We start from the raw sequence: 56,788 nt of genomic DNA, 5'->3' as shown, positions 1-56,788 counted from the left end.
GCTCGCTGACCGGGTACGCGACACCCTCGTCCACGCCCAGCAGCGGCCCGCCCGGAACGTACAGCGCCTCGGCCCGCCCGTCCGGGTGGCGCAGCACCGGCGGCAGGTGCCCGGCCCGGCCGATCCGCACGGTGCCGTCGGCGGGGGTGAGCCGGACCAGGCAGCAGCTGGCCAGCAGCCCGGGGTCGAGGTCCAGCAGCAGTCGGTTGGTGCGGGCGAGCACCTGGTCGGGCGGCTCGCCGCCGCTGGCGAACGCCCTTACGGCGCTGCGCAGTTGGCCCATCGCGGCGGCGGCGGCGACGCTGTGGCCCTCGACGTCGCCGATCACCAGGGTGAGGTCGGCGCCGGTGAGGATGGCGTCGTACCAGTCGCCGCCGATCTCCATGCCCTGGGTGCCGGGCAGGTAGCGGGCGGCGGTGCGCAGGCCGGGCACCTGCGGGAGCCGGTGCGGCAGCAGGGCCTGCTGGAGGCCGCGGGCCAGGGCGAACTCGGCGTCGTAGAGCCGGGCGCGCTCCAGCGCCTGGGCGATGAAGCCGCCGAGGCCGGTGAGCAGGCCGCGCTCCTCGACGGTGAAGGGGTGCGCCCGGTCGAAGCCGAGGATGCAGCTGCCGACCGGTCGGCCGGAGGCGATCAGCGGCAGGAAGGCCCAGGCGCCCATCTCGTCCAGGGCCAGGCCGGGGTAGGCGGCGGCGAGGTCGCGCACCGACTCGAAGAAGATCGGGGTGCCGGTGCTGAGCGCCTCGGCGCCGGGGACGCGGGCGTCGAGCGGGGTGCCCTCGAAGCCGTCCAGGAAGCCGTCGGGGTAGCCGCTCTGCGAGACCAGGTGCAGCCGCTGCTCGCGCACCCCGTAGATGGCAAGTTCCTGGCCGCCGAAGGCCGGGAGGATCTCCTCGGCCACCGCCCGGCAGACGTCGCGCACGGTGACGGCCTCGGTGAGCGCGCTGGCCAGCTGGAGCAGGTGGTGGGTGCCGCCGACGCCGGTGGCGGCCGCGGGCGGCGCGGCGGCGGGCGGTTCGGCGGTGCCCGGCGGGGCCTCGGCGGCGATCACCCGGGCGGTGACGCCGTGCCGGTCGGGGTAGAGCGAGAAGGCCAGCCAGCCGTCCGGCGGGCGGGCGGCCAGGAAGGCGGTGGGCTGCTGGGAGAGCAGGGCGGCGCGGTAGCGGTTCTCGTGGAAGGGGTCGGCGAGCCAGGGCAGCACCGTCCAGAGGTGGTGGCCGACCAGGTCCGCCGCCGTCGCCCGCAGGAGCTGCTCGGCGGTCCGGTTGACCGAGCCGACCAGTCCGTCGGGGTCGAGCGAGAGGACGCCCTCGGGCAGCCGCTCGACGGCGGCCGCGGCGGCGGTGACGGCCCGGACGTCCAGGACGGCGCCGACCAGGTGGGTCCGGCCGTCGGAGATCGCGCCGGGGACCCGGGCCCACAGTTCCACCGGGTACGGGCGCCCGGCCGGCCCGAGCACCCGCACCTGGGCGGCCAGCACCTCGCCGTGCGCCAGGGCGGTCCGGGCGGCGGTGCGGAAGCCGGGGACGTCCCCGGGGGCGATCCGGCCGGTCAGGCAGCCCACCGTGCCGTCGAACTCGCCGGGCCCGAAGCCGAAGATCTCCCGGAACCCGGCGTCCGCGGCGAGCGCGCCGGTGGCCACGTCCCAGTCGAACATCCCGACCCGGGTGGTCGGCACGGACGGCGGCGGCAGCTCCACCACGGCGGTCTCCCCGGTCGGCTCCACCATCCGCCCGTCGGACGCCAACTCGGCCAGCCCGGCGCCGAGTTCACCGGCAACGGCGTCCAGCCGGCCGCCCTCCCGGACCGGCACCCCCTCGTCCGAGGCGGGCCACAGCACATTGAGCACGCCGTACCGCTCCCCGCCGTGGCCGACCGGAACGCAGACCGAGACGAAGTCGTACGGCAGTCCGACGGCGAGCTGCGGGAAGCGCCGCATGGTGTCCTCGGAGTCGGCGAGCGCGACGGCCCGGCCGGTCCGGAAGCAGACCGCGACCGGCAGCGGCCCGGCGGCCGCGACCCGGCGGAACGGGCTGATGATCGACAGCGGCACCCCGACCAGGGTGCGCAGCACCAGCGACCGCCGGTCCCGGGAGCGCAGGTAGACCATCGCCGCGTACGCGCCGGTGGAGCCGAGCACCCGGCGGACGGCCGCCGCCAGCAGCTCGTCCCGCTCGTGGACCGCCTGGGTCTCCCGGGCCGGCTGGTCCGCCTGGTCCGCCGGAGCCGCCGGGGCCGTCTCCGCTCCCGGATCCGGGCTCGGCTCCGGCACCGCTTCCGGGCCTGCCGCGCGGACCGGCTCGGCGGCCCCGCCGGTCACCCGCGGATGGCGCATGCTCCCTTGCTACGTCCGCCCCCGAACGGTGTCAAGGCGAGCCCTCGCGCCCCACCCGCCCCACCGGCACCGGACGGCGGGCGAGAAGTTAGGCAAGCCTCACCTTGCCAGGCGGGCGGTCCACCCCCTACGATGAAGTCCTCAGACAACCTGATGACCTGAGGACTTGGGAGAACGGAACAACCATGTCAGCCCTCCATGACCTGACGCTGGCCGAGCAGGCGGAAGCCGTCCGCGCCCGCGCCGTCTCACCGACCGAGCTGGTCGACCACCACCTGCACCGGATCGCCGAGCTCGACGGCCTGCTCGGGGCCTACCGCACGGTCGACGCCCCCGGCGCCGGCCGGGCCGCACGGGCGGCCGAGGCCCTGCTGCTCGCCTCCACCGGAACCGACGGCGGCGACGGCCTGCCCCCGCTGCTCGGCGTACCGCTGTCGGTGAAGGACACCTGGCCGGTCCGCGGCCTGCCGTTCACCGCCGGCTCCGGCGCCTTCGACGACCGGATCGCCCCGGCGGACGCCACCGTGGTCGGCGCCCTGCGGACCGCCGGCGCCGTCCTGCTGGGCACCACCACCGCGGCCGAGTTCGGCTGCTCCTCCTACACCGAGACCGCGCACGGCACCGCCCGCAGCCCGTACGGCCCCGCCCTCGGCGCCGGCGGCTCCAGCGGCGGCGCCGCCGTCTCGGTCGCCTCCCGGCTGGCGGCCGGCGCCCTCGGCAGCGACGGCGGCGGCTCGGTCCGGATCCCCGCCGCCGGCTGCGGGGTGGTCGGCCTCAAGCCCAGCCGGGGCCGGGTCACCCCCGCCCCCGGCACGGACGCCTTCGGACTGGCCACCGCCGGCCCGCTGGCCCGGACCGTGCTGGACGCCGCCCTGCTGCTGGACGTGATGGCGGGCAGCACCCCGGGCGACGCCGGCACCCTGCCCGCCCTCCCCGCCGGACACTTCCGGGCCTGCGCCGAACGCGAACCCGGCCCGCTGCGGATCGGCGTCCTGCCGCCGGCCGACGGCTGGCACCCCGAGGCCGCACTGGCCTGCCGGCGCACCGCCGAACTGCTCCTCGACCTCGGCCACCACATCGAGGAGGCCCCGCCGACCGACCCGGACGAGTACCTGCCCGACTTCACCGTGCTGTGGAGCGTGCTGGCCGCCGCCGTCCCGGTCCCACCCGAACGGGAGGAACTGCTGCTGCCGCTGACCCGCTGGCTGCGCGCCTGCGGCTCCGCCCACGACGCCGTCCGGTTGTACACCGCGACCGCCTCGCTGACCGCCACCGCCCGTGCGGTCTGCCACCGCTACGACCGCTACGACGCGGTGCTCAGCCCGACCACGGACACCCCTCCGCTGCCGATCGGCTCCCTGGTCGACCCGGACTCCCCGGAACGGACCTTCACCCGGATGCTCGCCCTGACCCCGCGGACCCCGCTGGCCAACCTCACCGGCCGACCGTCGATGAGCCTGCCGCTGCACTGGACACCGGACGGGCTGCCGATCGGCGTGATGCTCACCGCCCGGCACCACCGGGAGGGCCTGCTGCTCTCCCTCGGCGCCCAACTGGAACGGGCCCGGCCCTGGCACCACCACGCCGCCCGGCAGGAAGCCCTGCTGGAGCAGGCCCGGCAGGCGTCGGCGCGGACCGGGCAGGTGGCCCGGTGAAGCGCGGCCAGCTGGCCTTCCTGACCGGCACCCACATCGTCAACGACCTCTACCAGGGCGCCGTCCCAGCGCTGCTGCCGTTCCTGATGTCCGAACGGCACTACAGCTACACCGCCGTCTCCGGCATCGCGCTGGCTGCCGGCGGACTCTCCAGCGTGGTCCAGCCGCTGTTCGGCCTGCTGGTCGACCGCCGCCGCCGGGACTGGCTCATCCCGGCCGGGTTCCTCACCGCCGCGGCCGGCATCACCGGCGCGGCCCTGGCCGGCAGTTACCCGCTCACCTGGCTCTGCGCCGCCCTGGCCGGGATCGGCATCGCCGCCTACCACCCGCCCGCCACCGACCGGGCCCGGGCCGCCGGCGGACGCTCCCAACGCGCGATGAGCCTGTTCTCGGTCGGCGGCACCCTGGGCGCCTCGCTCGCCCCGGCCCTGGTCACCCTGGTGGTCGGCTCCTACGGCCTGGCCGGCGGCTGGCTGCTCGCCGTCCCGGCCCTGGTGACGGCCGTGCTCTGGGCCCTCCGGGCCCGGCAGCGGCGCCCCGATCCGCAGCCGACGGCCGTCCCCCGGACCGTCACGACGAGCGCGCAGCCCGACGACTGGCGGGCCTTCGGACGCCTGGTCGCCACCATCATCGGCTGGTCGATCCCCTATGTGACGGTCACCTCGATGCTCTCCCTGCACATCCAGCGCGACCTGCACGGCTCGACCGGGCTCGGCGCGACCGCCCTCACCCTGCTCACCCTGGCCGGCGCGGCCGGCACCCTGCTCGGCGGCTGGCTGGGCGACCGCAGCGGACGGCTGACCCCGATCCGCGCCGGCTACCTGCTGGCCGTTCCCGCCCTGGCCGCCGTGGTCCTCGCCCCCTCCACCACGGTCGCCGTGATCGGCGCGACGGCGTTCGGACTGGCCATGTTCCTGCCCTTCGCCCCACAGGTGACCCTCGCCCAGGACTACCTGCCCACCCGGCCCGGCACCGCCTCCGGACTCACCCTGGGACTCGCCATGTCGGTCGGCGGCCTCGCCGCCCCCCTGCTCGGCCGGCTGGCCGACGCCCACGGCCTGCGCACCGCACTCACCCTGGCCCTCGCCGTCCTGGCCGTCGCCGTCGGCTGCGCCCTGCGGCTCCGCGACCGGATCCTCCCGGACCACCACGCCGGGGCGGAGCCCACCCGGGCCCCGGCCGAACCGGCCGCGGAACCGGTGGCCTGAGGCGCGACACCCGGCGGACGGACGGCAGACCCGTCCGCCGGGCGGGTGACGGCTACGCCGGCCCGGTGAGGTCGACCTCCACCGGGTACGGCACCGCGGCCTTGACCAGCCCGGTGAACAGCTCACCCGCCCGGTACGTCCCCGTCGCCTCGTCCAGCAGATACGTGTGCACGATCGGCACCCGGCCCGCCGCCTGCTCGACCCGCCAGTAGAAGGGGATACCGGCCTTCGCGTACTGGTCGAGCTTGACCACCCGGTCGGTGGTCTCCGAACCCGGCGAGACGACCTCGACCAGCAGCAGCACGTGCTCCGGCCTGGTCGGTGCGACGTCGATGGCGTCCACCCGGTAGACCACCACATCGGGCCGCCGGTTGTTCAGCGGCACGTCCTGCAGCCGCACGTCGAAGTCGTTGTCCGCGTTCCACTCCGTGCCGCCGGCCTCGTCCAGCGCATTCGCCAGGAACCGCGCCAGCCGGTTGTGGCACCGGGAGGGGCTCGGGCTCACGACGACCATCCCGTCGAGGATCTCGATGCCCGCGCACTGTTCCTCGGTCCAGGAGTCGTACTGCTCACCGGTGATCTGCCGGCGCATCCACTCGGGTGCGATCATCTCGGCCGTCACGGCGTACCTCCCCGGTCACCTGCGCGAGCCTGTGCTGTGGGCCACAGCCTAGTGCGGCGCACCGACGGCACCCGACGGTTCGAGCGCCGTTCGATATCCTCCCGACGGGTGGCGGCACCGAGGCCGCCGGGGGTGGAAGCGAGGAGTGCGTGAAGGCGTCCGAGGGTCCCGTGCAGGAGGCTTCGTGGCAGTGGGACGGGGAGGCTGACGGCGCGGAGGAGGCGCCCTCGGACGTGCTTGGCGGGGGCCGGGGCGAGGGTGACGGCCCGCGGCGGCCGAGCCGGCGCGGGCTGCTGGTCGGCGCCGGGGTGCTGGCGGCCGGCGGGGCGGCGTGGGCGCTGAGCCGGACGGGCGACGACCGGACGATGCCCGGCCCGGAGCAGCCGAAGCCGACCGCACTGTCCGGGCCGACACCGCTGTGGACGTACCGGGGCCCGCAGCAGATGACCATCGGGCGGATGGTCACCCTGCCGCAGCGCCCGGTGTTCCTGTCCAAGGCCGGGCTGCAGGTGCTCGACCCGGCCACCGGTGAGCCCCGGCGGCTGGTGGCCTTCGACCCGCCGCGGCCCGCCGACTTTCCGGCCGGCGTCGAACCGCCGCTCACCACCGTCGTGTTCGGGCCCGACCAGTTCTTCACCGCCGCCTCCAAGGGCCACCTGGACGCCCACCACCTCACCGATCCCGCCGCCGACTGGAGCCTGCCGCTGCCCGCGGAACTGCCCGGCCAGGTCCAGCTCCGCTGCCTGGAGAACGGGGTCCTCTACGGCTCCACCTGGCAGCTGCCCCGGGCCGACGCCCCCGTTCCGGGCACCCGGCTCTTCGCCCTGCGCGTCGCGGACCGCGCCCTGCTGTGGACCGTCACCGCCGACCACCAGGATCAGCCGGTCGCCGCCGCCACCCGGAGCACGCCCCACCTGCTGGCCTGCTCCCGCACGACCGGCGACCGCGCCGAGCTGGTGGCCCGGGACGCCGACACCGGACGCGAACTGTGGACCGCGCCCGCCGCGGACGGCCTGTCCTTCTGCACCGCGAACGGACCGGACCTCCTCGTCCCGGACGGCACCGGCGGCGTGCGCCTGCTGGGCCCCGACGGCAGGCCGGGCTGGACCCACGCCCCCGCCCGGGGCGAGCCCTGGCGGGCGATGCCACCGGTCGCGGCGGGCCCCCGGGTGTTCGTCCCGCACGACGACGGCACCGTGGCCTGCATCGACACGGCCACCGGCGCGGTGCTCTGGTCCCGCAAGCTGCCCTTCCTGCTGGACACCCGCAGCCGCCCGCTGTTCGTCGACGGCGTCGACACGCTGTACGTGCCGGGGCCGGCCAGCGGCGGGGTCGTCGCGCTCCACGCCGCCACCGGCGAACCGGTCTGGACCTTCCGCGACTCCGGCCCGGGCCGGGACGTCTGGACCGTCGCCACCGACCGGACCTCCCTCTACGCCGGACACGACGACGTCCTGCACGCCCTCCCGCTCGGCTGATCCCCGACCGCCCCCTCCGACGGACCCCGCACAACCGGCAGGATGGCCTGGTGCAGGTACACCCGATCTCCCCCGACAAGCTGGCCGAGCTGCTCGCCGACCGGATCACCGCGCTCCCCGGCGCCGGCGAGCGCCGGCTGCGGATCGCCGTGGACGGCGCCGGGCCCGCCCGCCCCGAACTGCTCGCCGACGCCCTGGTGGAGCCGCTGCGACTGCGCGGCCGCCCCACGCTGCGGGTCTCGGCGGCGGACTTCCTGCGCCCGGCCTCGATCCGGCTGGAGTACGGCCACCAGGACGCCGACGCCTTCCACGACCTCTGGCTGGACGACGGCGCCCTGCTCCGCGAGGTGCTGGACCCGCTGGAGCCGGGCGGCAGCGGCCGGGTGCTGCCCTCGCTGCGGGACCCGGTCACCGACCGCTCGACCCGCGCGCCGTACGTCCAACTCCCGCCCGGTGGCGTGCTGTTGCTGGACGGCGCACTGCTGCTGGGCCGTTGGCTGCCGTTCGAGCTGACCGTCCATCTCGCGCTCACCCCGGCCGCGCTGGCCCGCCGCACCCCGGCCGACCGGCAGTGGACGCTGCCCGCCTTCGGCCGCTACGAGGCGGAGACCGGGCCGGCCGAGGCCGCCGACCTCACCATCCGGGTCGACGACCCCCGGCACCCCGCCCTGGTCGAGCGTTCGTGACGGCCTCGGCCGGGGCCGGTCCGCGTTGGCAGTACGGGCACCAGAACACCGCCCGGTCGCGCGGCGCCTCGCCCTGGCGTCCGGTCAGCACCGGTGTGACGCAGCGCGGGCAGGGCCGCCCGGCCCGGCCGTAGACCCAGTGCCGGTAGCCGGGCCTGGTGTCGCCGGTGGTGATGTGGCCGGGGCGCAGCTTGTTGGCGTCCAGCATCTGCCGGGCGCGCTCCACCAGCCGGTCGGGGTGCGGGACTTGACCGACCTCGGTCCACGGGGTGACGCCCGCGACGAAGCACAGTTCGTTGGCGTAGACGTTGCCGATCCCGGCCAGGTTGCGCTGGTCGAGCAGGGCCTCGACGAGCGGCCGGGAGGGGCGGGCGAGGAGCCGGCGGACGGCCTCGGCCGGGTCCCAGTCGGGGCCGAGCAGGTCCGGCCCGAGGTGGCCGACGGCCCGGCCTTCGTCGGTGGTGCGCAGCAGTTCGACGACGGGCAGCCGGTAGCCGACGGCGGTGCCCTGGTCGGTGCCGAGGACGGCGCGGATCTGGTGGGCGGGGCCGCCGGTCCACCGCTCGCCGGGGCGGTAGACCTCCCAGTGGCCGTCCATCCGCAGGTGGGTGTGCAGGGTGAGGCCGCCGTCGAGGCGGGTCAGCAGGTGCTTGCCGCGCGGGCGGACCTCCAGCACCCGGCGCCCGGCGAGGGCGGCGGTGGCGTGCGCGGGCACCCGCAGCTCGGCGCTGGTCAGCAGCCGGCCGGCGAGGGCCTCGTGCAGCCGGGCCGCCACGCGGTAGATGGAGTCACCTTCTGGCATGACTCCATTCTGGTCCGCGTGGCGGCCCGGTGCGGCACCGCCCCCGGCGGCTACTGGGCGCCGCCGTCCCCGTCCTCGTCGCCGTCCTTGACCTGGCCCTCGCGGACCACGACCACCGGGCAGGGGGCGTGCTCGGTGACGTGGCGGCTGACCGAGCCGAGCAGCACGCCGGAGAAGCCGCCGAGGCCGCGGCTGCCGACGACCAGCAGCGCGGCGCCCTTGGCGGCCTGGAGCAGGGCGCCCGCCGCGTTGCCCGGCATGACGGTCTCGACGATCCGCACGCCGGGGTCGGCGCCGACCACCTTGGCGACGGTCTCGGAGAGGGTCCGGCCGGCGAGTTCCTCCGGGTTGAAGGACTCCTCGGAGGGGGCGGCCGTGCCGCCCCAGCCGTAGAAGGCGGGGTACTCCCAGGCGGCGACGGCGGCGATCGTCCCGCCGACGGCCTTGGCGTAGGCGATCGCCCAGCGCAGCGCCTGCTCCGAGGCGGGCGAGCCGTCCACGCCGACGACGATCTGGGGATTGGCGGTCATGCGGTGTCTCCTTCGGTTTGCTCCTGCTCGGTCCCGACCCGCCAAACTTAGAGCGAATCGGACAAATGACCGCTGTTTGCCACGCCGCGCCCGGCGTTCCGCGTTCAACTCGGGGTCAGGCCGGGCGTGTCGGCCTCGGGTCGCGCGGGCCGGCGCTCCACTGCGGGATCAACTGCGGTAGGCCGCCCAGGAGTTGGACATCCGCTGGACCTGCCCCGGGGTGAACTGGTGCATGCAGGAGTCGTAGCTGTAGTCCATGAAGTTGTGGATCGGGTCGAGGCCGCCGCCCGGGCAGCTGTGCCGGCCCTCGGGGCAGCCGTAGGCGGGGCTGCGCTCGGGCGGGGTGTCGTCCACGTAGTCGCCCGGGCCCAGGCAGCCGCCCTGGAAGGTGTGGAACAGGCCGAGCCAGTGTCCGGTCTCGTGGGTGGCGGTGTTGCCCTCGTTGTAGTGGGTGGCGGGGCCGCCGGGCAGCGAGTCGTCCAGGACCACCACGCCGTCGTCGGTCGGGGCGGAGCGGTAGGCGTTGGGGAAGGTCGACCAGCCGAGCAGGGACTGTCCGGGGTGGACGGTGTACAGGTTGAGGGTGCCCTGGTCGCCCTTGCGCAGCGCGCTCTTCATCGCCTGCTCGGCGGCGGAGCCGGGGGTCATGCCGTTGTACCAGTCGGCATTGTCGGTCCAGTCGGTACCGGCCAGCTCGAAGTGGAACGGGGTGGTGGCGTTGCCCTCGCCCTGGCCGCCGTAGGTGGCGTTGAGGTGGTCGATCTGGGCGGCGACCACACCGCCGTCCAGCCGGCCCGTCTCCCCGGCGTGGATCACGTGGACGTACACCGGCACGGTGGTGGGGGTGGCGGCCAGCGGGACGTGGGCGGAGCCGAGCTCGGCGAGCCGGTGGTCCAGGTCCGCCTGCATCTCCCGGGCCCGGTCGGCGCTCACCGCGTTCGGGTCCCCGGCCACCGGGCTGCCGGCCGGCTTGCGCGCGGCGGCGTCCGCCGGGGCACCGGCTCCGTCGCAGACGGCCGCCACCGCGCGGTGCGGGGCGGGCGCGGCGAACTGGCTCAGACCGGCCGCGGCGACCAGCGCGGCGGCGCAGGGGAACAGGCGGGGGGCGCGCGAACGCACCCGGGCAGTACGGCGCATCGGCGCTCCTGTACGGGGAAACGGGAGGATCGGGGGTGCTGACGAGGGGTCGACCGCCCCTCGGGCCCGCCCACCGGCGACCGGCGCCCGGCGCGGACCCGCCCGAGACTACGACGCGGTGAAGTCGATCTCCCGCAGGGCGCGCGCGGCGGCCCGGTCGAGTACCACGGCCGACGCACAGCCGGCCGGCGGCCGCGCCCCGGCCCCATCTCCCATTTCCGTCCCCAGCAGGAGGCGGCGCAGCCGGGCGGCCGCGGCCCGGTGCCGGGCGAAGGCGTAGCGCGACACCCACCGCCCGCGCCGCCGCTGCCCCGAGCGGGCCTCGGCCGGGTCGGCGTCGAGCAGCAGCAGGTGCACCCGGCGGCCCTGCCCGGCCGCGACGCGCACCAGCCAGGCCCGGACCACCGGCAGGGTGCCGCAGTCGTGCACCGCGAGCGGCCCGCCGTCCAGCACCGCCCGGCGCAGCCGTCGGTAGTGGGCGAGCCGGGCGAGCGGGCGGTACAGCGCGTACGGGAGGCGGCCGGGCAGCCGGGCCGCGTACTCCTCGCGGACCAGCTGGGAGTCGACCAGCGGGGCCCGGACGCAGCGGCGCATCAGGGTGCTCTTGCCGCTGCCGGGCAGTCCGGTGACGACCAGCAGGTCACCGGCCCGGTAGTGCAGGGCGGTCGGACCGGGGCCGCGCAGCTCGTGCACGCCGGTCCGGACGGTGAGCGCCCGGCCGTCCGCCGCAGCGCGGTCGGGGCGGTTCCCGGCAGGGCCGGGCGGCGGCACCCGTGGCACCGCCGCCCCTGGTGTTCGTGCGCCCGTCACCGGCCCTCCGCCCGCCGCATCCGCTCCCGTTCCCTCCCAAGGAGCATCGCGTATTACCAAGGGCAAGTAAAGACCCCTGGTCAGAGCAGGCGCGATCGCCGGTGCTGGCGTGATCGCCGGTGGGCGTCGGGGGTCAGCCCAGCTGCGGGGCGACCCGGGAGGCGATCAGCTCCAGGTGGTCCAGGTCCGCCAGGTCGAGCACCTGGAGGTACACCCGCCGGCTGCCGACCGCCGCGTACCGGCCGAGCTTCTCCACCACCTCGTCCGGGGTGCCCGCCAGGCCGTTCTCCTTCAGCTCGGCCACCTCCCGGCCGATCACGGCCGCCCGGCGGGCCACCTCGGCGTCGTCCCGGCCGACGCAGACCACCAGGGCGTTGGAGTAGACCAGCTCGTCGGCCGAGCGGCCGGCCCCCTCGACGGCGGCCCGGACCCGGCCGAACTGGGCGGCGGTGTCGTCGACGGAGGCGAACGGCAGGTTGAACTCGTCGGCGAAGCGGGCGGCCAGCGCCGGGGTGCGCTTCGGGCCCAGGCCGCCGACCAGGACCGGGATGCGCTCCTGGACGGGCTTGGGCAGCGCGGGCGAGTCGGTGAGTGTGTAGTGCTCGCCGGTGAAGGAGAAGGTGTCGCCGAGCTTGGTGCGCCACAGCCCGGTGATGATCTCCAGCTGCTCCTCCAGCCGCCCGAACTTCTCCTTCGGAAAGGGGATGCCGTAGGCGCTGTGCTCGGCCTCGTACCAGCCGGCGCCGAGGCCGAACTCGACCCGGCCGCCGCTCATCGCGTCGACCTGGGCGACCTGGATCGCGGTGACGCCCGGCAGCCGGAAGGTGGCGGCCGTCATCAGGGTGCCGAGACGGATGGTGCTGGTGTCGCGGGCGAGGCCGGCCAGGGTGATCCAGGCGTCGGTGGGGCCGGGCAGGCCGTCCACGTCGCCCATCTTCAGGTAGTGGTCGGAGCGGAAGAACGCGCTGAAGACGCCGAGTTCCTCGGCGGTGCGGGCGACCTTCAGGAGGGTGTCGTAGCTCGCGCCCTGCTGGGGCTCGGTGAAGATGCGGAGATCCATGGCGCCCATTCTGGTACGGAGCACCGGATCGTGAACGCAGGGAACCGGCCATGCCACGGAACGTTCCGAAGGTGGCCAAGGTCTCAGCACGGAAGCGTCACGCCCCGGCCTGCCCGCCCGGCCGCTCGCCTACCGTGGACGGATGTTCGCGACCCCCGACGAGTCCTTCCGGCGCTCCCCCGACGGCCCGGCCGGCTGCCCGCTGCCCGGCATCGTGGCCGCCTTCACGCCCCGGCTGGCCGAGTTCGCCTTCGAGCCCGGCTTCGTCGCCGCCGTCGACCAGCACGCGGCGATGCTGCGCGAGCTGCTGTACGCGCAGGGGCCGGAGCTTTCGCCCCGGCCCCTGGACCGTGAGGAACTGTCGGACTACGCGCTGGGCTTCCTGGACGCGCTCACCGAGATCGGCTGGCGGGAACCGGTCGGCTACGACTACGCCGTGACCCGGCTGACCGCGATCTGCTGGCTGGTGCGCGAGCAGGGCCTGCTCGCGGTCTGAGCGGCGGCCGCCCCGGTGGGGGCCGCCGCCGCTGCCGGTGCGGCTACCTCGGCCGGTCGCCCTCGATCCCCGGGGCCGGCGGGTTGCCCGGGCCGGTCTGGGTGGTCGGCCGGGCCGGCTGGTTGCCCAGCGCATCGGACCGGCCCGCCTGGTAGGAGGTGCCGCGCAGCCGGGCGCTCTCCTGCTCGGCGTTGTTCAGCCAGCGGTCCCAGCGCTGCCGCATCGGCGTGATCAGGCCGCCGCCGACGCCGACCACCAGCACACCGGTGATCGTCGCCAGCGCGGCGATCAGCACCGGACCGGTGATCGCGGTCGCGATCCCGGCCTGGCCGAGCGCCGCGATCACCCCGAGCCCGACGATGAACGCCCAGGTCAGGGTGGACACGGTGCGGCCGTACGACGCGCCGGAGAGCGCGTTGCCGACGATGTCGCGCACGCCGTTGGCGATGGCCATCGCGACCACCACGATCGCCACCGCGACGATGCCCCTGGGCAGCCAGGCCACGATGCTGTGGATCATCACACTGATCGGGTTCGGGCCGAAGACGCCGAACGCCAGCTGGAGCGCCATCAGCAGGATCGCGTAGTAGACGATCTTGCAGATGATGCCGGTCATGTCGTATTTCGAGCCGCTCAGGTAGCGGGCCATTCCGGCCCGCTCGGCGACCTTCTCCGAGCCGACCCGACGCAGCACGCGGTCCAGGAGCCGGGCGATCGCCTTGGCCACGATCCAGCCGATGACCAGGATCGCCAGGAAGGCGATGAACTGCGGGATGACTTTGGCGATCTTGCCCCAGGCCTGGGTGAAACCCGACCCGAAGTCGACGGAAAGTGCGAGCTGCTGAGCCACGGAGTCCTCCACTCGGTGACACGGCGCCACGAGCGGCGCCGGCGACCCCCCACCCTTCGTGGATAGCAGCACCCCGGCCCGACCGCGCGCGCCCGAATGTCCGGGATGGTTCCGTCGGGTGAAGACCCGGGCCGACCGTCCACGTACAGTAGCGGTCCGGACCGCGGGGGGAACGGGGGTCACGGCGACGGAACCGGAGGGTGCGAAGGTGAGCGGAAGCGGTACGGGTACGGGTACGGGCGCCGGGACGGGCGCCGACGCCGACGCCGGAACTGGCACTGGCACTGGCACTGGCACTGGCACTGGCACTGGCACCCACAGGGTGCTGCACTGGCGGGTGCGCCCCGCGGCGGCCCGGGCGGCCGTCCTGGTCCTGCACGGCGGCGAGGAGCACAACCTCGCCCGGCCCCGCCGTCTCAACCTCCCGCTGCTGCGGATGCACGGGTTCCTCCGCGCCCTCACCCGGGACACCGCGGACGCCGGCATCGCCATCGGCACCGTCCGCTACCGCCACCGCGGCTGGAACGGCGACCGGGCCGACGCCGCCCAGGACGCGTTCGCCGCGCTCGACGAACTCACCAAGACCCTCGGCCCGGTCCCCACCGTCCTGGTCGGCCACTCGATGGGCGGCCGCGCCGCCCTCCGGGCCGGCGGCCACCCCACGGTGACCGGACTGGTCGCCCTCGCCCCCTGGTGCCCCGCCGAGGACCCCTGCGACCACCTCGCCGGCCGCGACGTGCTGTTCCTGCACGGCGACCGCGACACCGTCACGCTGCCCGCCGACACCCGCGCCTTCGCCGCCCGCAGCCGCGCCGCCGGCGCCCGGGTCTGCGGCTACACCGTCGCCGGCAGCGGCCACGCCATGCTCCAGCGCATCCCCGACTGGCACCGCGCCACCAGCCGGCTCACCACCGCCCTGCTCGGCCTCCACCCCCTCCCCGCCGAGACCGCCTCCGCCCTCGCCCTCCCGCCCGCCTCCCCCGAGGCCCTCACCCTCCCGCTCCCCCGCCAGCCCCGCACCGCGCCCTGACCTGGGTGCGCCCGGGCGCACCGGGTCAGCCGAGCGGGGTCAGGTCGCCGTGCGGGGTGGTGAGGTAGGCGGGGAGGTCGGGGTGCCGCTTCAGCAGGGTGACGAGGTCCTCGGTACCGGCCATCGGGGGCGGGACCAGGAGGTGGCCGTGCTGCTCGGGCGGGACGAGGCCGCGGACGAGCGCGCTGCGGACGGTGCGGCCGTGGCGGGTGGCGCCGCCGTGGGCGAGGGCGCTCACGCCGCCGCGGGCGGACAGCTGGTCGAGGGCGGGGACGAGCCGCCAGAGCTGCTGGGCCTGGTGGCTCTGCAGGGAACCGGCCAGATTGGCCTCCAGGCCGTGGTCGTGGCAGAGGTCGACGAAGGCCCGGATCTCGTCGAGGGTGAGGATGCCCGCCCGGGCCAGGCCGTGGGCGTCGGTGTCGTGGCGGTCGAGGTCGACCAGTTCGGTGCTGCCGGCCGTGGAGACCAGGCCGATCCGGGCGACCTTGAGCAGGATGCTGGTGTCGAGCATGATCGCGTCGGCGCCGGCCGCGGCGCTCGCCTCGACCATGGCCCGGATCGCGGTGCGGTCGGTCCGGCGGGCCCAGGTGAGGCCGTAACGGTCGTGCGGGAAGGGCTCGTTGACGGCGACGAAGCTGCCGCGGGCGGTGTCCGGCAGGCCGGCCGCGGCCGCGTGGTCGGCGAGGTCGAAGGCGCCGGGGGTGTCCGGGCCGCAGGGGTGGTACTCGCCCAGGCCGACCAGCGCGCGGCGCACCTGCGGCAGGGTCTTGCGGGCGTCCCACAGGTCGAGGTCCTGGGCGAACAGCACCGCCATCACCCGGGTCGCCGAGAGGCCGTCGGCCCGCCGCACGGTGGCGACGATCTCGCCCAGCACCTCGCCGGCCTCGGCGGCCGTCATGCCGTCCAGTCCGACCTTGACGATCCCGCAGGGGTGCACCCGGATGCCCATCGCGAGGGCGACGCCCAGGGCGGCCTGGGCCGCCTTGCCGACCTGCTCGTAGGCCGACTTGGCCACGGCCAGGCCGTTCTCGGCCCGGCGGTACAGCAGTTGGTCCTCGCCGATGTTGGTGCTGAGCTGCACCGGCAGCTCCCGGCGGGCGGCCAGCACCGCGTCCGCGATGTCCATGATCCGGCGCGGCTTGATGGTGCCGAGGGCGCTGCGCGGGTCCTCGCTGTCGATGATCCGGGCGCCGCCGAGCACCGCCTCGCGGGCCTCCTGCGGCCCGAACACGCTGACCAGCAACCGTCGATCGGCTTCCATGCTCCCCCACCCCTGCGGCTGTTCACGATCCGTGCCGGTCACGCTAGCGAGGGGTGGGGGTGGGACGGTCGGATCGCTCACTCGTTCGGGTGAACGTGTTCGATTCTGCCGCTGCGGCGACCCGCCGTCCTACTCGGCCTCGGGCACCCGGCCCGCCAGCAGGGCCCGGCCGAGCGGGGTGGGGCGGTGGGTGACGGTGCGGCCGGTCCGGTCCTTGCTGGTGAGGCCCGACTCGGCCAGCACGGTGGCGTGTTCGCTCGCGGAGGCGGTGGAGATGTCCAGCACGGCGGCCAGGTCCTTGGTGGAGCAGGGCCCGTGGGCGGCGATGGCCTCCAGCGCGGCGGCCCGGGTGTGGCCGAGCAGCGCGGTGAGGGTGCGACTGGGAGTGGGTTCGACCTCGGGCTGCAAGGGGCCGCCGATCCTCGCCGGGTAGAGGAGGACGGGCTGCTGCCGGGGGTCCTCGAAGCGGGCGATGACGGGACGGCGGGGGCCGAACACGCAGGGCTGGAGCAGCAGTCCGCGGCCGTCCAGCCGGATGTCGTGCCGGCAGCCGCCGGCCAGCGGGAAGCTGAGCACCGGGCGGCGCCAGGACAGCGCCGGGTGCAGCGAGCCGAGCACCTGGTCCGGTTCGGTGATCCGGCGGCGGCGGCCGTGCTCGGTGGTGACGATGGTCTCGATCTGCCGCCGGTACGGGTCGATCGCGCGGGTCTGGTAGTCCGCGGTGACATTGCCGAGCAGCTTCCTGGCCCGCTGGTCGCCCGCCGCCACGCCGCGCGCGAAGGCGCTCAACTGCCGTACTCCGCCCACCGATCGCAGATGGTCGCGGAGCGGCTCGGGGGGCGCCTCGGCGGTCGCGCTCTCGGTCGCGCCGGGATCGCGGCGGACCGCCAGGAACTCCGGGATCGCGGTGGGGGTGTAGAGGTCGAAGAGCAGCGCGGTGCGCGGGTTCCAGGAGGCCCGCAACCGGTTGCGCCAGTCCAGGAAGCGCGGATCGCAGCGGCCGCTGACCAGACCGTGCACGCTGAGGGACAGCTCCATCGACATGTCCGGGCGCTCCGCGACCCGGATCCGGTCCAGGTCGTCCGTTCCGAAGAAGATTCGCAGCACGAAGGTGATGGTCGCCCCGGAGACGCCCGGGCCGCAAGACTGTTCGGCGAGATCCGAATCCATCGCCCGACGGGCGCACCCCCGGCAGACTCGGAGGACCGGCGGGCGACCCCGGCCGGGGTGCCCCGGGTGACGGACCGGGGCACCCCGCACAGGCCGTTCAGCCGAGTTCGGCCGCCGTCTCCACCACCACGCCGTAGAGGTCGCCGATGGTGGCGAGCGCACCGCGGTGGATCTGGGCGGCGGTGAGCTCGGTGTCACCTGAGCGCAGCGGGCGGGTCGCGCAGGCGTCGGCGACCACGGTGGGGCGGTTGCCGCGCAGGAAGGCGCCGGCGGTGGTGAAGGCGACGCACATGTGGGTCATGAAGCCGGCCACCACCACGTCCTGCTGCCCGGCCGCGTCCACCAGGGCGGCCAGGTCGGTGCCGACGAAGGCGTCCGGGGCCTGCTTGACCACGACTCGCTCGCCGTCTGCCGGGGCCACCGCCGGGTGGATCCGCCCGATCTCGGCGCGGACGTCGTACGGGGTGCCCTCGCCGCCGTCGTTGACGACGTGCAGGACGGTGGCGCCGGCCTCCCGGGCGCGGGCGAGGAGCGCGGCCGCCGCGTCGAGGGCCTCGCGCCAGCCGGTCAGCTCCATCACGCCGCGGGTGTAGGTGTTCTGGTAGTCGATCAGGATGAGGGTCGCGGCGCCGAGCGCGGCGGGCTTCTCGTCGAGACCGTTGAGGGTGCGCAGGGTGGTGGTGAGCATGGCGGAACCGCCTTCGTCGGCTGGGGAACTGGGGATCGGGGCAGGTCACGCCTGGTGCGGCCCGCCTCCGGCAACGCTACGGGCGGGCTCCGTACGGCGGCAATGTCGCCTAACATGCAGAATCCGACATCAGGCATCAGGCACCGGGCATCAGGCACCGGGCACCGGGCACCGGGCACCGGGCATCAGGCACCAGGCACCAGGCACCAGGCACCGGGCCTTCGGCCTCCGGGGAGGGACCGTACTCATGGCGACCGCACAGCGGCTGATCGTCATCGTCCTGTTCGAGGGCGTCGACCTGCTGGACGTCACCGGACCGCCGGAGGTGTTCTCGCTGGTCCGGCGGGAGAGCGGCGACGACGCGACCGGCTACCGGGTGGTGCTGGCCGCCGGGACCACCGATCCGGTCACCACCGCCGCCGGCGTGCGGATCCTGCCCGACCTCACCTTCGAACAGGCCGCCGCCGCGGGCGGCATCGACACCCTGCTGGTCCCCGGGGCCGTGGAGCCGGACGGCGGCGGGCGGGTCCGGGCGGTGACCGACCCGGTCGTGGTCGGGCACGTCCGCACGCTGGCCGCCCGGGCCCGCCGGGTCGCCTCGGTCTGCGTGGGCGCCCACCTGCTGGCGGCCGCCGGACTGCTGGACGGCAAGCGGGCCACCACCCACTGGTCGACGGCGGGCCAACTCGCCGCCGAGTACCCGGAGATCGAGGTCGACGCCGACCCGATCTTCATCCGCGCGGGCGAGGTCTGGACCGGGGCCGGCATCAGCGCCTGCCTGGACCTCTCACTCGCCCTGGTCGCCGAGGACTTCGGCGAGGAACTCGCCCTGCGGGTCGCCCGGCAGCTGGTGATGTACCTCAAACGACCCAGCGGCCAGAGCCAGTTCAGCGTCCCGCTGGAACCCGTCTCGACCACCCGGCGGATCGAGGAGCTGCGCCACCACATCCTGCGCAACCTCTCCGGCCGGCTCACCGTGCCGGAGCTGGCCGCCCACGCGCACGTCAGCGAACGGCAGTTGGTACGGATCTTCAAGACCGAGCTGGGCACCACGCCGAGCGCCTACGTCGAGTCGGCCCGGGTCGAACTCGCCCGCCACCGGCTGGAGTCGGGCGACGACACCCTCGAACGCATCGCCGCCGCCTGCGGGTTCGGCACCACCGACACCCTGGTGCGGGCGTTCCGGCGCCGGCTGGACACCACGCCCACGGACTACCGGCAGCGCTTCCGCACGGTCACGGGCGCACGCCCGGCGGCGGCCCCGGCACAGTCCCCGACGCAGTCCCCGACGCAGGCCCCGGCGCGGAGCGGTGCAGCGGCAGACGCACCGTGAAGACCGTCCGGCCGGGTCGGCTCGACGCCTCGACGGTGCCGCCGTGCGCCCGGACCACGGCCCGGACGATGGCCAGCCCGAGCCCGGTCGAACCGGTGGCGCGGGAGCGGGCCCGGTCGCCGCGGACGAAGCGCTCGAAGACCCGCTCCAGCAGCTCCGGCGGGATCCCGGGCCCCTCGTCGACGACGCTCAACTCCACCTGATCACCGGCGGGTTCGAGGCGCAGCTCGACCGCCGTACCGGCCGGGGTGTGACTCCGGGCGTTGGCCAGCAGGTTGGCCGTCACCTGGCTCAGCCGGTGCTCGTCCCCGGGCACCAGCACCGGTTCCTCGGGCAGCACCAGGCGCCAGCGGTGCTCGGGACCGGCCGCCCGGGCGTCGGCCACCGCGTTGAGCGCGATCCGGGTGAGGTCCACCTCCTGCTCGGCCAGTGGGCGGCCGGCGTCCAGCCGGGCCAGCAGCAGCAGGTCCTCGACGATCGTGCCCATCCGCAGCGCCTCGGCGTCGATCCGCTCCAGCGAGTGCCGCACCTCGGCGGGCACCTCCCCCGGGTGCCGCAGCGCCAGTTCGGCGTGGCCGCGCACGGCCGCCACCGGGGTGCGCAGTTCGTGGCTGGCGTCGGCGGCGAAGCCGCGCAGCCGTTCCTCCACCGCGTGCCGACGGGCCAGGGCGTCCCCGACGTGACCGAGCATCCGGTTGAGCGCCGCGCCGACCCGGCCGACCTCGGTGCGCGGATCGTCGTCCGGCACCCGCTCGGCGAGCAGCACCTCGCCGCTGGCGAGCGGCAGCGCGCTCACCCGCTCGGCCGTCCCCACCACCCGGCGCAGCGGGCGCAGCGACCAGCCGACCCAGACCGCCCCGGCGGCACCGGCCGCGCTGACGGCGATCGCGAAGACGGTCAGTTCGAGCGTCTCCAGCCGCTGGACGGTGTCCTCGGCCGGGTGCAGCGGCAGCCCGCTGACCAGGACGTCGCCGTCCATCCCGGCCACCGCCCGGACCCGGTAGCGGCCCAGCGAGCCGCCCAGGTCCAGGGTGCGGGCCGGGCCGCCGACCGGCAGGGCGGCCAGCGCGCGCTGGCGGTCGGGCCCGAAGGTGACCCGGTCGTCCTCGTCGTCGGGGCTGTTGACGTCGTCGGCGTCGCCGTCCACCACCCCGGCCGCGGTGACCCGCCCGTTCAGCAGCCGTACGCCGACGGTGCCCGGGGTCTGGGCCCGGGTGTCCGGGCCGGCGCCGGAGCCGGCGTGCTCCAGGCTGGCGGCGTAGCGGCCGCCGGCCTCGGCGAGCTGCTGGTCGAGCCGGTCGACCAGGAAGTGGCGCAGGGCGGCGGCGGTGGCGAGGCCGACGGCGGCGCAGGTGACCACCAGCAGCACCAGCAGACCGGCGATCAGCCGGGCGCGCAGGGTGCGGGGCAGGAGCTTCCGGAGGAGCCCGACCGTACGCCTCACTGCCCGGCCTTGATCAGGTAGCCCGCGCCGCGGACGGTGTGGATCATCGGGCTGCGGCCGGCGTCCAGCTTCTTGCGCAGGTAGCTGATGTACAGCTCCACGATGTGGGCCTGCCCGCCGAAGTCGTACGACCAGACCGCGTCCAGGATCTGCGCCTTGCTGAGCACCTGCCGGGGGTGGCGCATCAGGTGGGCGAGCAGCGCGTACTCGGTCGGGCTGAGCTCGATGGTCTCGCCGCCCCGGGTCACCTCGCGGGCCCGGTCGTCCAGGACGAGGTCACCGAGCACCAGGGCGTGCGCGGGCGGGCCGGTCGGGGCGGTCGGCGGGGCGGCGCGGCGCAGCAGCCCGCGCAGCCGCACCACCACCTCGGCCAGGCTGAACGGCTTGGTCACGTAGTCGTCGCCGCCCGCCGCGATGCCCGCGATCCGCTCCTCCACGGCGTCCCGGGCGGTCAGGAACAGCACCCGCACCTCGGGCCGGGCGGCGTGGACCCGGCGCAGCACCTCCAGGCCGTCGAGGTCGGGCAGCATCATGTCGAGCACCACGGCGTGCGGGCGCCAGGTCACCGCCGCCTCGACGGCCGCCAGGCCGCTGGTCGCGCCGCGGGCCTGCCAGCCCTCGTAGCGGACGGCGCCGCAGACCACCTCGACCAGGTCCGGCTCGTCGTCGACGACCAGGACCCGCCAGTCCGGGCGGTCGGCGGTGTCGTCCATGGTGCTCCCTGCGGTTCGGCGGCGGACGGTGATCGTTCCGGGCGGTCGACGGCGTTCATTGTGGCCCGCCGCGATGAGAAACCCGTGAGATCGCCAAACGTGGTTCGTATACCGGTACATCGCCACTGACCTGCGGCGATGATGCCCTCACGGGGACCGTGCGCGGGCTTCCTCAGAGGTGACTCAGAGCTTGCGGTGCCATCGTGGGCCGCCTCGGCGGGGCGGTGCCGCCGCCGGGAGCGAAGGAGGATCCGCGATGAGCACAGCCACCGTACCGAAGTCCCGGCCGGCGTCGGCCGGCCCGCGCCACCGGGCCGCCCTGCGCCCGCCGCTCGCGCTGCCGCCGGGCGCGGCCCTCGGCCTGATCGCCGCGGGCGCGCTCGGCGTGCTCGGGCTGTGGTGGACGGACACCGCCTCGGTGGTCGGCGCGGCCGGCTGGCTGACCAGCGCCGGGCGGATCACCGGCCTGCTCGCCGGGTACGCCGCGCCGGTCCTGCTCCTGCTGATGGCCCGGCTGCCGCCGGTGGAGCGCGGGGTCGGCGCCGACCGGCTGGCCCGCTGGCACGCCTACGGCGGCCGCTGGCTGGTCGCCCTGGTCACGGTGCACCTGCTGACCGTGATCTGGGGCTACGCGCTCACCGACGGACGCGGACTCGTCGGCGAGGGCGTGGAGATCGTCTTCCACTACCCCGACATGCTCAAGGGCGCCGCGGGCACCCTGCTGATGCTCGGCACCGGACTGGTATCCGCCCGGGCCGCCCGCCGCCGGCTCTCCCACGAGACCTGGTACTACCTGCACCTGGCCACCTACCTCGCGGTGGCCCTCGCCTTCGGCCACCAGCTGACCACCGGCGCCGATCTCGGCGGCGGCCCGGGCCGGGCCGGCTGGTACGCGCTCTACTTCGGCACGGCCGCGCTGCTCGGCTGGTTCCGGCTGCTGCGGCCCTGGCTGCTCGACCGGCGGCACCGGCTGCGGGTCGCCGAGGTCCGGCCGGAGGGCCCCGGCGTGGTGTCGCTGTTCCTGTCCGGCCGACGGCTGGACGAACTGCGCGCCGAGCCCGGCCAGTTCTTCCGTCTCCAGTTCCAGGCCCCCGGGCTGCGCTGGGCCGCCAACCCGTACTCGCTGTCCGCGCCGCCGCGCCCGGACTTCCTCCGGTTCACCGTCAAGGACCTCGGCGGCCACAGCGCGGCCGTGGCCGGACTGCGGCCGGGCACCAAGGTGCGGGCCGAGGGCCCGTACGGGGCGTTCACCGGACGGCAGCAGCGGCAGCGCCGGGTGCTGCTGCTCGGGGTCGGGGTGGGGATCACCCCGCTGCGGGCACTGTTCGAGACCCTGCCGGGCGACGTCACCCTGGTGCAGCGGGCCCGGCGCGCGGAGGACGTGCTGTTCCGGGCGGAGCTGGCGGACATCGCCCGGCGGCGCGGCGCGGCGGTGCACGAGCTGCTCGGCCCGCGGGAGCGGGTCGGGGACCTCGGCGCGGCGCTCGCCCGGCTGGTACCGGGCCTGGCGGAGCACGAGGTGTACCTGTGCGGGCCGGAGGCGGTGACCGAGGAGGCGGTGCGCGCGCTGCGGGCGGCCGGGGTGCGGCCGGGGCGCATCCACCACGAGTCCTTCGCCTTCTGAGCCCGCTGCTTCCGTCCTGTTTTCCCCTGTCCCCGTACCGGAGGAGTTGTCCCGCCATGCGTCGAGCCGTCGTCACCAGTGCCGCCACCGCTGCCGGGGTGGTGCTGCTGCTCTCCCTGAAACCGCACCAGGCGACCGGGTCCGCGCCGGTGATCAGTTCGGGGGCGGGGGCGGGCTCCGGAGCCGGTGCGGCCGGTGCTTCCGACACCACTCCCGCGCCGTCCGGGTCCGCCTCCCCCGGCTCTGCCCCCGGGTCCACCGGCGGCAGCGGCGGCGGGGCCACCCGCAAGATCAGCGGGGACACCGTGAACACCCGGTACGGCCCGGTGCAGGTGCAGGTCACCCTCGCCGGCAGCCGGCTCACCGCCGTCGACGTGGTCAAGTACCCCACCCAGGACCGCCGGGACCGCGAGATCAACGCCGACGCCCTGCCGACCCTCAACCAGGAGGCGATCTCCGCGCAGAACGCCCAGATCGACGCCGTCAGCGGCGCCACCTACACCAGCGACGGCTACATCCGCTCGCTGCAGAGCGCCCTCGACCGGGCGAAGGGCTGAGCCGGGCCGTGCTGCGCCACGCCGAGCCCGTGATGGGCACCGTCTTCTCGATCGCGGTCCGCGACCCCGGACCGGACACCCCCGCGGCGCTGCGCCGGATCGCCGAACGGCTGCACCGGATCGACGCGGTGTTCTCCACCTACCGGCCGGACAGCGAGATCAGCCGACTCGACCGGGGCGAACTCGCCCTCGCCGACTGCGATCCCGAGGTCCGTACGGTGCTCGACGCCTGCCGCGAAGTAGCCGCCGAGACCGACGGCTACTTCACCGAGCGCCCCGGCGGCCGGCTCGACCCCAGCGGCTGGGTCAAGGGCTGGGCCGTCGAGGAGGCGGCCCGGCTGCTGCACGCCGCCGGCACCCGGCAGTTCTGCGTCAACGGCGGCGGCGACGTGCAGACCGCCGGCGGCCCCTGGCGGATCGGCATCGCCCACCCCGGACAGCCGGACCGGCTCTCCGCCGTACTGGCCGGGCACGGCCTCGCGGTGGCCACCTCCGGCACCGCCGAGCGCGGCGCCCACATCCTCGACCCGCACACCGGCCGGACCGCGCACGGCCTCGCCTCGCTCACCCTGGTCGCCGCCCCGGGCACCGGCATCGCCCGCACCGACGCCTGGGCGACCGCCGCCTTCGCGATGGGCCCGGACCGCGCGCTCGCCTGGGCGGCCCGGCGGCCCGGGGTGGAGGCGCTCGCCGTACTGCCGGACGGGTCGAAGCGCTGGACCTCCGGGCTGCCCGGGCACCTCCCGCCCTCCGGGCCCGCCGACTGGCAACCCACCGTGGCGAGTTGACGCCTCCCGCCAACTTCGGCGCCGACGGACCGAGTTCACCTCATCGGGTGAACACGACGATCATGTCCCGCCCGTCCCGGCGTCCTGGGTCGATAGTGGGGACCGATCGGGCACGGACCGCCCGGTCCCCACCGCACCCTTCCGAGGAGACGCCGCACCGTGGCCCCTTTCACTTTCGCCGAACGCATCGTCGTACCCCGCACCGCGCCCCTCGCCGGGCCCCTCGCCGCGCCCGCCGTCGACCGGCGGTCGGGTGCCCGGCCGGTGACCGCCCGGCCGGGGCCGGCCACGTGACCGCGTCCGACCGCCGCACGGCACCGGTCGACGGCCCTACCACACCGGTAGACGCCCCCGCCGCGCCGATCGACGGCGACACCCCACCGGTTGACGGCCGCACGGCGCTGGTCGTCGTCGACCTGCAGAACGACTTCTGCGCCGGACCGGTGGCCGCCGCCCGCTACCCCGCCGACCCGACCCGGCTCGCCACCGTCGCCGCGACCACCGCCCGCGCCGTCGACACCGCCCGGGCGCACGGCACCGAAGTGGTGTTCGTCCGCTTCCTCGGCGATCCGGCCCACCAGGGCGCGAGTTGGCGCCACCGGGACGCCACCCTCCGCAAGCGCCCCAAGTGCCCCACCGGCAGCTGGGGCGCCGAGTTCCACGCCGTGACCCCGAAGGCCGACGAGGCGGTGTTCACCAAGTACGCCTGCTTCGACGCCTTCCTGAGCGAGGGCTTCGAACAGCACCTGGTCGACGGCGGCGTCCACCACCTCGCCATGGCGGGCGTGTTCGCCGACGTGTGCGTGGACAGCACCGCGCGCACCGGCTTCCAGAAGGGCTTCCACATCACGGTGCTCGCCGACTGCACCGCCGCACTTCACCTCCCGGACGAGGCGGTCCTCGGCTTCATGCGGCGGGTCTACGGCGCCCGCGTCACCACCCACGACCAGCCGGCCGTCTGGACCCGGCCGCCCGGACATCCCGTCCCCGACCACCAGGAGCGCGCATGACCGTCGAACTGACCGTCGAACTGACCGAGAACCCCGGCGTGTCCGGCACACCCGGCGCGGCCGCTGGCGTGGAGCCCGCCGCCCTGCTGGTCGCCGCCGCCCGGGCGCTGGAGACCCACCGCCCCGACGCCCTCACCCGGGACCCGTACGCCGAGCAGCTGGTCCGCGCCGCCCCCGCCGCCGCACACTGGCCACACCACCCCCGGGACGTCCCCGACGGCGAGGCCGACCCGCTGTGGGGGCGACTCGCCCGCTACTTCGCCCTGCAGACCCGGGCCTTCGACGACCAGCTGCTGCGGGCCGCCCAACTCGGCGCCCGGCAAATCGTGCTGCTCGGCGCCGGCCTGGACACCCGGGGGTACCGGCTGGACCTGCCGGACGACTGCACCGTCTACGAGCTCGACCGGCCCGAACTCCTGGCGTTCAAACAGTGCGTCCTGGACGGGACCGACGCCCGCCCGACGGCCCGCCGCCGCACCGTCGGCACCGACCTGCGCACCGTCGGCACCGACCTGCGCGCCGTCGGGACGGACCCGCGCGCCGACTGGGCCCAGCCGCTGACCGACGCCGGGTTCCGCCCCGACCTGCCGACCGCCTGGCTCGCCGAAGGCCTGCTGCTGCGGCTGCCCGGCGCGGCCGAAAGCGGCGTCCTCGCCGTCGTCGACCGGCTCAGCGCCCCCGGCTCCACGCTCGCCTACGAGACCCGGCCGGGCGGCGGGGCCACCCCCGACCCGACCGGCCTCGACCCGACGGCGTGCCCCGACCCCGGACCCCGCCCCGACAGCCCCGCCGACCTCACCGCGCGCGGCTGGTCCACCACCCTCCACACTCCCTACGAGTTCACCCGCCACTACGGCCGCGGCCCGCTCCCCGTACCGGACGACGCCCTCGCCGGGCACCGCTGGGCCTTCGCCGTACGGTCCTGAACCGGCCGTTCCACCGGCCGTTCCACCGTCCGCTCCGGCCGTCCGTCCCGGCGCGCGTCAACGATGCGTATCGCGCCGCAATCCCGGTATATGCGTTGCGCCAACAGTTCAAAATCCCGGCATCTTCTCCGCGTACCGTCGATCCGGCACCCGCTCGGGGGCCCAGGTACGGAGGAGAGACGCATCATGCACACCGCTGCCATCCACACCGCTGCCGTCCAGGCCGCCGGCGACCTGCTGCGTGACGGCTACGCCCGGATCACGCTCCGGGACGGCGAGGAGCGACTCCTGCACCGGGTGCTCGGCGAGAGCCGGGTGTTCTTCGGGCGCACGGTGGAGGAGAAGTCCCGGTACGCCACCGCGGACTTCAACTTCGGCTACCGCCCGCTCGGCCGGGAGTTCTCGATCAGCGCCGACCGCCCCGACCTCAACGACTGCTTCACCCTCTGGCACGACCGCCTCGACCTGATCCCGAACGCGGCCGAGATCCCGGACCTCACCGACGCCATGCTCGCCTGGCGCGGCCACCTGGCGGGCCTGGTCGCCGACACCGTCGGCGAGGTGGCCGCCCGGCTCGGCGGCCGGAAGGCCCCGACCTTCGAGACCGCCTCCTACCTCCAGCTCAACAACTACGCCGCCACCGGCTCCGACCGCGACCTGCTCCAGGACAAGCACGAGGACGGTCACATGGTCACCGTCATCCACGCCACCGCCCCCGGGCTGGAGCTGTTCCTCGACGGCGACCCCCGCCCGGTCGTCACCGGCCCCGACGAGGTCATCCTGATGCCCGGCTCGGTCCTCACCGACCTCACCGGCGGCCGCGTCCCCGCCCTCTACCACCAGGTCCGCAACCTGCGCCTGCCCGAGCGCACCGCACTGATGTACTTCGTCAACCCCGACCTCGCCGAACCGGTCCACGCCTGGACGGAGGAGCCGGGTACGGAGCGCGTCGACCTGCGGGAGCGGATCCGCAACAACCCGGGCATGTTCGGCCTCCCGATGGTCCCGGCGCTCTGAAGCCCGGCGGGATCACCGTCGTCAGAAGTCCGACGGGACGGACCAGCGGCCCGCATGCTCGAACCGCTCACAGCCGTCGTGCTCGAACCGCACCGTCCCGTCGAACGCCGACGCCCCGTTCGCGCAGGCGCCGTAGTCCAGGCCCATGGTGCCGGCCAGCGGGAACCAGTGGCGGCAGAAGCCGCACTGCTCGGCGTACCACTCGTCGTCGTCCGGCCCCCCGCGATGACGGCGGGCGATCCACCGCTCGTGGATCGCATCCAGCTCGGGCGGGTGCTCGGCGGCATGCGTCGTAGCCTCCTCCTCGTCCCCCGGGGTCATCGCCACACCGACCCGGTGAAGCCGAACGGGCGGTGGACGTCCCAGAGTTCGCACCGCCGGTCCCGGCCGGTCACCCGCCCGAGCAGGGACGGGACGGCGGGGTCGGCGGCCGCGGCCTCGACCACTGCGAAGGTCTGCGCGGTGACCTCCCCCGGTGTATCGGGCCACATGATCGGTGGGCGTCCGGCGTCCCCGAACTCCTCCTCCAGGACCGGCACGGCCTCCGCCGGGAACGCCGTGAAGGCGTAGAGGCAGTGGTCGACGCTCTCCGGGTCGTAGTGCGTGGCCAGCGTACGGAAATACCACCAGTCGCCCCAGCTGGTCGCCAGCTGGGCGACGCCCTCACGGGCGCCGTCGTACCAGTCCACGATCGCAACGATCCGCAGGAGCGGGCTCTCTCCGGTCACGGTCCTCAACCCCTTCGGCCGGTGGGTGGTCGGGGTCAGTGTTCCGGACCGCTTCCCGGCCGTCATCCGAATTCCCTGCGGCACGGACCGGTTCCCGCCCCCACGACGGGGGCGGGAACCGGTCGTTCAGAACCTGATGATCCGCAGGCCGCCGTCGGCGGTGGCGTAGAAGGTGTGGCCGTCCGGACCGATCGCCAGGTCCGACAGGGCGTTGAGGCCCTTGACACCCTCACCGGGGGCGACGGTGTTGGTCGAGGTGTCGATCGAGAAGATCGAGTCCGTCCCGGCCACGTACAGCCGGGTACCGTCCGCACTCACCGACGGGCCCCGCAGGAGCTGCCCGGGGGCGATGTCCATGGTCGCGCTGACGGTGTCGCCGGCGAGGTCCACGGCGTAGCCCTTGCCGGTGGCGGTCACGCCGTACAGCCGGCTCTCGTCGGCGGACAGCGCCAAGTGGTTGAAGCTGCCGCCGACGGCGACGGTGGCCACCACGGCCGGGGTGGCCGCGCTGGTGTCCAGGTGGACCACGCCCGCGTCGGTGCTGACGTACGCATCCTCGCCGTCCGACCGCACGACGACCGACCCCGTGTAGCGGCCGGGCACCGGCACGGTGGCGGTGTACGCCAGCTGACCCGTGTCGAACCGCAGGACGCGGGCGCCCTCCAGGACCGGACGGTTGGGCGGCTCGGGCCCGCCCTGGCTGACGTAGACCCGTGAACCGTCCCCAGTGACCGCCAGGGAGCCGAGGGCCCCCTGGTAGCTGCCCGCCGAGCCGGGCTGGACCGGGGTGGGCACGGTGGCGATCACGGTGTCGGTGGCCGTGTCGATGACGCCCAGCATGTTCGGTGGCGACTTCTGGACACTCGCGTACAGCACGTAGACCCGGGTGCCGTCCGGGCTGATGGCCACCGGCCCACCCGAGGCGTCGAACCTGGAGCTCAACGTCAGATCGGCGGTGACCGCCCCGCTCCGGGTGTCGACCACCCTCAGCTTGGCACCGCCGTCCACCTGCTTGTCCTTGACCGAGACGTACGCCTTGCGCCCGTCCGGACTGACCGCCACCGAGACCGGGGTCGAGTGCAGCGCGACGGTCTGCGGGACACCGGCCACCGGACCGTCGTCCCCGTCCGCCGTCCGCGCGGCGGCGGTGCCGGCCCCGGCGATCAGCAGGGCCCCCGCCGTGACCAGGGCGCCTAACCAACGAGCTTTTGACACCAGTGAGTTCATCCGGTCCCTCCCCTTGGTGCACCGCGACTCCCCGCGGTGGAGGGCACACGCTACGCGAGGAGGTGGTTGGTCAGTACGCGGTTCCCGGACATCCTTCAGGCGGGCTGCGACCCCCTCCGGGCCGGCAGCCAGCCGGTCTGGACCAGGGTTCCGGACGGGTGGTCGGGGGTGACGTGGAATCCCCGGCCCGGGGGGAGGGGACGGGGGGTCACCAGGCCGAGCAGGGGGCCCTCCTCCTCGTTGCCGGAGAGCACCACGCCGTGCGGCCCCAGCTCGCGGGCCGCCTGGAGGAAGGGCGAGGCGGGAGCGGCCCGGCCCGCGGCCTCGGTGGTGCAGGCGATGATGACGCGCAGGCCGATGTCCCGGGCCCGCGGGAGGAGCGCGGCGAGGGATCTGAGCGGGTCCTCCTCCCGGGTGGCGGACAGGTGGAAGTCGTCCACCACGAGGACGATCCGCTTGTGCCGCTGCCAATCGCCCGGTGCGCGGCCGTCGGCGGCGACGCGCAGGATCCGGGCCAGGGCGGTCAAGGCGGAGAAGTCCGAGGCGTAGTGCACGAGGTACTCGGGCGGCACCTCGTCGAGGAAGGTGCCACGGAAGTCCGCCACCAGGAAACCCACTTCGTCCGAGCTGTGACGGTCGGTGAGCTGCTTGACCAGCAGCCGGAGCAGCGTGGTCCGCCCGGCACCGTCCTCGCCGAAGACGACGAACAGCGGGTCGGCGTCGAAGTCGACGAACACCGGGGACTGTTGGACGGTGTCGAGCCCGATTGCCACCCCCTGCGGCGCGGTGCCGCGCGGCAGGCGGCCGGCGTCGACGACGGCGAGCGTGGCGGGGCCGCCCGGCGGCACGATGAGCGCCTCCGCCCGGCCGGGGCTGCGGAGTTCAGGGTCGTCTGTTTGGATCATCTCGTACAGTCTCGCGACCATCGGACCGGGCTCGATGCCGAGGTCATTTCGCAACAACTGCTGAAACCACGTATACGCGAACATCGCCTGAACTCGCTTCCCACACCGATAGAAAGCCAGCATCAGTAGCGCGCGCGGCCTCTCACGTAGTGGATATTCGGCGGCGAACAGGTCGAGCTCTTCCAGGATTTCCTCGTGCCTCCCCAAGGCCAAGCCGGTGGCATACAGGTCCTCGGTGGCCGCCATCCGCCGCTCGGTCAACCGGGCGCGCTCCCAGGAGGCGTAGGGTCCGGGAACGCCGTGAAATGCGGGGCCGCCCCAGAGGTCGAGTGCGGACCGCAGCAGCCGGTGCGCCACGCTAAGATCTTCGCCCTGCTCCGCCGACGCGGCCGCCGCGAGGCACTCCTCGAACACGGCGACGTCGACCGACCCCGGGGCAACCGTCAATCGGTAGCTGTCGCTCGCCGAGTAGGGTGCCCCGGCCGCATCCTGCACGTAAATGAGGTCGCCGATGACACTCAGCAGCTCGGCCAGATGAGCGTGCACCACCGCGACAGCCTCGCGCGGCGGTTGGTCACCCCAGATCGCCTCGATCAGACGTGTGACAGAAACCGCCTCCGGGGCGTGCAACACGAGGGCGACCAGGAGCGCCTGCCGCACCGGCGAGTCAACGGGCCCTGCTCCCTCGCCGCGCCCGACGCGCAGGGGGCCGAGCAGCAAGTAGCGCAGGCCGGAGGATTCGGGTGTGGTCGACAGCACAGGTTCGGCCAACTCCTGGGCGCGCTCGTGCAGTTCGACGAGGCGACGCCGTTCGTTCTCCGCCAACGGCCCGGGCAGGTCGGCCAGCGGGGTGCCCCGCCAGAGTGCCAGGGCCTCTCCGGCGTGCCGTCGGGCCGCGTCCGGGTCGTCGGCCGACACGGCCGCCTCGGCGCGCTCCAGGGCCTGTTCGAAGAGCACCACGTCGATCTGCTCGGAGGCGACGTTCAGCACCCAGGTGTGGCCGTCCGCCAGCTGCTCCAGCACCTCGTGGGAGTCCCGGGGCGGGTTGAGCACGCCCTGCAACTCGCTGACGTGCAGCCACATCCGGTCCAGCTCCTGGACGGACGCGGCCTGCCGCTCCCGGACCGCCTCGATCAGCACCTCGACCCGGACCGGGCGGCGGCGGTACTTCAGCAGCGCGGCGAGCACCGCCGCCCGTTCCGGGGACCCGATCGCCACCGGCTCCTCGCCGCACCGGACCCGCACCTCTCCGAGCAGCTCGAACGTCAGCGGGGGCGGCGGCGTGCGGTCGGGTTCCCGCAGGGCGCCCGAGGCGGCGATCCGGCGGGCGACCTCGGCGGCGGAGGAGGGCCGTCGGCGCGGGTCCGGGTGCAGCAGTTCGAGGGCGAGCCCTTGCAACGGCTCCGGGACACCGGTCTGCTGGAGGAGGTTGCCGAGGGCGTAGAGGTCGTCGGCCGGGTCCGCCGCACCGCCTCCGCCGAGGTCGATCCCGAAGTCGCAGAGGGCCGGGCTGCCGTCCGGGCGGAGCAGGACGTTGGCCGGTTCGATCCTGCCGTGGGCGATGCCGTGGGTGTGCAGGTACTCCAGCGCCTCGGCCACGCCGTGGGCGATGGACGCCGCCTCGTTCGGGGGCAACGCGCCTGCCTCAAGGACGGTCCTCAGGTCGGGGCCGTCGATGAACTCAAGGACCAGATAGAGGCGTTCCGCGTCGAGGCCAGCCGTTCGACACGCGGCGATGCCTCGGTGTTCGAGCTCGGCGAGCCTGTCGGCCTGTTCCAGGAATACGCCCATGTCCAGGAGATCGGCCAGGCGTTGCTGGTCTAAGGTCTTCACCGCGACGGTCGAGCCGTCCCATTCGTCCCGGGCCCGCCAGATCTCGCTCTGCCGCCCCTGGGCGATCCGCTGGACGAGGCGAAACCGGTCGGCGAGCAGCGGCCGTTCGACCACGCGCCGCTGGTCACCGCGCCAACGGCCCTCGAACTCCCAGATGTGGACGTGGGTGTCCCGGTCGCCGATCGACGCGATCACGCAGCGGTCCTGGTCGCCGGTGATCCCGACGATGGTCCGGGCCCGGGCGGGGTCGACCACGGCGGCGGGGAAGGACTCGACGGTCGAGGGGTCGTCGGGCCGCCAGCGGTGCAGGCGTCCGGTCGGGTCGACGCCGACCAGCCGCGACCGGCCGCCCGGCCCCGGCAGCGCCGTGAGGGCCCAGGCCCGGTGGCCGCCGCTGAGGCCCGGCAGTTCGAGGGGCTCGTCGCTGCTCCACGGGTTCCACAGGTGCATCCGGCCGTCGCCGTCCGCCGTCCAGAGGTACTGGGTGCCGTCGGCGTGGGTGAACGGCGCCATCGCCACCGGGGGTTCGGGGCGGCCGTGCCGGCTGGACACGAAGGAGCCGTCCCGGGCGTCCCAGAAGACGAAGCCGCCGTCCGGCTCCGCCGTGCACAGGACCGACGGCCGGTCGCTGATCTCGGCCATGGCGACGACCCCCGGGCCGGTGGCCCCGAGGGACAGCGAGGGCTCCTCCAGCTGTCCGGTCGTCACGTCGAGGTAGCGCAGCAGGCCGTCCGCCCCGTAGACGGCGAGGTAGCCGGAGCCGAGACCGTAGGCGTTCGGCACGGTCGCCATCGCCAGTGCCGGGCTGGGCAGCCGGAAGCTCCGGACGTTGGAGTAGGAGTCCCCCGAGCTGCCGGGCCCGACCAGGACGGCCAGTTTCTCGTCCAGGTGCCAGGTCGCGAGTTCGTCCGGGCGTCGGGGCATCCGGTCCAGCAGGTACTGGAACTCCTGGGCGTGCTCGATCCGTTGGTACGCGTCGCCGAGCCGGTGCCGGATCTCCTCGCGCAGTTCGGCCTCGGTGAGGAAGCCGAGGGTGATGACGGTGGCGTCGTCACCGAGCCGGTCCATCACCTCACCCGACTCGGTGGTGACGATCAGGCAGCCGGTCCGACTGTCGGCCAGTTCGAGGAGTTCCGGGTGCCAGGTCTCCTCGCCGGAGCGCAGGCCGGAGGCCAGGCCGTCGATGACGATCAGCCACTCGGGGTGGTGGCCGAGCAGATCGGTCAACGGTGCCGGGTGCTCGGGCTGTTGGGCGCTCCGGCTGAGGGCCGCCCGGAGCCGCCCGAACCCGTCCTCGACGGCGCGGGCGGTGCGCGCCTCGATCCAGTGGACGAAGGAGTGCCGGCCGCCGTGGCGCTGGACGTACTCCTGGACGAAGCGCCGGCGCCCCATGCCCAGGGAGGCGTCGACGACGACCAGTTGCCGCGGGGGTTCGGCGTTGCGGAGCCAGGCCGGGTCGCAGGCCAGGGTGAGCCGGTCGAACTCCTCCCGCCGCCCGATCATCCGGGGCGGGTCCGGCGGGCTGACGATCGGCGGCGGGGGTGTCAGCAGCTCCCGGCGGACCGTCGGCCGGCCGAGCAGTCCGGTGAAGTTCCTTGCGATCGCCACGTGTTGGCCGCCGGCCCCGGCGAGCACCGCCGCCGCGACCTCGGCGAAGGGCAGGCTGCGCTCCGGCAGCCGGTGCCGCCCCTCGCCCGCGCTCGCGGCCAGCGCGCGGAAGTCGAGCGTCCCGCCGAAGGTGGCCGCGACCCGCCCCGAGACCTTGGCGAGCACGTGGTCCAGGACCCGCACCGACTCGGTCCGGGTCAACTCCCCCAGCAGTTCCGCCCGGACGCCGTCGACGAAGTCGTACACCACCTCATCCGGGTCGGCGTCCTTCGTCCGCACCTCGATCAGCCCGGACAGGAAGAGCTCCGCCAGCTCGCGCTGGCCCGATTCCGGCACGGTCGCCCGCTGGACCAGCCGCATCACGGGCAGGCTGAGCGGCGCCGCCGCCAGGTGACAGGCGAGCCGGTACGCGGTCGGGGAGCTGCCGGCCCGGAAGGCGGCGACCCGGTCGGCGGGCGGGCGCGGCTCGGTGGTCCGGGCGCGCGGGCGTTGCGGGCGCGGCACGCCGCTGAGCGGGGCGGCGAGCATCGGGGTCCAGCCGGTGGTGCGGCCGGCCGTGAGGTCGGCCCAGGGGGCGAGCCAGTCGGCGTCGATCTCCAGTACCGGCAGCCACCGCACCGCCGCCCGGGCGGCCGCGCCCGCGTGGCCGCGCGGGATTCCGGGCAGGGCGGTGTCGGTGCGCAGCACCGGGACGGGCCGGCCGTGGGTGGCGGGCCGGGCCTCGACCGGGGCGGGGCGCAGGGCGGTGCGGTGCCAGAGGCGGCGGGGCAGCACCTGGAGGGCGGCGGCCGGTCCGGTGGCGGCGGTGCGGGCCAGGAAGGGCACCAACTCCGGGCCGTACCAGGCCGGTCCGACGCCGTCGGTGAGGACGAACAGGATGCGGCGCCCGTGCGGGTCGGCCAGCGGACGGGACCAGGCCGACGGGCGGGACCAGGTGCGGTCGGCGGCGGCGGGCGGCGGCGCGGTGCTGCCGCGGCGGCGGAACGGGGTGAGGTGGGGGGTCTCCCCGTCGGTGCCGAGGGACCAGGTGCGCACCTCCTCGAAGGCGCCGTGGCGTTCCAGCAGGGTGGCGAGCTCCCCGGCGAGGTCGTGCCAGACGGCCATGGTGGCGCCGGTGTCGACCAGCAGGTCGACCGAGTGGAGCGGCCGGTCGCGCTGCCAGACCGGCAGCAGCACCCCGGCCTCGGCGGTGGCGGCGGCGGTGGCCTCCTCGTCGAGGTGCAACGGCCGGACGCCGCCCGGGCGTTGGGTCAGCGGGTGGCGCAGCGGGCGCAGCGCGCGGGCGATCGCCAGCGCGCCGGGCAGGGCGGTGGGCCGGGTCACCTGGACGACCTCGGCGCCACGGGGGAGGCGTTGCGTCGCGTCGGACGCGGTGGGGTCGGCGAGGGCGGAACGGGGGTGGAGTTCGACCTTGGGGGCGGGCGGTTCCGGGGTGTCGGGTCCTGGCGGCCCGGTCGGCGGGTCCTGGCGGCCCGGTTCGGTGCCGGTCCGGTCGGGGGCGTCGGGCCGGGGCGCGCCGGGTCGGTCGGGTGCCCGGCCGGTACCGTCGCCGTCGGCGGCGGGTTCGGTGTCGGTGTCGGTGTCGGAGCTGTCGGGCAGGGGGGCGAGGCCGGCCAGCCGGGAGATCCACAGCACGTCGGCGAGGTCCTGCGGGTGCGGGTGCTCGCCCTCAGGGGCGACCAGCGCGGCCAGCGCCCGGCGCAGCACCGACCAGGCCGGGGTCTCCCGGCCCGTGGCGGAGTCCCCCATGGGCCCTGTACCGAACTCGTCCACCGGCCGCCGCCTCAGCTCTCGTTGAGCGGCCGCAGCAGGACGTCCTGGATGACGTCCCGCCCCGGTCCGCTGCCCCACAGCCCGCGCTCGGCCATGAGCAGGGCGTTGAGCAGTTGGTCGTTGGCCAGGTCGGCGCCGTCCTCGCGCTGGCGGCGCAGGAACTCGGTGATCAGCGCGGCCCGTTGGGCACCGTCGGCGGAGTGGTCGGCGCCCAGGTGGGCGGCGACCATGGCGGCCAGCCGCTCCTCGGTGGGCGGCTGGATCTCCAGCCGGACGCAGCGGCGCAGCAGCGCCGAGGGGAACTCCCGTTCGCCGTTGCTGGTGAGGACGACCAGCGGGAAGTGGGCGCAGCGCACGTGCCCGCCGCGGACGATCGCCCGCCGGCCCGGGTCGGCGGTGGCGACCTCCTGCGGTACCGGGCCGAGGCGTTGGAGCTCGGGGATCTCGAACTCGCCCTCCTCGAAGACGTTCAGGAGGTCGTTGGGCAGGTCGATGTCGCTCTTGTCGATCTCGTCGATCAGCACGACGCGGGGGGTGCGCCAGGGCAGCAGCGCCGTGCCGAGCGGGCCGAGGCGCAGGAACTGGCCGATGGCGGGCGGCTGGTGGTCCGGGGCGGCGTGCTGGTCCGGCCGGTGGTCGTTCGGGTCCTGGTGGCCCGGGGCGTGGTGCGGCGCGCGCAGGCCCGCCTCGTGGAGGCGGCCGATGGCGTCGTAGGTGTAGAGGCCGTCGCGCAGGGTGGAGCGGCTGCTGATCGGCCAGCGCAGCACCGGGCCGAGGCCCAGTTCGTGGGCGACGGCGTAGGCCAGGGTGGACTTGCCGACGCCGGGCTTGCCGGTGATCAGCAGCGGGCGGCGCAGGTGGAGGGCCAGGTTGACGAGGTGGATCTCGCGGTCGTCGGCCTGGTAGGCGGTGGCCTGGCGGGTGCGGCCGAGCCGGCGGGCCGTCGGTCCGCCGGCGTCGTCGGCCGGGGGCGGCGGCAGTTCCTCCGCGTGCTCCACCCAGTCGCCGAAGGACCGCCAGGCGGGGGCGGGCGGCAGCGCGGCGATGCCGTCGTGGGGCACGCCGGTGCCCCGGTAGATCCACCAGTTCTCGGCCATCGTTACCGCCTGCTCCTCGTCACCACGGTCGTCGGAAACCATCGCTTCTCCCCAGCATCCCCGGCATCCCCCGGCTCACAGCATCCCCTCGGCCCGCACCGGGCTCCGGCCCGGGGCCGTCCCCGGTTCACGTCGTCCCCGGTTCACACCATCCCCGGAAAGCCGGCGTCCTGATCCGGATCCACGCAGTTCGGATCGTCCCAGAGCAGTGTGATGCCGTCCTGCGCCTCGGCCGCCCGGGTCACCTTGCGGTGCCGGTGGACGGCCTCCGGCAGCTGGGCCAGGGAGCGCGGGCGGTCCCGGCGCAGGGCGTCGACCATGTCGGTCGGGGCGCCCGGGGCCCGGCGCCAGAGCATCGCCGGGACGCCGTCGAAGACCATCGCGTCGAGCACGGCGGTGCGCACCCGGGGGTCGAGTTCGTCGTACGGGGTGTCGAGGCCCAGGCAGGCCAGGGTGGGCCGGCCGTCGAGCCAGCCGGGCAGGTCGGCGGCCCGTTCGGGGTGCAGGGGCGGCCAGCCGATCCGGTCGACGGCCTCGCAGTCCATCGCCTCGGTGAACAGGTGCTCCCAGCGCTCGTACCAGGCGTCGGTGTGCAGCCACGGGTTGGCGTAGCGGTCCAGGGAGCGGACCACGACCGGGTGCAGCAGTCCGAGCCGGTGGCCGCCGGGGGTCGGGGACCACAGTTCGGCGCTGTGCCCGAGCAACGCCTTGGGCAGCAGGAACTCGATCCGCACCGGGCTGCGCTTGCTCCGGGCCATCTCGGTGAACAGCGCCTGCCAGCCGGCCAGTCGGGCGCTGCCCTCGGCGACGAGGTCCTCCCTGGCGAGGGAGTCGGTGGTGACCAGGTCGTTGAGGCGCTCGATCGAGCCGCCGGCCAGCGGCTGGCGGTAGTAGGACGCCCGGAGGTGGTAGCGGCCGGCCTCGATGTGCTCGGGGGTCTCCGGGTCCAGCCGGATCTGCACGATGAGCCGGCCGGCGGGTTCCGCCGGGGGCGCCGGCCGGGCGACCCCGATGCCGCTCAACAGGGTTGCGAGTCCGCCGAGTTGCGGGTGCTGCCGGGAGAGTTCCGGGTCGTGGGCCAGGCTGTCCAGGAAGGCCAGCGCGTAGCCCGCGTCGGGGCCGCCGAAGTGGTCCAGCAGCCGGCCGAGGATCTCCGGCAGGGTGGTCCGCTCGTCGATCCGCTGCCGGCCGGGGGCACGCGTGGGCACGTGGGCGAGCAGCCGGGGCGGGCCGGGCGGCGGGGTGACGGCGCGCAGCAGGACGACGATGCGCAGCAGCAGCTCGGTCGGCAGTCCGGTCTCGGCGGTCAGCGCCAGCACCGTCAACTCCAGCCAGGGCAGCGCGCCGTCGTACGGGTCGTGGGCGCGGAGCGCCTCGCCGAGCGAGCCGAGCACGGCCCGGGGGTCGCGGGCGCGGCGGATGCCCAGCAGGATCTCCCGGACGTGCTCGCGCGCGGTGTCGGCCTCCTTGACGTCCAGGTGGAACATCCGGGACGACGGGGAGCGGCCCATGGTCTCCAGCACGTCCTGCCGGAAGTCCTTCCGGGAGATGCCCCGGAAGTCGAACAGGATCTCGGCCAACAGGCCCTCGGCGGTCCCGGTGAGGAGCAGGGCCGCCGGCGGCCGGGCGCCGTACGCCGCTCCGCCCATCCCGCTACCTGCCCCCCGGACCACCGGGCAGCGACCCACCCGCCACCGGACCACCGGGCAGCGGCCCGCCGACGGCCCGTTCCACGAGCCCCCGGAGTTGCTCCAACCCGCCGTCGTACGGGGCGAGTTCCGCCAGCGCCGCGTACAGCACGCCCAACGCGGCCGACGGGTCGCGGTGGTACCGGCAGCGGCGCACCAGCCGGGACAGGTGGTCGCGGCGGTCGGAGCGCTCCTCGACCTCGAAGGAGTGCGGCAGGCCGAGGTGTTCGCCCATCCGCTCCAGCAGGTCGTACCGGCCGTCGGCCCGCGCGGTGTACGGGACGGACATCAGCGCGGCCACCAACTCGGCGTCGGTGGGCGGCGGTTCGGGCACCGCGACGGCAACCGCCGCCCCCAGGAAGGCGATCAGCGCCCCGAGCGGGACGTACCAGCCGCCCAGGTCCTGCTTGTACGAGCGGCTGCCCTTGAGCACGCCGTGCACCAGTCCGTCCGGTCCGGCCAGCATGCTGCCGCTGAAGCCGGGCTGCACATGGCCGGTGACGCCGATGAACTCGCCGGAGCTGCCGACCACACGCAGGGCGACCGTGTCGATGCTGGCCCCCGGCGTCGGGGTGGCCTCGGAGTAGCCGAGGGCGGTCAACCAACTGCCGGGCTCGGCCTCGACGCCCGCCAGCGGGGCCACCGGGTGGCCCGACCCGGCGGCGGCCGGGAGGTCGAGCAGCGCGAGGTCGGGAAAGGCCTCGAACGGGCCGGCGCCCGCGCTGTCGGGCTCGGCGCGGACGGCCCCGGGCACCACCGGGTAGGCGCTCGCCCCGTGCCGGACGACCAGTCCCTCGGCCGGGCCGCGCCGGTCCAGCACGACGTGCGCGCAGGTGACGGCCAGCCCGGGGGCGACCAGGAAGCCGCTGCCCCGGAAGCCGTCCACCGCCTCGATCCGCACGGCGCAGCGGTGCAGCGCCTCGGCGCGAGCCCGGTCGAGTTGCGGGCCGGTCACTCCGCTGCGGCGGGGGCGGCGGCCTCGGCGTTCGCGCGCTCGCGCCGCGCCGCGAGGTCCCAGGAGAGCTTGACGGTCAGCCCGGCCTCGCTCCCGGCCTCCGCGATGATGCCGAGCAACTGCCCGGACTTGACGGCCAGTTTGAGCCCGAACTCGACCTCGAAGGAGTCCGGTGCCCCGGACTCGCCCTGGGCGATGGTCTCCGCCGCCCAGCGCCCGATGCCCTGCACGGTGCCGCGCACCTGGTCCAGCGACAGCGCCACCGCCGACCCGACCTTGGCGGCCCGGTCGCGCAGGCCGACGTCACCGAAGCCGTCCTCGTCCCCGGCCACCGCGAAGCCCACCTCGCCGATCACCTCGGCCCGCACCGTGGTGCCGTCCCCCAGGTCGATCGTCTCCACCGTCACGTCCCCGGCCACGCCGCTCCCCTCCCGAACGTCCGAACCGCGCGCCACAATACCGCGACCCCCGCGCCACCCACCGTTACGGGGTAGGACACATCGGGACGGCGGAACCGGGCGGCGGGGCCTGAGTTGAGCGTTTCTGCGCAGAGGTTCTCCCGTCGGGCCGGGCCGGGGGCGGCAGTGTGCGGAAATCACCCGCTTCGATTGACATGAACCGCCCGAAGCAGCAAGCTGCTCTTTCGAAACTGCTCAGAACCAGCACTCTTCAAGCATCTTGGATCACCCGATCAAGCGCGCACGAAGGCGGTAACCGCAGTGGACAAACGTGTACTGGCCCTCGTCTCGGCGTGCGCGCTCGGGGCGCTCGCGCTCACCTCCTGCGGTAGCGGGGGCGGCAGCGGCGGGGCGGACGCCGACGGCAAGGTGACGCTCAAGCTGGTGGCCGCCGACTACGGCGACAAGGAGTCCAACAGCTCGAAGACCTACTGGAACGGGGTCGCCACCGCGTTCACGGCGGCCAACCCCGGCATCAAGGTGGACGTCCAGGTGGTGAACTGGAACGACATCGACCAGCAGGTCAAGACGATGATCCAGAGCGGCAACATGCCGGACGTGCTGCAGACCGGGGGCTACGCCGACAAGGTGGCCGACGACCTGCTGTACAAGGCGGAGGACGTGCTGTCGCCCGCCACCCGGGCGGACCTGATCGACAGCTTCGCCAAGGCCGGGCAGGTCAAGGGCGTGCAGTACGGCATCCCGTTCGTCTCCTCGGCCCGGGCGCTGTTCTACAACAAGACCCTGTTCCAGCAGGCGGGCATCTCCCAACCCCCGGCCAGCTGGGAGGAGTTGCGCAAGGACGCCGAACTGGTCAAGGCCAAGGTCCCCGGGGTGACGCCGTACGCGCTGCCGCTCGGGCCGGAGGAGGCCCAGGGCGAGAGCATGATCTGGGAGCTCGGCGACGGCGGCGGGCCGACCGGGCCGGACGGCGCCTACACCCTGAACAGCCAGCCGAACATCGACACCTTCCGCTGGCTCAAGTCGAACCTGGTCGACCCCGGGCTGACCTACGCCAACCCGGCCAGCACCGACCGCAAGACCGCGTTCGCCGACTTCGCGGCCGGCAAGGCGGCGATGCTCAACGGACACCCGTCGCTGATCCAGATGGCGCAGACCGGCAAGGTCGACTACGGGGTGGCGCCGATCCCCGGCCGGAACGGCCCGCTGACCTCCACCCTCGGGGTGGCGGACTGGATGATGGCGTTCAAGAAGAACGGCCACCAGGAGCAGATCAGGAAGTTCCTCGACTTCGCGTACTCCAAGGCCAACCAGCTGACCTTCGACGAGACGTACAACCTGATGCCGGTCACCAGGAGCGTGCTGGACGAACTCACCACCGGGGGCAAGCACAAGGACCTCGAACCGTTCTTCGCCCTGCTGCCGCACGCCGTGTTCTACCCGCTCGGCGACACCAGCTGGGACGCGGTGTCCGCGGAGATCAAGAAGTCGATCGGCGGCGCCGTGTCGGGCGACCCGGCCAAGGTGCTCGGCGATCTGCAGAAGAAGGCCCAGGACGCCGTCGCGAACAGGTGACGGGCCCGACCGGACTGCCGAAACCGGACCGGACTGCGACACCTGACCGATGGCCGGACTGCGACACCTGACCGGACTGCGGAACCGGACCGGACTGCGAAAGGCGACGCCGTGACCCTCAACTCCCCCGTGCGCAACGCCCGTCGGCCGGCCCGCCGGCTGGGCCCGCTGCCGTGGATCGCCCCGGCCGTACTGCTGATCCTGGCCGTGGTGCTGTGGCCGGTGTACGAGATGGTCCGCACCTCGTTCCTGCGGATCAGCACCAGCGGCTTCGTCCGCGGCTCGGCCGGGCTGGACAAGTACCGCAAGCTGTTCGGCGAGAGCGACCTCGGGCACGTGCTGCTCGCCACGGTGGTCTGGACGCTCGCCGTGGTCGGCCTGACCATGCTGCTCTCGCTCGCCCTGGCCCAGCTGTTCGACCAGCGGTTCCCGGGCCGCCGCTACGCCCGCTGGGCGCTGATCGCCCCCTGGGCGGCCTCCGTCCTGATGACCGCGATCGGCTTCCGCTGGATGCTGGACCGGACGGCGGGCGTGCTCAACACCCTGCTCACCGACCTCGGGCTGGTCGACGGCCCGCGGGACTGGCTCGGCGACCCGTCGACGGCCTGGCCGTGGATGGTGTTCGTCGCGGTGTTCGTCTCGCTCCCGTTCACCACCTACACCCTGCTGGCCGGCCTGCAGACCGTGCCCGCCGAGGTGTACGAGGCGGCCCGGGTGGACGGTGCCTCGGCCTGGCAGGCCTACCGGCGGATCACCCTGCCGCTGCTGCGCCCGGCCTTCCTGGTCGGCGTGGTGATCAACCTGATCAACGTCTTCAACTCCTTCCCGGTGATCTGGGGCATGACCCGGGGCGGCCCGGACAGCTCGACGGCCACCAGCACGGTGTTCATGTACCAGCTGAAGGCCACCGACATCGGGGAGTCCGCGGCGATGTCGGTGGTCAACTTCGCCCTCGTGGTGCTGATGGTGCTGGTCTTCCTCAAGGTCAGCCGCTGGAACGGGGAGGAGAGTTGACGATGCGCAGGACGCGGAGCCTGGCCCTCGCGGGGGCGGCCTGGCTGCTGGCGGCGGTCTTCCTGTTCCCCTACCTGGAGATGGTGGTCACCGCGCTGCGCCCGGCCGACGAGCTGCGCGACGCGACGTACCTGCCCCAGCACTTCGCCTGGTCCAACCTCATCGGCGTCTGGCAGGACTCGACCCTCGGCGCCAACCTGCGGGTCACCCTGCTGGTGGCCGGCGGCGCCACCGTGCTGGCGCTGCTGGTCGCACTGCCCGCCGCCTACTACACCGCCCGGTTCCGCTACCGGGGCCGGCGGCTGTTCCTGCTACTGGTCCTGGTCACCCAGATGTTCCAGCCGACCTCGCTGCTGGTGGGCCTGTACCGCGAGTTCTACCAGCTGGGCATGCTCAACTCGGTCTGGACGCTGATCCTCTGCAACGCCGCCTTCAACCTGGCCTTCGCGGTCTGGATCCTCACCGCGTACATCTCCTCGATCCCGGTGGAGCTGGAGGAGGCCGCCCTGCTCGACGGCCTCGGCCGGCTCGGGGTGCTGCGGCGGGTCGTGCTGCCGCTGGCCCTGCCGGGCGTGGTCACCGCGGTGATCTTCACCTTCATCTCGGCCTGGAACGAGTTCGTGATGGGCCTGACGCTGTCCACCGACCCGGGCAGCCAGCCGCTCACCGTCGGCATCAACAGCTTCATCGGCAACTACACCGTCCAGTGGAACTACCTGTTCGCCGGCTCGGTCGTCGCGATCGTGCCGGTCGTGGTGCTGTTCGCCCTGATCGAACGGCACGTGGTCTCCGGGCTGACCGCCGGATCGGTCAAGTAGCCGTCCGCACCGGCGGATCGAGCCCCGCACACACGCACACACGCACACAGCAGCAGATCGAGCCTTCGAGTCGACAGGAGAACCCCCCGTGCGCCTGCTCCGACCCCAGCTCCGCAGGGCCGCCCTCGCGGCGGCCCTCACCAGCCTCGCCGCACTGGCCGGACCGGCCCTGCCGGCCCGCGCCGCCACCCCCGCCGTCGCCGTCCTGGACGGCGCCCACCAGGACGTCGGCTGGCAGAGCCCCACCTACGCCAAGGGCACCCTGGGCGGCCCCACCTCCTGCCCGGCCGCCGCGCAGGACCCGGACGGCGCGGTCTGCGGCCGCTTCGACCTCACCGTGAACGTCCCGTCCGGCTACTGGGACGACAACCCCGAGGGCGGCGTCCCGATCTCGATCCAATGGCCGCACCAGACCGACGACTTCGACCTCTACGTCTACGACGCGAACGGCAAGGAGGTCGCCGAGAGCGCGGGCACCGCCGACCCCGAGGCCACGGTGATCCCCAAGGCCTCCGGCACCTACCACGTCCTGGTCGTCCCGTACGACGTGCACGGCGCCTCCGTCACCCTGCACGCCTACCTGCCGAAGACCGCCGACGCGGGCGACCTCACCTCCTTCTCCGGCGGCCGGGGCAGCTACGACATCGCCGCCGGCCCCCTCAAGGCCAAGGTCGACTTCCTCGCCGACGACCAGCTGCGGCTGCGCGCCGCCCCGGACGGCGTGCTGACCGACCCGGCGGGCAGCACCATCATCCGCAAGCAGCCCGAACTCCAGTCCCGCACCAGCTCGTTCGACGCCGGCGACTACTACGGCATCCGCTCCGGGCACGTCGTGCTGCGGGTGTACAAGCACCCGCTGCGGTTCGGCCTCTACCAGGCCGACAACCGCACCGCGATCTGGCAGGAGGACGCCCCGCTGCGCTGGTCCACCGGCGGTCTGCGGCAGAGCCTGGTGCGCGGCGCCGACGAGCAGTTCTTCGGCGGCGGTGAACAGAACGGCAGCTTCTCGCACCGCGACCGGACCGTCCACGTCGCCAACAGCACCAACTGGAACGAGGGCGGCTGGAACAACTCCCAGCCGTTCTACGTCTCCACCGCCGGCTACGGCGTCTTCCGCAACACCTTCGCCCCCGGGATCTACGACTTCGGCTCGCCGGTGCGCACCGGACAGCAGGAACGGCGCCTGGACGCCTACTACTTCACCGGCGACGTCAAGTCGGTGATCGGCCAGTACACCGCCCTGGTCGGCAAGCCCTTCATGCCGCCGGTCTACGGCCTGGAACCCGGCGACTCCGACTGCTACCTGCACAACGCCAACCGCGGCGAACGCCACACCACCGACGCGCTCAAGGTCGCCGACGGCTACCAGCAGAACGGGATGCCGCTCGGCTGGATGCTGGTCAACGACGGCTACGGCTGCGGCTACGAGAACCTGCCGCAGACCGGCGAGGGCCTGCGCAAGGACCACGCCCAGCTCGGCCTGTGGACCCAGAACGGCCTGCCCAACCAGGCCGAGGAGGTCAAGGCCGGGGTCCGGGTGCGCAAGCTGGACGTGGCCTGGGTCGGCAACGGCTACGACTTCGCCCTCAACGCCTGCGACCAGGCCAAGGCCGGCATCGAGGACAACAGCGACGCCCGCGGCTTCGTCTGGCTGCCGGTCTCCTGGGCCGGCGCCCAGCGCTGCGGGGTGCTCTGGAGCGGCGACCAGAGCCTCTCCTGGGACTACATCCGCTGGCAGATCCCCACCTACGCCGGCGCCACCATGTCGGGCATCGCCTACGACACCGGCGACGTCGGCTCGATCTTCCGCCGCGACCCGAAGATGTACACCCGCGACCTGCAGTGGAAGGCCTTCCTGCCGACCATCATGACCATGGACGGCTGGGCCAAGGACATGACCGGCAAGCAGCAGCGCGACCAGCAGCCCTGGCTGGACGGCGAGCCGTACACCTCGATCAACCGCAAGTACCTCCAGCTGAAGGAGCGGCTGCTCCCGTACATGTACACCCTCTCCGCCGAGGCCACCCGCACCGGCATCGGCGCGGTGCGCCCGCTCGCCCTGGAGTACCCGGACGACCCGGCCGCCCTCGGACCGGACGCCACGTACGAGTTCCTGGCCGGCCCGGACTTCCTGGTCGCCCCGGTCTACTCCGACACCTCGGTGCGCAACGGCATCCACCTGCCCGAGGGCACCTGGACCGACTACTGGACCGGCCGCACCTACCAGGGCCCCACCACCATCAACGACTACTCCGCCCCGCTGGACACCCTGCCGGTGTTCGTCAAGGGCGGCGCGATCGTCCCGATGTGGCCCCAGGGCACCCTGTCCTGGCAGAACCGGGACCGCGGCGAACTGGACTACGACCTCTACCCGCAGGGCGACAGCTCCTACACCCTGTACGAGGACGACGGCACCACCCGGCAGTACGCGACCGGCGCCTCGGCCACCCAGCGGGTGGACGTCCACGCCCACGGCCCGGTCACCACCGTCAAGGTCGGTGCCAGCGAGGGAAGTTACACCGGCAAGCCGGACGCCCGGGCGTACCGGTTCAGCGTGCACGGCCAGCCCGCCCCCCGCCTGGTGGTCACCCGGGGCGGCCCGCTGCCCGAGCTGGACTCGGCCGCCGCCCTCGACTCCGCCGACTCCGGCTGGTACCACGACGAGGCGACCGGCGTGACGCACGTGAAGACGCCGTCCTTCTCCACCGACGACGCCTTCAGCCTCCACCTGATCCACTGACCGCCCCAGGGCGTGTCCGACAATTCCCGCCGGGCCTCGCAAACACGATCGGCCGTCGCACCCCTGACGGAGCAAACCGGGCCGCCCCCCGCCCGATCGTGCCCATCCGACCACGACACGGGACCGCACCGGGACAACCACCGAGCACACACGAAAGGCTGAGGCCGTCCGGCCCAGGACCACACCACGTGGCCCTGGGCCGGACGGCATGACGGCCACGACCGGCCGGAGCGACCCGAGACCGGGATGGTGGCATGACCCTTCAGGACACCCCGACCGCCGGCACCACCCGGCACGGCGACTTCGCCGAGCTGCGCCGACGCGTCACCGAGGCCGGACTGCTCCGCAGGCGCCCGCTGTACTACGGCTGCCGGGCCGGCGCCCTGCTGCTCGCCCTCGCGCTGGTCCTGACCGGGTTCACCGCCCTCGGCGCCAGCTGGTGGCAGCTCGGCCTGGCCCCCGTACTCGCCCTGGTCCTGGGCCAGTTGGCGCTGCTCGGGCACGACGTCGCGCACCACGCGGTGTTCTCCGGGCGCCGGAGCACCGATCTGGCGGGCATCCTGCTCGGCAACCTGGTGGTCGGGATGAGCTACGGCTGGTGGGTCAGCGACCACAACCGCCACCACGCCCACCCCAACCGGGAGGGCCGCGATCCGGCCGCGAACGCCATCCTCTTCGTCCGCACCGCCGAACAGGCCCGGCGGACACGGGGGTTGCGCAGGACCGTCGCCAAGTACCAGGCGGAGCTGTTCTTCCCGCTGCTCTCCCTCCAGGCACTCGGCCTGGTCGTCGCCACCACCGTGACCCTGGTCCGGGGCCGGCTCCGCCACCCGGTGCTGGAACGGAGCCTCGCCGCACTGCACTACGTCCTCGCGGCGGGCCTGCTGCTGGTCGTGCTCACCCCGCTCCAGGCGCTGGCCTTCGCCGTGCTGTGCGGCGCCGTGCTCGGCGTCTACCTGGGCTGCATCTTCGCGCCCAACCACAAGGGCATGCCGATGACCGGCCCGGACGAGCCGCCCGCGGACTACCTCCGGCGCCAGGTGCTGCCCTCCCGCAACCTGCGCGCCGGGCGGTTCACCCACTTCCTGTTCGGCGGCCTCGGGTACCAGATCGAGCACCACCTCTTCCCGGCCATGCCGATCGCGGCGCTGCGGCCCGCCGCGCGGATCGTGCGCGGCTACTGCGCCGAGGTGGGCCTGGCGTACGGCGAGGCCGGGCTGGTCGACTCCTTCCGGGAGATCCTGCGCGACCTGCGGGAGGTCGGGCGCTCCGTCGACACGCCCCCGGGCGCGGCCCCACCCCGCGTGCCTCCGGTGCCGTCCGTGCCCGGGGCGCGGGCCGGCCGCGGGAGCGCCCGGTGAGCCGACTGCTGTCCGGGGCGACGGTCCGCCCCGCGGCGGGCCCGGCCCCGGCTGCGCCCGGCGGCCGACTGCGCGTCCTGATCGTCACCGAGTCCTTCCCCCCGCAGCTCAACGGCGTCGCCCACTCCGTGCTGCGGACCGCCGAGCACCTGACCGCCCGCGGCCACTCCGTGCTGGTGGTCACCCCGGCGACCCGCGCCCGGCGCGGTCCCGAGCAGGTGGACGGCTACCAGGTGCTGCGGGTCCGGTCGGTGCCGCTGCCGGGCTACCCGGAGGTGCGGATCGCCCTGCCCGGCGGGCGGTTGGCCGCCGCGATCGACCGCCACCGCCCCCAGGTCGTCCACCTGGCCGGGCCGTTCGCACTCGGGGCGGCCGGCGCGGCGGCGGCCCGGCGGGCCGGGATCCCGGCCGTGGCGGTGTTCCAGACGGACATGGCCGCGTACGCCCGCACCTACCTGCCGTTCCTCGGCGGGGCCGGCCCCCGGGCGGCCTGGCGGATCCTGCGGCGGATCCACACCGCGGCCGCCCGGACGCTGGCACCCTCCCAGGCCTCGCTGGGCGCACTGGCCGCCCACGGCGTCCCCCGGCTGCACCTGTGGCCGCGCGGAGTCGACCGGGAGCGGTTCCACCCGCGCCACCGGGACGACGCCCTGCGCCGCCGGCTCGCCCCGCGCGGGGAGGTGCTGGTCGGCTACGTCGGACGGCTGGCGGCGGAGAAGCAGGTCGACCGGCTGGCGCCGGCGTCCCGCCTGCCGGGCGTCCGGCTGGTGGTCGTCGGCGACGGCCCGTGCCGCGCCCCGCTGGAGGCCGCACTGCCGGACGCGGTGTTCCTGGGCCGCCGCACCGGGCACGAACTCGCCCGGCTGTACGCCTCGTTCGACGTGTTCGCGCACACCGGGCCGTACGAGACCTTCGGCCAGACCGTCCAGGAGGCGATGGCCAGCGGCCTGCCGGTGGTCGCCCCGGCGGCCGGCGGGCCGCTGGACCTGGTCCGCCCGGGGCGCACCGGCTTCCTGGTGCCACCCGGCGCCGGGGAGGAGTTCCGCACGGCCGTCGAACGGCTCGCCCGGGACCCCGACCTGCGGGCGGACCTCGGCCGGGCGGGCCGCGCCGCCGTGTCCGAGCGCGGCTGGGACGCCGTCGGCGACCGGCTGATCGGCCACTACCGCCTCGCCATCGCGGAGACCGCCGGACCGCTGCGGCGCTGAGCCGCCCCCTCGCCCCCGACCACGATGAGGACCCACCCCCGTGCACCAGCCGCTCGCCGCCGACTACACCCCCAGCACCGCACCCGGCGCCGGGACCGCCGTGTTCCTGCACGGACTCGGCGGCTGGACCCACAACTGGGCCGCCCTGATCGACCTGCTGCACGGCTCGGTGCACTGCCTGGCCCTGGACCTGCCCGGCTACGGCCGGTCCGCTCCCCCGGCCGAGGGCGTCGTCACCGTCGAGGGCCAGGCCACCGCCGTCGCCGCCCACCTCGACCGCGCCGGGCACCGCAGGGTCCACCTGGTCGGCAACTCCCTCGGCGGCCTGACCGCACTCCATCTCGCCGCCCACCGGCCCGAGTTGGTCGCCTCGCTGACCCTGCTCGCCCCCGTCCTGCCGGCCCTTCCGCCGCCCCGGGCCGCGCTGGCGGCCCTGCTCGCCCTCCCGGGCGCCCCGCGGCTGTACGGCCGGCTGCTCGCCGGCCGCAGCCCGGAGCGCCAACTCGACGACCTCTACCGGCTGATCTACGCCGACCCCGGCCGGGTCCGCCCCGACCAGCGCGCGACCGAGGCCCGCGAACGCCTGCGCCGCAGCGCGCTCCCGCACGCGCCGCGGATACTGCCCGAGGGCATGCGCGCGGTGGTCCGCGCCTCCCTGCACCGGGGCGTCTCCTCCCCCTGGCAGCAGGCCGGCCGGATCACCGCCCCCACCCTGCTGGTCTACGGCCGGGAGGACCGCCTCGTCCCGTTCCGGCTCGCCGCCCGCGCCTACGCGGCCTTCCGCGACGCCCGTCTCCTCACCCTCCCGGACACCGGCCACGTCGCCATGCAGGAACGCCCCGCCCCGGTCGCCGCCGCCCTCCGCGCCCTGATCACCGAGACGGGCTGAGGTCCGGGGACGGCCCGGCCGCCGGTCAACGACCCCAGGAGCCGCCGGTGGCGGTCGTCCGGGTGGCCGCCGGGGCGGCGGGCCGCAGGGGCTCCGAGCCGACGGTCGAGGTGGTGGTCCGTCGGCCGGCCGTCCCGGATGTCCCCGGCACCGTCCCCGCCGTCGCGGTACGGCGGGCGGCCGACAGTCCGGGCGCGGCCACGGGGGCGCCGCCGTCCGGCTCCACCCGCTCGATCCGCAGCACCACGTTGCGGTCCCGGCGGTCGCCCGCCCGGTCGCGGTTGCGGCTGTGCACCAGCTGGGTCTGCACGCCCCGAATCTCCTGCCAACGCCCCTGCACGGCACGGATGTTGGGGCACCACTCGGTACCGACGCGGTGTTCCAGCGCCAGCTGCCAGCTGTCCGCCTCCACCAGGTGCACCGCGCCGACCTGCGCCGGGATCTCCACCGGCGCGACGCCCCGGACGGTCACCACCGCCCGCTGCGGCCACTCACCCTCCACCGCCGTCACCGTGATCCGGCTCGGGCCCTGGTACCAGGCCATCGCTGTCCTCCCGCGTCCGTCCTCGCCGCTCGCCGGACACCCGGCCTCCACCGGTACCACGGACGCGGACCCCGCCCGGGTTCGAGCCGCCCCAGGGCCGGTCCTCGAACTCCCGCGCGGGGTCCGTCGGGTCAGGCCGAGACGTGGTACCAGTAGCCGCCCGTGCGCAGGGTGACGTAGTGCACGTCGGTGCCGGTCTCCTTCGCCTCGTACATCATGTCCGCGCCGGTCGCCGGGTCGGTCCCGGCGTAGAGCACCACGTGGCTGGTGTTGTGGGCGTCCGTCCCGAAGTACTCGACGTCGCCGGGGCGGCGCTGGGCCTCGGTGATCCGGGTGAGGTGCTTGTCCAGGGTCTGCTCGGTGGTGTCGCCGCCGTTGGCGAGGTCGATGCCGGCACCGAACCAGAAGGCCGCGCGGACCAGGCCCGAGCAGTCCAGACCGACGGTGGTGTCGGCCGGGCAGGGCTGGATCGAGCCGGTGTAGCCGTCGCAGGTGCCCAGCGACGGGCCGGGGCCCTCGCCGCGCAGCGAGTGGCCGCCGCCCCACACGTACGGGAGGCCCAGGTAGGACTTGGCCGCGTTCAGCACCTTGGTGGAGTTGATCGGGCCGCTGGGCAGCGGGGTCGGGGTGCTGCTGTAGAGGGCGGTCTTGACGCCCGTGCCGACGATGCCGTCGATGGTCAGGCCGTGCGCGGCCTGGAAGTTGCGCACGGCCGTGTCGGTGGCCTGACCGAACTGCCCGTCCACGACGAGGCGGCCCGCGTTGAAGGTGTTCAGCAGGGTCTGCAGGGTCGAGACGCACTGGCCGGTGGCGCCGGTCCGCAGGGTGCCGCACTGGGTGCGCAGGTCCACCGTGCCGGAGGCGGCGGCCGCCGCCGCGTCGAGCGCCGTCTTGGTGGCCGGGCCGACGAGGCCGTCCGCGGTCAGGTGGTGCGCGGTCTGGAAAGTGCGCACGGCGGTGCCGGTGGCCGGACCGAACTGCCCGTCCACGGTGAGGGTCGCGCCGGTCAGGTTGAGCTCCGCCTGCAGCTGGGTGACGCAGCCGTCGGCCTCCCCCTGCTGGATGGTGGCCGGGCAGGACGGGGAGGTGAGCGGTATCGGGGCCGGCGCGGTCGCGGCGGAGGCGGTCGAGGCGGTGTACGCGCCGACACCGGTCAGCGCGGCGGCCAGGGCCAGACCCAGCGACAGCCGGCGCCGGGTGGGAAGGAGGGTGTTCACAGCGGGATCTCCAAGGGCGTGATGGTTCGTCGGCAGAACTGTGCCCCACTCCACCGCCCGGACGGGAGACATCTGCCGTCCCATCCGCCGCCGGAACGCGTCTCACGGCGCCTGCCTGCACGGTGAGACACCCGTCCGCCCGAGTGTGAGACCCCGCCCGCCCGGAACTCGCCCCTCCCCGGGGGTGGGCCGAACGGCTGACGGGCGGTCGGGGCGGCCGACGGCGTGTCCCGCATGACGACCCGTACGTGCCTCAGCACCGGCTCCGCCCTGCGACCGGGCACCGAGCGCCTCCGCGGCGACCGCGGGTTCCCGTGCGTGGCCGCTCGCGTCCCCGGGCCGTCCCAGGGACGGGAGAGTCCCCTGGGACGGCACCGGCGGGTCACCAGCCGGGGGTCACCGCGCCGGACTTGGTGGTACCGGACGTCGTGCTGCCGGACCTCGTGGTGCCGGGCGTCGCCGTCCCCGGTGTGAGGCGCGACCCGGGGCCCGGCCCGCCGCTGGTGCGCACCGACGGCGTCGAGGCCGGGCCGATCGCCTCCACCCCGAGCGCCGACCGCTCCGGTGCCGCGACGCCGAGCGCGTCCAGACGCAGCACCAGGTTGTGCAGCACGTCCGACGCGGGCCGGCCCGGCCAGCGGCAGTCCCGCGCCCGGACCTCCCGGGTGCGGCGGCCGCCCTCGACGGTCACCGGGCCGGGCACCACCTCGACGTCCGGCCGCCAGCCGCCGCCCGGCCACAGGTGCTCCAGCCGCAGCTCCCAGGTGTCCGCGTCGACGACCATGGACTCCCCCACCACACCGGCCAGCACCTGCACGCCGTACGGCGTGCGGACCACCGCACGCTGTTCGAAGTCGGCGTCCTTGCCGACCACCGTGAGGCGCCACGCCCCGTCGACGAACATCCCGCCGCCCCTTCCGCGTTCCCGGCCGGCCGTCAGGCCTTGCGGCGGGCGCCGGCCTTGCGGGCCGCCACGACGAGTCCGGCGCCGGCGACCAGGGTGGCGGCACCCGCCACCGCGAGGCCGGTGTTGCCGCCGCCACCGGTCTGGGCCAGGGCGGGGGCGGCGCTCGCACTCTCCGAAGCCGAAGGCGAGACGGAGGGGTGCGCGGCGGGCGAGGACGGCGTGCCGGACGGGGTCGCCGACGGGCTGCCGCTGGGCGACGGCGTCGCCGTACGGCTCGACGTCGGGGTGGGCGTCGGGGTGGGCGTCCCGGACGGCGTCGCCGGCTTGGTCGGGGTGGGTGTCGGCGTCGGGGTGACCGGCGGGGTCGGCGTGGCGGTCGGGCAGAGCGGCACGTCGGCGACGTGCTTGTCCACGTGGGTGTCCGCCAGGGTGAACCGCCAGTCGTCGCCCTTGCCGGAGTAGCCGACGGTCACCTTGGTCGTCGCGTGCGCGCCGAGCGTGCCGTGGTACTTCTCGGTGCCGCCCACCAGGCTGAGGGTGTAGTCCCCCGCGTCCTTGTAGTTGTTGCCGAGCACCAGCACGACGTGACCGGCGTCCGTGCGGCAGCCGATCGTCAGCGAGGCGTCGCTCGGGTTCCAGGCGAAGGCCTGCCCGGTACCGGCCAGGGCCAGGGCGGCGACCGCACCACCGGTGACCGCGGCAGCGCGGCGTACGTGCTTCATCTGTGCATCTCCTCGAAGGGTTGGGAGGGTTCTGAGGGTTCGTGGGGGTCACGAGGGCCGCCCCGGGCCACTCCGCCCGTGGGAAGCGGTGGGCACGCGAGGCGGCGACGGACGGCACAGGGGCCGTCACCGTCAAGTACGGCCCGCACGGCCCGCGGGGTTCACCCGCCCGACAACGCCCCTGGTCAGCCGCCTCCCGCCGGAAACCCGGCTGACAAGCCCCGTCGACTCCGGAACCATCGGGCCGTGACCACAGCACCGAACCTGCTCTCCCTCCGCATCGTCGTACCGCCGCTCGGGACCGAGGGCTCGGTGGAGTGCCGCCCGATCGTCGACGGCCGGGACGTCCTGGCCGAGGTGTTCGACGCGGGACCGGCCGAGGACCCCCGGTTCCTGCTCGCCCCGGGGACCCCGCTGCGGGCGACCGACACCCCGCGTACGGTCCGACTCGCCGAGGCCCACTGCGCCGACGCCTGCTGCGGCGGCATCAGCGTGACCGTCCGGCGCGAGGGGCGGCACGTGGTCTGGAACGGCTGGCGCAACCCCGTGGCCGCGTCCGTCGACCTCCCGGAACTCCGGTTCGACGCCGACCGGTACGAAGCGGAGCTCGACCGGGCCGCCGCCGACCACAGCTGGGAGTGGCCGGCCCGTACGGTCGCCAGGCTGCTGGAGGAACGGGTCCACGGGCGCACCGACTGGCTGACCGCCTGGGAATGCGAGCTGCTCTCCGTCTCCGCCTGGCCCTCGGAACCCGACCGGCTCACCGTCCTCCTGCTCCACCCCGGTCGCCCCGCGATCCGGGACGGCCACCCGTGGCTCCAGTTCCGGCTGAGCATCCCGGTCTCCGACGACCACCCGGCCGCCCAGGCCGAGGCCCTGGTGTCGCGCCTCTCCGCCGAGGACCCGCGCACGACCGCCGAGGTCTGCGGAGGCTCACGGGCGTACGCCGCCCAACTCGGCTACCCCTGGCCCGAACGCCGACGCCGCCCCACGGCCACCGCCACCTGACCCCGGACCCAGACCACCGCCCGTCCGCCCGTCCGCCCGTCCGCCCGTCCGCCCGTCCGCCCGGAGGGCCCTCCCACACCGGCACCGATTCGTGACGTGACCCTGCCTAGTTCGTTCCCGTCGCGCTGTGATGGGATGTGGCCAAGGAGTGACGATCGCAGGCGGGGGTGCGTGGTGCGGAGTGGACGGCTGCTCGGGCTGGACGGGGATGCGGCGCGGTTGGTGGCGGTGGGGCTGATCCGGCTGGGGGCCGGGGAGTGGCTCGGGGCGACCGGCGGGGCGCCGGCGTGGGTGGGCGGGCTGCGGGCGGCCTCGTTCGCGGACACCTGGCTGTCCTTCGGCGACGCGCCCGCCCCCGGGCTGCGGGTGCCCGCCTCGGCCGTGCTGCCGGCCGTCGCGGAGCACGCCGCCGAGTTGCTCCTGCGGTCCTGCGGTCAGGACGGGCCGGCGGCGCTGGAGTGGCTCGGGCAGCGCTCGGCCGAGGCCCGCGAGGAGGCGGACCGGGAGGGTGTGAGCCACCCCGCCGAGCCCTGCGCGCTCACCCTGGTCTGGCACGGGGTGCAGGCGCTGGCCGCCGGGGACGGCCCGTCCCACCGCGCCCGGATCGAGGAGCGGGTCGACGCCTACGTCCGGGAGCGGCACCGCCGCCAGGACACCCTGGCGCTGGTGCTGTGCTGCGCCCGGATCGCCGCCGCCGCGCTGGTGGAGCTGAGCGAGGGCGATCCGGACCGGGTGGACGACCGGCTGGAGGACGACGCGGCGCGCGCCATGCCGCGCGGCGGCCCCGTCCCGCTGTGGGTCCCCAGCCGCCCCTGGCAGCCCGCGGGCTGACCGCGAACGGCCGTGGGCCCTGGCAGTGCTGCCAGGGCCCACGGTCAGGTGTCCCCCAGCGGGGCCGACGCGGATCCGGTCAGCGCGGGCCGGGGTCGCTGGTGCCCGGGCGGCCGTTCTCGACGTGCCCGGCCCAGCGGCGGCGGAACGCCGGTCCGTCCGTGCCCGTCACGGTGACGTCGTACCACCGGCTGTCGCCGCCCAGGTCGAAGGTGAACCGGGCGTCGTCACCGGGCCGAATGGTGCGGCCCTGCTTGGCGCCCTTGGCGTAGGCGTTCTCAAGGGTGACCGTCCGGGTGGTGTCCCCGTGGTTGGAGATCGTCACCCGCACCTTGTTCTTCGCGGGCTCGAAGCGGGCGACCAGGCCGCCCACCGTCTTGCCCTCGAACTCCTGCACCGAGCCGTTCGGCCCGTGGGCGACCAGGTGGTAGCGGCCGTCGACCAGCGGCCAGTGGTCCTCGAAGCTGTCGCCCGCCGAGAGGGTGTAGCGGCGCGGGGCCCCCGTCGGCGCCGTCCGGTCGTAGACGTAGAGCCAGGCGCCGGCCGCACCCTGGTTGTCCATGTTGAGCTGGAACACCGTCGCGTCGTCGGTCTCGTCCTCGTTGACCCGCAGGTCGTACGGGAGCGCGCGGGCCGGCCGGGTGCCCGGCTCCTGGGTGGGCAGCTGCTGGGGCAGCGGCACCTGGTAGGGCTTGCCCCGCGAGGCGATCGGCGCCGGCACCGCGATCGAGACCGGGCGCGGGTCGGCGCCGGAGAAGTCGAGCGCCGAGGTGAGGTCACCGCAGACCGCGCGGCGCCAGGCGCTGATGTTGGGCTCCTCGATGCCGAACCGGGCCTCCAGGAACCGCAGCACGGAGGTGTGGTCGAAGGTCTCCGAACAGACCCAACCACCGCGCGACCACGGGGAGATGACCAGCAGCGGCACCCGCGGGCCGAGCCCGATCGGCTGCAGCCCGCCCCGGTCCGCGCCCGGCACCAGCGGGCTCATCTCGCCCGGGTACTTGGCGAGGTCGAGCAACTCGTCGGCGAGGCTGGCCTCCAGGTCGGTGGAGACCATGCCCTGGCCGCCCGGCCGGCTGACCACCGGCGGCATCGGCGGGACGACGTGGTCGAACAGCCCGTCGTTCTCGTCGTAGTTGATGAGGAAGACGGTCCGGCCCCACACCTCGGGGTTGGACGTGAGCGCGTCCAGCACCAGGTTGATGTAGTAGGCGCCGTCGGTGGGCGTGGCCGACGGGTGCTCACTGTACTTGTACGGCGGGACGATCCAGGAGACCTGGGGCAGCCGACCCTGCTGGACGTCGGCCCGGAACTCCTTGAGCGTGTGGTCGCTCGCGCCCTTCTCCACCAGCGGCCCGGACGCGCCCTCGGCGGTCTGGTAACGCTCGAAGAACATCAGCGAGTTGTCGGTGTAGTTGTCCGTCGGGGTGCCCGGCTCACCCGAACCGCCCTGGTACAGCTTCCAGCTGACCCCCGCGTCCTCCAGCCGCTCCGGGTAGGTGGTCCAGGTGTAGCCGTTCTTGTTGTTGCGCTCCTCCAGGCCGGGCCCGTTGGGCTTGCGGCCGTAGACATTGCGCGGGTCGCTGGTGCCGGTCCAGAGGTAGATGCGGTTGGGGGCGGTGTCGGCGTGGACGGAGCAGAAGTACGAGTCGCAGACGGTGAACGCGTCGGCCAGCGCGAAGTGGTACTGCACGTCCTGGCGCTTGAGGTGACCCATCGTCATGACGTCCTGCTTCTGGTTCACCCACTGGTCGTGGCGCCCCTCGTTCCAGGCGAGGTGGCCGCTGCTCCAGCCGTGGTCGGTGCCGGCCTGGTACTCGGTGGTGTTCCTGGGGTCGATGTACCAGGGCAGCACCTCCTTCTCGGAGGCCGGCAGACCGCGGTCGTGGTAGCGGCCGGTCTTCACCGCGGCGGCGGGCTGGTGCCAGTTCGGCCGACCGTCCGGCAGCAGCGTGGGGCGCGGGTCGCCGAACCCGCGGACCCCGCGGAGGGTGCCGAAGTAGTGGTCGAAGGAACGGTTCTCCTGCATCAGGATGACGACGTGTTCGACGTCCTTGATCGAACGGGTCCGGCTGATCGCGGGCAGGGCCAACGCCTTGCCGACCGCGGGCGGGAACGCCCCGAGGCCGGCGGCGGCCGCGGAGGCGCCGCCCAGCTGGAGGAACCGACGCCTGTCGATGGAGGCCACGTGATGTCCTTCCGAGTCGTGCACTGCACAAGTACGAAGAAGGCTCGAACATAGACATCGCACGCGGGTCGAACACAGTCCTCCAGCGAACGCCGCGTGAGCTTTCGGCCAATTGTTGTCCAGCCAACTTCCCAACACCGCCGCACGGCCGGAAGCCCGGGGGCCGGAAACGCGAAAAGCCCCCGCCCGGTTCACCCGGCGGGGGCTTTTCTGAATGATTGTTCGGCGGCGTCCTACTCTCCCACAGGGTCCCCCCTGCAGTACCATCGGCGCTGTGAGGCTTAGCTTCCGGGTTCGGAATGTAAC

49 protein-coding genes and 1 rRNA gene (1 of these 50 cut by a window edge) are annotated in these 56,788 nt (G+C 74.5%); 23 read left to right on the top strand and 27 right to left on the bottom strand.

The features are described 5' to 3' along the window. A protein-coding gene (locus ABTZ03_RS32230; RefSeq protein ID WP_350516674.1) for a SpoIIE family protein phosphatase crosses the window boundary here: on the bottom strand, positions 1 to 2,332 show its 5' portion. 218 nt of this gene lie to the left of the window's left edge; 2,332 of the gene's 2,550 nt are visible here — the first part of the coding sequence; its start codon is at positions 2,330 to 2,332; the stop codon falls past the left edge of the window. A 185-nt stretch (positions 2,333 to 2,517) separates the two neighbouring features. Between ABTZ03_RS32230 and ABTZ03_RS32225 the strand changes: the two genes are divergently transcribed. Further along, positions 2,518 to 3,987: an amidase gene (locus ABTZ03_RS32225; RefSeq protein ID WP_350516673.1), complete on the top strand. Its 1,470-nt coding sequence runs from the start codon at positions 2,518 to 2,520 to the stop codon at positions 3,985 to 3,987. After that, positions 3,984 to 5,195, top strand: a complete 1,212-nt coding sequence (locus ABTZ03_RS32220) for an MFS transporter (protein ID WP_350516672.1) — start codon at positions 3,984 to 3,986, stop codon at positions 5,193 to 5,195. Before ABTZ03_RS32225 ends, ABTZ03_RS32220 begins: the two co-directional genes overlap by 4 nt. Positions 5,196 to 5,247: 52 nt before the next feature. Here ABTZ03_RS32220 and ABTZ03_RS32215 read toward each other — a convergent pair whose 3' ends face one another. Next, a complete protein-coding gene (locus tag ABTZ03_RS32215) occupies positions 5,248 to 5,817 on the bottom strand; it encodes a Uma2 family endonuclease (protein ID WP_350516671.1) in 570 nt (189 codons plus the stop codon). A gap of 149 nt (positions 5,818 to 5,966) precedes the next feature. Between ABTZ03_RS32215 and ABTZ03_RS32210 the strand changes: the two genes are divergently transcribed. Then, the gene (locus ABTZ03_RS32210) at positions 5,967 to 7,295 is read left to right on the top strand and encodes an outer membrane protein assembly factor BamB family protein (RefSeq protein WP_350516670.1); all 1,329 of its coding nucleotides are present in this window, start codon (positions 5,967 to 5,969) and stop codon (positions 7,293 to 7,295) included. Positions 7,296 to 7,345: 50 nt separating this feature from the next. Next, on the top strand, positions 7,346 to 7,981 hold the full coding sequence (locus ABTZ03_RS32205; protein WP_350516669.1) for a nucleoside/nucleotide kinase family protein: 636 nt from the start codon (positions 7,346 to 7,348) through the stop codon (positions 7,979 to 7,981). Here the strand turns inward: ABTZ03_RS32205 and ABTZ03_RS32200 are convergent. The 5 genes from ABTZ03_RS32200 to ABTZ03_RS32180 all read right to left on the bottom strand — a co-directional run bounded on the left by ABTZ03_RS32200 (position 7,929) and on the right by ABTZ03_RS32180 (position 12,320). Then, on the bottom strand, positions 7,929 to 8,783 hold the full coding sequence (locus ABTZ03_RS32200; RefSeq protein ID WP_350516668.1) for a DNA-formamidopyrimidine glycosylase family protein: 855 nt from the start codon (positions 8,781 to 8,783) through the stop codon (positions 7,929 to 7,931). The genes ABTZ03_RS32205 and ABTZ03_RS32200 overlap by 53 nt on opposite strands. Positions 8,784 to 8,833: 50 nt before the next feature. Beyond that, positions 8,834 to 9,313 (bottom strand): universal stress protein, encoded by a 480-nt coding sequence (locus ABTZ03_RS32195; RefSeq protein ID WP_350516667.1) that lies wholly within the window; start codon positions 9,311 to 9,313, stop codon positions 8,834 to 8,836. Positions 9,314 to 9,481: 168 nt separating this feature from the next. Continuing rightward, entirely contained in the window at positions 9,482 to 10,450 is a 969-nt protein-coding gene (locus ABTZ03_RS32190; protein WP_350516666.1) for a zinc metalloprotease, read from the bottom strand. A gap of 108 nt (positions 10,451 to 10,558) precedes the next feature. Next, a complete protein-coding gene (locus ABTZ03_RS32185) occupies positions 10,559 to 11,230 on the bottom strand; it encodes an AAA family ATPase (protein ID WP_350516665.1) in 672 nt (223 codons plus the stop codon). 163 nt (positions 11,231 to 11,393) lie between these two features. Further along, positions 11,394 to 12,320: an LLM class F420-dependent oxidoreductase gene (locus ABTZ03_RS32180; protein WP_350516664.1), complete on the bottom strand. Its 927-nt coding sequence runs from the start codon at positions 12,318 to 12,320 to the stop codon at positions 11,394 to 11,396. A 142-nt stretch (positions 12,321 to 12,462) separates the two neighbouring features. On the opposite strand from ABTZ03_RS32180, the gene ABTZ03_RS32175 reads away from it, so the two are divergent. Next, positions 12,463 to 12,816, top strand: coding sequence for a DUF6401 family natural product biosynthesis protein (locus ABTZ03_RS32175; protein ID WP_350516663.1), 354 nt, complete (start codon positions 12,463 to 12,465; stop codon positions 12,814 to 12,816). A 43-nt stretch (positions 12,817 to 12,859) separates the two neighbouring features. Here the strand turns inward: ABTZ03_RS32175 and ABTZ03_RS32170 are convergent, their stop codons facing one another. Further along, a complete protein-coding gene (locus tag ABTZ03_RS32170) occupies positions 12,860 to 13,666 on the bottom strand; it encodes a mechanosensitive ion channel family protein (protein WP_350516662.1) in 807 nt (268 codons plus the stop codon). A 322-nt stretch (positions 13,667 to 13,988) separates the two neighbouring features. Between ABTZ03_RS32170 and ABTZ03_RS32165 the strand changes: the two genes are divergently transcribed. Next, complete coding sequence (locus tag ABTZ03_RS32165; RefSeq protein ID WP_350516661.1) at positions 13,989 to 14,696, top strand: serine aminopeptidase domain-containing protein; 708 nt, start codon at positions 13,989 to 13,991, stop codon at positions 14,694 to 14,696. A gap of 25 nt (positions 14,697 to 14,721) precedes the next feature. Here the strand turns inward: ABTZ03_RS32165 and ABTZ03_RS32160 are convergent, their stop codons facing one another. The 3 genes from ABTZ03_RS32160 to ABTZ03_RS32150 form a co-directional block, all read right to left on the bottom strand. Beyond that, entirely contained in the window at positions 14,722 to 15,957 is a 1,236-nt protein-coding gene (locus ABTZ03_RS32160; protein WP_350516660.1) for a (5-formylfuran-3-yl)methyl phosphate synthase, read from the bottom strand. 129 nt (positions 15,958 to 16,086) lie between these two features. Further along, positions 16,087 to 17,127, bottom strand: a complete 1,041-nt coding sequence (locus ABTZ03_RS32155; protein ID WP_350516659.1) for a helix-turn-helix domain-containing protein — start codon at positions 17,125 to 17,127, stop codon at positions 16,087 to 16,089. Between the two features lie 97 nt (positions 17,128 to 17,224). Next, a complete protein-coding gene (locus tag ABTZ03_RS32150; RefSeq protein WP_350516658.1) occupies positions 17,225 to 17,815 on the bottom strand; it encodes an isochorismatase family protein in 591 nt (196 codons plus the stop codon). A 247-nt stretch (positions 17,816 to 18,062) separates the two neighbouring features. On the opposite strand from ABTZ03_RS32150, the gene ABTZ03_RS32145 reads away from it, so the two are divergent. Next, positions 18,063 to 19,148: a GlxA family transcriptional regulator gene (locus ABTZ03_RS32145; protein ID WP_350516657.1), complete on the top strand. Its 1,086-nt coding sequence runs from the start codon at positions 18,063 to 18,065 to the stop codon at positions 19,146 to 19,148. Here ABTZ03_RS32145 and ABTZ03_RS32140 read toward each other — a convergent pair. Together ABTZ03_RS32140 and ABTZ03_RS32135 are read right to left on the bottom strand one after the other, a co-directional pair. Further along, positions 19,051 to 20,592: a sensor histidine kinase gene (locus tag ABTZ03_RS32140; RefSeq protein ID WP_350516656.1), complete on the bottom strand. Its 1,542-nt coding sequence runs from the start codon at positions 20,590 to 20,592 to the stop codon at positions 19,051 to 19,053. The two genes, ABTZ03_RS32145 and ABTZ03_RS32140, sit on opposite strands and share 98 nt — an antisense overlap. Further along, positions 20,589 to 21,305 (bottom strand): response regulator transcription factor, encoded by a 717-nt coding sequence (locus ABTZ03_RS32135; protein ID WP_350516655.1) that lies wholly within the window; start codon positions 21,303 to 21,305, stop codon positions 20,589 to 20,591. The genes ABTZ03_RS32140 and ABTZ03_RS32135 overlap by 4 nt, the downstream gene beginning before the upstream one ends. 256 nt (positions 21,306 to 21,561) lie before the next feature. On the opposite strand from ABTZ03_RS32135, the gene ABTZ03_RS32130 reads away from it, so the two are divergent. The 7 genes from ABTZ03_RS32130 (at position 21,562) to ABTZ03_RS32100 (ending at position 27,227) form a co-directional block, all read left to right on the top strand. Then, complete coding sequence (locus tag ABTZ03_RS32130; protein WP_350516654.1) at positions 21,562 to 22,929, top strand: ferredoxin reductase family protein; 1,368 nt, start codon at positions 21,562 to 21,564, stop codon at positions 22,927 to 22,929. A 56-nt stretch (positions 22,930 to 22,985) separates the two neighbouring features. Next, on the top strand, positions 22,986 to 23,486 hold the full coding sequence (locus tag ABTZ03_RS32125; protein WP_350516653.1) for an FMN-binding protein: 501 nt from the start codon (positions 22,986 to 22,988) through the stop codon (positions 23,484 to 23,486). 32 nt (positions 23,487 to 23,518) lie between these two features. Then, the gene (locus ABTZ03_RS32120) at positions 23,519 to 24,274 is read left to right on the top strand and encodes an FAD:protein FMN transferase (RefSeq protein ID WP_350516681.1); all 756 of its coding nucleotides are present in this window, start codon (positions 23,519 to 23,521) and stop codon (positions 24,272 to 24,274) included. Positions 24,275 to 24,433: 159 nt separating this feature from the next. Next, positions 24,434 to 24,568, top strand: coding sequence for a hypothetical protein (locus tag ABTZ03_RS32115; protein ID WP_350516652.1), 135 nt, complete (start codon positions 24,434 to 24,436; stop codon positions 24,566 to 24,568). A 68-nt stretch (positions 24,569 to 24,636) separates the two neighbouring features. After that, positions 24,637 to 25,284 carry a cysteine hydrolase family protein gene (locus ABTZ03_RS32110; protein ID WP_350516680.1) on the top strand — a complete coding sequence of 216 codons (648 nt, stop codon included), beginning with the start codon at positions 24,637 to 24,639 and terminating at the stop codon, positions 25,282 to 25,284. Continuing rightward, a complete protein-coding gene (locus ABTZ03_RS32105; protein WP_350516651.1) occupies positions 25,281 to 26,210 on the top strand; it encodes an SAM-dependent methyltransferase in 930 nt (309 codons plus the stop codon). Before ABTZ03_RS32110 ends, ABTZ03_RS32105 begins: the two co-directional genes overlap by 4 nt. Before the next feature lie 186 nt (positions 26,211 to 26,396). Next, a complete protein-coding gene (locus ABTZ03_RS32100) occupies positions 26,397 to 27,227 on the top strand; it encodes a 2OG-Fe(II) oxygenase family protein (protein WP_350516650.1) in 831 nt (276 codons plus the stop codon). Positions 27,228 to 27,248: 21 nt separating this feature from the next. On the opposite strand, the gene ABTZ03_RS32095 is transcribed toward ABTZ03_RS32100, so the two are convergent. From ABTZ03_RS32095 to ABTZ03_RS32060, 8 genes are all read right to left on the bottom strand, one after another. Then, a complete protein-coding gene (locus ABTZ03_RS32095; RefSeq protein ID WP_350516649.1) occupies positions 27,249 to 27,548 on the bottom strand; it encodes a DUF3027 domain-containing protein in 300 nt (99 codons plus the stop codon). Beyond that, positions 27,545 to 27,955 (bottom strand): hypothetical protein, encoded by a 411-nt coding sequence (locus tag ABTZ03_RS32090; RefSeq protein ID WP_350516648.1) that lies wholly within the window; start codon positions 27,953 to 27,955, stop codon positions 27,545 to 27,547. Before ABTZ03_RS32090 ends, ABTZ03_RS32095 begins: the two co-directional genes overlap by 4 nt. A 126-nt stretch (positions 27,956 to 28,081) precedes the next feature. Beyond that, entirely contained in the window at positions 28,082 to 29,182 is a 1,101-nt protein-coding gene (locus ABTZ03_RS32085; RefSeq protein ID WP_350516647.1) for a YncE family protein, read from the bottom strand. 95 nt (positions 29,183 to 29,277) lie between these two features. Further along, the gene (locus ABTZ03_RS32080) at positions 29,278 to 35,277 is read right to left on the bottom strand and encodes an SAV_2336 N-terminal domain-related protein (RefSeq protein ID WP_350516646.1); all 6,000 of its coding nucleotides are present in this window, start codon (positions 35,275 to 35,277) and stop codon (positions 29,278 to 29,280) included. A 35-nt stretch (positions 35,278 to 35,312) separates the two neighbouring features. Next, positions 35,313 to 36,440, bottom strand: a complete 1,128-nt coding sequence (locus ABTZ03_RS32075; protein WP_350516645.1) for an AAA family ATPase — start codon at positions 36,438 to 36,440, stop codon at positions 35,313 to 35,315. A 101-nt stretch (positions 36,441 to 36,541) separates the two neighbouring features. After that, positions 36,542 to 38,047: a VMAP-C domain-containing protein gene (locus ABTZ03_RS32070; RefSeq protein WP_350516644.1), complete on the bottom strand. Its 1,506-nt coding sequence runs from the start codon at positions 38,045 to 38,047 to the stop codon at positions 36,542 to 36,544. 4 nt (positions 38,048 to 38,051) lie between these two features. Then, positions 38,052 to 39,041, bottom strand: a complete 990-nt coding sequence (locus tag ABTZ03_RS32065; protein ID WP_350516643.1) for a trypsin-like peptidase domain-containing protein — start codon at positions 39,039 to 39,041, stop codon at positions 38,052 to 38,054. Beyond that, the gene (locus ABTZ03_RS32060) at positions 39,038 to 39,460 is read right to left on the bottom strand and encodes a CU044_2847 family protein (protein ID WP_350516642.1); all 423 of its coding nucleotides are present in this window, start codon (positions 39,458 to 39,460) and stop codon (positions 39,038 to 39,040) included. The genes ABTZ03_RS32065 and ABTZ03_RS32060 overlap by 4 nt, the downstream gene beginning before the upstream one ends. A gap of 300 nt (positions 39,461 to 39,760) precedes the next feature. Between ABTZ03_RS32060 and ABTZ03_RS32055 the strand changes: the two genes are divergently transcribed. From ABTZ03_RS32055 to ABTZ03_RS32025, 7 genes are all read left to right on the top strand, one after another. Further along, positions 39,761 to 41,035, top strand: coding sequence for an extracellular solute-binding protein (locus ABTZ03_RS32055; protein ID WP_350516641.1), 1,275 nt, complete (start codon positions 39,761 to 39,763; stop codon positions 41,033 to 41,035). A 111-nt stretch (positions 41,036 to 41,146) separates the two neighbouring features. Further along, entirely contained in the window at positions 41,147 to 42,049 is a 903-nt protein-coding gene (locus ABTZ03_RS32050) for a carbohydrate ABC transporter permease (protein ID WP_350516640.1), read from the top strand. A 2-nt stretch (positions 42,050 to 42,051) separates the two neighbouring features. Further along, a complete protein-coding gene (locus ABTZ03_RS32045; protein WP_350516639.1) occupies positions 42,052 to 42,867 on the top strand; it encodes a carbohydrate ABC transporter permease in 816 nt (271 codons plus the stop codon). An 88-nt stretch (positions 42,868 to 42,955) separates the two neighbouring features. Next, complete coding sequence (locus tag ABTZ03_RS32040) at positions 42,956 to 45,607, top strand: glycoside hydrolase family 31 protein (protein ID WP_350516638.1); 2,652 nt, start codon at positions 42,956 to 42,958, stop codon at positions 45,605 to 45,607. A 254-nt stretch (positions 45,608 to 45,861) separates the two neighbouring features. Further along, positions 45,862 to 46,968 carry a fatty acid desaturase family protein gene (locus ABTZ03_RS32035; RefSeq protein ID WP_350516637.1) on the top strand — a complete coding sequence of 369 codons (1,107 nt, stop codon included), beginning with the start codon at positions 45,862 to 45,864 and terminating at the stop codon, positions 46,966 to 46,968. Positions 46,969 to 47,036: 68 nt separating this feature from the next. Beyond that, positions 47,037 to 48,176 (top strand): glycosyltransferase family 4 protein, encoded by a 1,140-nt coding sequence (locus ABTZ03_RS32030; protein WP_350516679.1) that lies wholly within the window; start codon positions 47,037 to 47,039, stop codon positions 48,174 to 48,176. A gap of 40 nt (positions 48,177 to 48,216) precedes the next feature. Next, complete coding sequence (locus ABTZ03_RS32025; RefSeq protein ID WP_350516636.1) at positions 48,217 to 49,065, top strand: alpha/beta fold hydrolase; 849 nt, start codon at positions 48,217 to 48,219, stop codon at positions 49,063 to 49,065. A gap of 25 nt (positions 49,066 to 49,090) precedes the next feature. Here the strand turns inward: ABTZ03_RS32025 and ABTZ03_RS32020 are convergent, their stop codons facing one another. The 4 genes from ABTZ03_RS32020 to ABTZ03_RS32005 all read right to left on the bottom strand — a co-directional run bounded on the left by ABTZ03_RS32020 (position 49,091) and on the right by ABTZ03_RS32005 (position 52,455). Continuing rightward, the gene (locus ABTZ03_RS32020) at positions 49,091 to 49,609 is read right to left on the bottom strand and encodes a hypothetical protein (RefSeq protein WP_350516635.1); all 519 of its coding nucleotides are present in this window, start codon (positions 49,607 to 49,609) and stop codon (positions 49,091 to 49,093) included. 131 nt (positions 49,610 to 49,740) lie between these two features. Further along, entirely contained in the window at positions 49,741 to 50,826 is a 1,086-nt protein-coding gene (locus ABTZ03_RS32015; RefSeq protein ID WP_350516634.1) for a C40 family peptidase, read from the bottom strand. A gap of 382 nt (positions 50,827 to 51,208) precedes the next feature. Further along, complete coding sequence (locus tag ABTZ03_RS32010; protein WP_350516633.1) at positions 51,209 to 51,730, bottom strand: hypothetical protein; 522 nt, start codon at positions 51,728 to 51,730, stop codon at positions 51,209 to 51,211. A 32-nt stretch (positions 51,731 to 51,762) separates the two neighbouring features. Further along, on the bottom strand, positions 51,763 to 52,455 hold the full coding sequence (locus tag ABTZ03_RS32005) for an LPXTG cell wall anchor domain-containing protein (protein WP_350516632.1): 693 nt from the start codon (positions 52,453 to 52,455) through the stop codon (positions 51,763 to 51,765). 246 nt (positions 52,456 to 52,701) lie between these two features. Here ABTZ03_RS32005 and ABTZ03_RS32000 point away from each other — a divergent pair, with 246 nt between their 5' ends. Together ABTZ03_RS32000 and ABTZ03_RS31995 are read left to right on the top strand one after the other, a co-directional pair. Further along, positions 52,702 to 53,463, top strand: a complete 762-nt coding sequence (locus tag ABTZ03_RS32000; protein ID WP_350516631.1) for a hypothetical protein — start codon at positions 52,702 to 52,704, stop codon at positions 53,461 to 53,463. A 171-nt stretch (positions 53,464 to 53,634) separates the two neighbouring features. Continuing rightward, positions 53,635 to 54,294: a hypothetical protein gene (locus tag ABTZ03_RS31995; RefSeq protein WP_350516630.1), complete on the top strand. Its 660-nt coding sequence runs from the start codon at positions 53,635 to 53,637 to the stop codon at positions 54,292 to 54,294. A gap of 79 nt (positions 54,295 to 54,373) precedes the next feature. On the opposite strand, the gene ABTZ03_RS31990 is transcribed toward ABTZ03_RS31995, so the two are convergent. Both ABTZ03_RS31990 and rrf read right to left on the bottom strand, forming a co-directional pair. Continuing rightward, positions 54,374 to 56,482 carry a phosphocholine-specific phospholipase C gene (locus ABTZ03_RS31990; protein ID WP_350516629.1) on the bottom strand — a complete coding sequence of 703 codons (2,109 nt, stop codon included), beginning with the start codon at positions 56,480 to 56,482 and terminating at the stop codon, positions 54,374 to 54,376. Between the two features lie 220 nt (positions 56,483 to 56,702). Continuing rightward, positions 56,703 to 56,788 (bottom strand): 5S ribosomal RNA (rrf, locus tag ABTZ03_RS31985); the annotation flags it as partial.

This window comes from Kitasatospora sp. NPDC096077 (assembly GCF_040303245.1).
In the GTDB taxonomy this organism is placed as follows: domain Bacteria; phylum Actinomycetota; class Actinomycetes; order Streptomycetales; family Streptomycetaceae; genus Kitasatospora.
The sequence above is the reverse complement of the archived record's forward strand: the minus strand, read 5'-3'. Positions and strand labels throughout refer to the sequence as shown.

Bases quoted from the DNA above. Each gene is read 5' to 3' on its own strand.
- ABTZ03_RS32225 (WP_350516673.1), top strand. From the start codon at position 2,518: ATGTCAGCCCTCCATGACCTGACGCTGGCCGAGCAGGCGGAAGCCGTC.
- ABTZ03_RS32200 (WP_350516668.1), bottom strand. From the start codon at position 8,783: ATGCCAGAAGGTGACTCCATCTACCGCGTGGCGGCCCGGCTGCACGAG.
- ABTZ03_RS32195 (WP_350516667.1), bottom strand. From the start codon at position 9,313: ATGACCGCCAATCCCCAGATCGTCGTCGGCGTGGACGGCTCGCCCGCC.
- ABTZ03_RS32190 (WP_350516666.1), bottom strand. From the start codon at position 10,450: ATGCGCCGTACTGCCCGGGTGCGTTCGCGCGCCCCCCGCCTGTTCCCC.
- ABTZ03_RS32180 (WP_350516664.1), bottom strand. From the start codon at position 12,320: ATGGATCTCCGCATCTTCACCGAGCCCCAGCAGGGCGCGAGCTACGAC.
- ABTZ03_RS32175 (WP_350516663.1), top strand. From the start codon at position 12,463: ATGTTCGCGACCCCCGACGAGTCCTTCCGGCGCTCCCCCGACGGCCCG.
- ABTZ03_RS32160 (WP_350516660.1), bottom strand. From the start codon at position 15,957: ATGGAAGCCGATCGACGGTTGCTGGTCAGCGTGTTCGGGCCGCAGGAG.
- ABTZ03_RS32155 (WP_350516659.1), bottom strand. From the start codon at position 17,127: ATGGATTCGGATCTCGCCGAACAGTCTTGCGGCCCGGGCGTCTCCGGG.
- ABTZ03_RS32150 (WP_350516658.1), bottom strand. From the start codon at position 17,815: ATGCTCACCACCACCCTGCGCACCCTCAACGGTCTCGACGAGAAGCCC.
- ABTZ03_RS32145 (WP_350516657.1), top strand. From the start codon at position 18,063: ATGGCGACCGCACAGCGGCTGATCGTCATCGTCCTGTTCGAGGGCGTC.
- ABTZ03_RS32135 (WP_350516655.1), bottom strand. From the start codon at position 21,305: ATGGACGACACCGCCGACCGCCCGGACTGGCGGGTCCTGGTCGTCGAC.
- ABTZ03_RS32130 (WP_350516654.1), top strand. From the start codon at position 21,562: ATGAGCACAGCCACCGTACCGAAGTCCCGGCCGGCGTCGGCCGGCCCG.
- ABTZ03_RS32125 (WP_350516653.1), top strand. From the start codon at position 22,986: ATGCGTCGAGCCGTCGTCACCAGTGCCGCCACCGCTGCCGGGGTGGTG.
- ABTZ03_RS32120 (WP_350516681.1), top strand. From the start codon at position 23,519: ATGGGCACCGTCTTCTCGATCGCGGTCCGCGACCCCGGACCGGACACC.
- ABTZ03_RS32105 (WP_350516651.1), top strand. From the start codon at position 25,281: ATGACCGTCGAACTGACCGTCGAACTGACCGAGAACCCCGGCGTGTCC.
- ABTZ03_RS32100 (WP_350516650.1), top strand. From the start codon at position 26,397: ATGCACACCGCTGCCATCCACACCGCTGCCGTCCAGGCCGCCGGCGAC.
- ABTZ03_RS32095 (WP_350516649.1), bottom strand. From the start codon at position 27,548: ATGACCCCGGGGGACGAGGAGGAGGCTACGACGCATGCCGCCGAGCAC.
- ABTZ03_RS32085 (WP_350516647.1), bottom strand. From the start codon at position 29,182: ATGAACTCACTGGTGTCAAAAGCTCGTTGGTTAGGCGCCCTGGTCACG.
- ABTZ03_RS32080 (WP_350516646.1), bottom strand. From the start codon at position 35,277: ATGGGGGACTCCGCCACGGGCCGGGAGACCCCGGCCTGGTCGGTGCTG.
- ABTZ03_RS32075 (WP_350516645.1), bottom strand. From the start codon at position 36,440: ATGGTTTCCGACGACCGTGGTGACGAGGAGCAGGCGGTAACGATGGCC.
- ABTZ03_RS32070 (WP_350516644.1), bottom strand. From the start codon at position 38,047: ATGGGCGGAGCGGCGTACGGCGCCCGGCCGCCGGCGGCCCTGCTCCTC.
- ABTZ03_RS32045 (WP_350516639.1), top strand. From the start codon at position 42,052: ATGCGCAGGACGCGGAGCCTGGCCCTCGCGGGGGCGGCCTGGCTGCTG.
- ABTZ03_RS32035 (WP_350516637.1), top strand. From the start codon at position 45,862: ATGACCCTTCAGGACACCCCGACCGCCGGCACCACCCGGCACGGCGAC.
- ABTZ03_RS32020 (WP_350516635.1), bottom strand. From the start codon at position 49,609: ATGGCCTGGTACCAGGGCCCGAGCCGGATCACGGTGACGGCGGTGGAG.
- ABTZ03_RS32010 (WP_350516633.1), bottom strand. From the start codon at position 51,730: ATGTTCGTCGACGGGGCGTGGCGCCTCACGGTGGTCGGCAAGGACGCC.
- ABTZ03_RS32005 (WP_350516632.1), bottom strand. From the start codon at position 52,455: ATGAAGCACGTACGCCGCGCTGCCGCGGTCACCGGTGGTGCGGTCGCC.